The organism is Mycobacterium sp. KBS0706 (assembly GCF_005938675.2).
In the GTDB taxonomy this organism is placed as follows: Bacteria; Pseudomonadota; Alphaproteobacteria; order DSM-16000; family Inquilinaceae; genus Inquilinus.
Map to the genome: position 1 here is coordinate 1 of NZ_VCCH02000033.1, position 56530 is coordinate 56530.

General features: G+C 66.7%; 54 protein-coding genes and 4 tRNA genes (1 of these 58 cut by a window edge). 44 read left to right on the forward strand and 14 right to left on the reverse strand.

The window, feature by feature from the left end; all coding sequences use genetic code 11:
- On the reverse strand, positions 1-333 hold a 333-nt coding region (locus FFK22_RS43895; protein ID WP_221938697.1), incomplete at its 3' end, for a hypothetical protein.
- Between the two features lie 724 nt (positions 334-1057).
- Between FFK22_RS43895 and FFK22_RS18710 the strand changes: the two genes are divergently transcribed.
- The 4 genes from FFK22_RS18710 to FFK22_RS18725 all read left to right on the forward strand — a co-directional run bounded on the left by FFK22_RS18710 (position 1058) and on the right by FFK22_RS18725 (position 3895).
- Positions 1058-1444 (forward strand): single-stranded DNA-binding protein, encoded by a 387-nt coding sequence (locus FFK22_RS18710; RefSeq protein WP_138893069.1) that lies wholly within the window; start codon positions 1058-1060, stop codon positions 1442-1444.
- Positions 1445-1866: 422 nt separating this feature from the next.
- Positions 1867-2430, forward strand: a complete 564-nt coding sequence (locus FFK22_RS18715; RefSeq protein WP_138893068.1) for a hypothetical protein — start codon at positions 1867-1869, stop codon at positions 2428-2430.
- 299 nt (positions 2431-2729) lie between these two features.
- On the forward strand, positions 2730-3167 hold the full coding sequence (locus tag FFK22_RS18720) for an antitoxin Xre-like helix-turn-helix domain-containing protein (protein ID WP_138893067.1): 438 nt from the start codon (positions 2730-2732) through the stop codon (positions 3165-3167).
- 188 nt (positions 3168-3355) lie between these two features.
- Positions 3356-3895, forward strand: coding sequence for an RES family NAD+ phosphorylase (locus FFK22_RS18725; protein WP_221938698.1), 540 nt, complete (start codon positions 3356-3358; stop codon positions 3893-3895).
- 251 nt (positions 3896-4146) lie between these two features.
- Here the strand turns inward: FFK22_RS18725 and FFK22_RS18730 are convergent, their stop codons facing one another.
- A complete protein-coding gene (locus FFK22_RS18730; protein WP_138893065.1) occupies positions 4147-4884 on the reverse strand; it encodes a hypothetical protein in 738 nt (245 codons plus the stop codon).
- A 548-nt stretch (positions 4885-5432) separates the two neighbouring features.
- Positions 5433-6758 (reverse strand): hypothetical protein, encoded by a 1326-nt coding sequence (locus FFK22_RS18735; RefSeq protein ID WP_138893064.1) that lies wholly within the window; start codon positions 6756-6758, stop codon positions 5433-5435.
- A gap of 780 nt (positions 6759-7538) precedes the next feature.
- Between FFK22_RS18735 and FFK22_RS44465 the strand changes: the two genes are divergently transcribed.
- Both FFK22_RS44465 and FFK22_RS43905 read left to right on the forward strand, forming a co-directional pair.
- Positions 7539-7871 carry an ABC-2 family transporter protein gene (locus FFK22_RS44465; RefSeq protein ID WP_306770132.1) on the forward strand — a complete coding sequence of 111 codons (333 nt, stop codon included), beginning with the start codon at positions 7539-7541 and terminating at the stop codon, positions 7869-7871.
- Positions 7872-7912: 41 nt separating this feature from the next.
- A complete protein-coding gene (locus FFK22_RS43905) occupies positions 7913-8263 on the forward strand; it encodes an ABC-2 family transporter protein (RefSeq protein ID WP_221938700.1) in 351 nt (116 codons plus the stop codon).
- 126 nt (positions 8264-8389) lie between these two features.
- On the opposite strand, the gene FFK22_RS18745 is transcribed toward FFK22_RS43905, so the two are convergent.
- On the reverse strand, positions 8390-8674 hold the full coding sequence (locus FFK22_RS18745) for a hypothetical protein (protein WP_138893063.1): 285 nt from the start codon (positions 8672-8674) through the stop codon (positions 8390-8392).
- Positions 8675-9449: 775 nt separating this feature from the next.
- Positions 9450-10742, reverse strand: coding sequence for a hypothetical protein (locus FFK22_RS18750; protein ID WP_138893062.1), 1293 nt, complete (start codon positions 10740-10742; stop codon positions 9450-9452).
- Positions 10743-10852: 110 nt separating this feature from the next.
- Between FFK22_RS18750 and FFK22_RS18755 the strand changes: the two genes are divergently transcribed.
- The 12 genes from FFK22_RS18755 (at position 10853) to FFK22_RS18810 (ending at position 23297) form a co-directional block, all read left to right on the forward strand.
- Positions 10853-11086 carry a hypothetical protein gene (locus FFK22_RS18755; RefSeq protein ID WP_138893061.1) on the forward strand — a complete coding sequence of 78 codons (234 nt, stop codon included), beginning with the start codon at positions 10853-10855 and terminating at the stop codon, positions 11084-11086.
- On the forward strand, positions 11083-13599 hold the full coding sequence (locus FFK22_RS18760) for an AAA family ATPase (RefSeq protein WP_138893060.1): 2517 nt from the start codon (positions 11083-11085) through the stop codon (positions 13597-13599). Before FFK22_RS18755 ends, FFK22_RS18760 begins: the two co-directional genes overlap by 4 nt.
- A 412-nt stretch (positions 13600-14011) precedes the next feature.
- Complete coding sequence (locus FFK22_RS18765) at positions 14012-14257, forward strand: type II toxin-antitoxin system VapB family antitoxin (RefSeq protein ID WP_138893059.1); 246 nt, start codon at positions 14012-14014, stop codon at positions 14255-14257.
- Positions 14257-14658, forward strand: a complete 402-nt coding sequence (locus FFK22_RS18770) for a type II toxin-antitoxin system VapC family toxin (protein ID WP_138893058.1) — start codon at positions 14257-14259, stop codon at positions 14656-14658. Before FFK22_RS18765 ends, FFK22_RS18770 begins: the two co-directional genes overlap by 1 nt.
- 33 nt (positions 14659-14691) lie before the next feature.
- On the forward strand, positions 14692-14889 hold the full coding sequence (locus FFK22_RS18775; RefSeq protein ID WP_138893057.1) for a hypothetical protein: 198 nt from the start codon (positions 14692-14694) through the stop codon (positions 14887-14889).
- Positions 14890-14950: 61 nt separating this feature from the next.
- The gene (locus tag FFK22_RS18780) at positions 14951-15184 is read left to right on the forward strand and encodes a hypothetical protein (protein ID WP_138893056.1); all 234 of its coding nucleotides are present in this window, start codon (positions 14951-14953) and stop codon (positions 15182-15184) included.
- A 189-nt stretch (positions 15185-15373) separates the two neighbouring features.
- Positions 15374-17194: a DNA primase gene (gene dnaG, locus FFK22_RS18785; RefSeq protein ID WP_143956842.1), complete on the forward strand. Its 1821-nt coding sequence runs from the start codon at positions 15374-15376 to the stop codon at positions 17192-17194.
- Between the two features lie 148 nt (positions 17195-17342).
- Positions 17343-19286 (forward strand): RNA polymerase sigma factor RpoD, encoded by a 1944-nt coding sequence (rpoD, locus tag FFK22_RS18790; protein WP_138891577.1) that lies wholly within the window; start codon positions 17343-17345, stop codon positions 19284-19286.
- Between the two features lie 149 nt (positions 19287-19435).
- Positions 19436-19711 carry a DUF1778 domain-containing protein gene (locus FFK22_RS18795; RefSeq protein ID WP_138891578.1) on the forward strand — a complete coding sequence of 92 codons (276 nt, stop codon included), beginning with the start codon at positions 19436-19438 and terminating at the stop codon, positions 19709-19711.
- On the forward strand, positions 19708-20226 hold the full coding sequence (locus tag FFK22_RS18800; protein ID WP_138891579.1) for a GNAT family N-acetyltransferase: 519 nt from the start codon (positions 19708-19710) through the stop codon (positions 20224-20226). The genes FFK22_RS18795 and FFK22_RS18800 overlap by 4 nt, the downstream gene beginning before the upstream one ends.
- A gap of 202 nt (positions 20227-20428) precedes the next feature.
- A complete protein-coding gene (locus tag FFK22_RS18805) occupies positions 20429-21922 on the forward strand; it encodes a mannitol dehydrogenase family protein (RefSeq protein ID WP_138891580.1) in 1494 nt (497 codons plus the stop codon).
- A gap of 148 nt (positions 21923-22070) precedes the next feature.
- The gene (locus FFK22_RS18810) at positions 22071-23297 is read left to right on the forward strand and encodes an MFS transporter (RefSeq protein WP_138891581.1); all 1227 of its coding nucleotides are present in this window, start codon (positions 22071-22073) and stop codon (positions 23295-23297) included.
- 50 nt (positions 23298-23347) lie between these two features.
- Here FFK22_RS18810 and FFK22_RS18815 read toward each other — a convergent pair whose 3' ends face one another.
- Genes FFK22_RS18815 through FFK22_RS18830 form a run of 4 tightly spaced genes read right to left on the reverse strand, consistent with a single transcriptional unit; the run spans position 23348 to position 26918 of the window.
- Positions 23348-24223: a TauD/TfdA family dioxygenase gene (locus FFK22_RS18815; RefSeq protein WP_138891582.1), complete on the reverse strand. Its 876-nt coding sequence runs from the start codon at positions 24221-24223 to the stop codon at positions 23348-23350.
- Positions 24224-24246: 23 nt separating this feature from the next.
- The gene (locus tag FFK22_RS18820; RefSeq protein ID WP_138891583.1) at positions 24247-25095 is read right to left on the reverse strand and encodes an ABC transporter permease; all 849 of its coding nucleotides are present in this window, start codon (positions 25093-25095) and stop codon (positions 24247-24249) included.
- On the reverse strand, positions 25088-25909 hold the full coding sequence (locus FFK22_RS18825) for an ABC transporter ATP-binding protein (protein WP_138891584.1): 822 nt from the start codon (positions 25907-25909) through the stop codon (positions 25088-25090). Before FFK22_RS18825 ends, FFK22_RS18820 begins: the two co-directional genes overlap by 8 nt.
- A gap of 1 nt (position 25910) precedes the next feature.
- Positions 25911-26918: an ABC transporter substrate-binding protein gene (locus FFK22_RS18830; protein ID WP_138891585.1), complete on the reverse strand. Its 1008-nt coding sequence runs from the start codon at positions 26916-26918 to the stop codon at positions 25911-25913.
- Positions 26919-27312: 394 nt separating this feature from the next.
- Between FFK22_RS18830 and FFK22_RS18835 the strand changes: the two genes are divergently transcribed.
- The 3 genes from FFK22_RS18835 to FFK22_RS44790 all read left to right on the forward strand — a co-directional run bounded on the left by FFK22_RS18835 (position 27313) and on the right by FFK22_RS44790 (position 28140).
- Positions 27313-27621, forward strand: a complete 309-nt coding sequence (locus FFK22_RS18835) for a hypothetical protein (protein WP_138891586.1) — start codon at positions 27313-27315, stop codon at positions 27619-27621.
- 93 nt (positions 27622-27714) lie between these two features.
- Positions 27715-27790 (forward strand) — tRNA-Ile (locus tag FFK22_RS18840).
- Positions 27791-27897: 107 nt separating this feature from the next.
- A complete protein-coding gene (locus FFK22_RS44790) occupies positions 27898-28140 on the forward strand; it encodes a GIY-YIG nuclease family protein (RefSeq protein WP_138891587.1) in 243 nt (80 codons plus the stop codon).
- A gap of 52 nt (positions 28141-28192) precedes the next feature.
- Here the strand turns inward: FFK22_RS44790 and FFK22_RS18850 are convergent, their stop codons facing one another.
- Positions 28193-28762 (reverse strand): SMI1/KNR4 family protein, encoded by a 570-nt coding sequence (locus FFK22_RS18850; protein ID WP_138891588.1) that lies wholly within the window; start codon positions 28760-28762, stop codon positions 28193-28195.
- Between the two features lie 30 nt (positions 28763-28792).
- Positions 28793-29674 carry a 23S rRNA (guanosine(2251)-2'-O)-methyltransferase RlmB gene (rlmB, locus tag FFK22_RS18855; RefSeq protein WP_138891589.1) on the reverse strand — a complete coding sequence of 294 codons (882 nt, stop codon included), beginning with the start codon at positions 29672-29674 and terminating at the stop codon, positions 28793-28795.
- A gap of 128 nt (positions 29675-29802) precedes the next feature.
- Here rlmB and FFK22_RS18860 point away from each other — a divergent pair.
- The 17 genes from FFK22_RS18860 to FFK22_RS18940 all read left to right on the forward strand — a co-directional run bounded on the left by FFK22_RS18860 (position 29803) and on the right by FFK22_RS18940 (position 49129).
- Positions 29803-29887, forward strand: a tRNA-Tyr gene (locus tag FFK22_RS18860).
- Between the two features lie 54 nt (positions 29888-29941).
- Positions 29942-30015: transfer RNA gene (locus tag FFK22_RS18865), tRNA-Gly, on the forward strand.
- A gap of 49 nt (positions 30016-30064) precedes the next feature.
- A complete protein-coding gene (gene tuf / locus FFK22_RS18870) occupies positions 30065-31255 on the forward strand; it encodes an elongation factor Tu (protein WP_143956843.1) in 1191 nt (396 codons plus the stop codon).
- Between the two features lie 98 nt (positions 31256-31353).
- Positions 31354-32826, forward strand: a complete 1473-nt coding sequence (locus tag FFK22_RS18875; RefSeq protein WP_138892575.1) for a PLP-dependent aminotransferase family protein — start codon at positions 31354-31356, stop codon at positions 32824-32826.
- 155 nt (positions 32827-32981) lie between these two features.
- The gene (gene pdxS / locus FFK22_RS18880; protein ID WP_138892574.1) at positions 32982-33914 is read left to right on the forward strand and encodes a pyridoxal 5'-phosphate synthase lyase subunit PdxS; all 933 of its coding nucleotides are present in this window, start codon (positions 32982-32984) and stop codon (positions 33912-33914) included.
- Complete coding sequence (gene pdxT / locus FFK22_RS18885; protein WP_138892573.1) at positions 33908-34531, forward strand: pyridoxal 5'-phosphate synthase glutaminase subunit PdxT; 624 nt, start codon at positions 33908-33910, stop codon at positions 34529-34531. Before pdxS ends, pdxT begins: the two co-directional genes overlap by 7 nt.
- 127 nt (positions 34532-34658) lie before the next feature.
- Positions 34659-34734 (forward strand) — tRNA-Trp (locus tag FFK22_RS18890).
- 47 nt (positions 34735-34781) lie between these two features.
- Positions 34782-34979 (forward strand): preprotein translocase subunit SecE, encoded by a 198-nt coding sequence (gene secE / locus FFK22_RS18895; RefSeq protein WP_138892572.1) that lies wholly within the window; start codon positions 34782-34784, stop codon positions 34977-34979.
- A gap of 3 nt (positions 34980-34982) precedes the next feature.
- Entirely contained in the window at positions 34983-35516 is a 534-nt protein-coding gene (gene nusG / locus FFK22_RS18900; RefSeq protein WP_138892571.1) for a transcription termination/antitermination protein NusG, read from the forward strand.
- A 148-nt stretch (positions 35517-35664) separates the two neighbouring features.
- A complete protein-coding gene (gene rplK / locus FFK22_RS18905) occupies positions 35665-36096 on the forward strand; it encodes a 50S ribosomal protein L11 (RefSeq protein ID WP_138892570.1) in 432 nt (143 codons plus the stop codon).
- 14 nt (positions 36097-36110) lie between these two features.
- Positions 36111-36809 carry a 50S ribosomal protein L1 gene (rplA, locus tag FFK22_RS18910; RefSeq protein WP_373683752.1) on the forward strand — a complete coding sequence of 233 codons (699 nt, stop codon included), beginning with the start codon at positions 36111-36113 and terminating at the stop codon, positions 36807-36809.
- Between the two features lie 308 nt (positions 36810-37117).
- Positions 37118-37636 (forward strand): 50S ribosomal protein L10, encoded by a 519-nt coding sequence (gene rplJ, locus FFK22_RS18915; protein WP_138892568.1) that lies wholly within the window; start codon positions 37118-37120, stop codon positions 37634-37636.
- Positions 37637-37687: 51 nt separating this feature from the next.
- Entirely contained in the window at positions 37688-38065 is a 378-nt protein-coding gene (rplL, locus tag FFK22_RS18920) for a 50S ribosomal protein L7/L12 (RefSeq protein ID WP_138892567.1), read from the forward strand.
- Between the two features lie 126 nt (positions 38066-38191).
- Entirely contained in the window at positions 38192-42382 is a 4191-nt protein-coding gene (gene rpoB / locus FFK22_RS18925) for a DNA-directed RNA polymerase subunit beta (protein ID WP_138892566.1), read from the forward strand.
- 81 nt (positions 42383-42463) lie between these two features.
- Positions 42464-46789, forward strand: coding sequence for a DNA-directed RNA polymerase subunit beta' (rpoC, locus tag FFK22_RS18930; RefSeq protein WP_138892565.1), 4326 nt, complete (start codon positions 42464-42466; stop codon positions 46787-46789).
- 108 nt (positions 46790-46897) lie between these two features.
- Positions 46898-47965, forward strand: a complete 1068-nt coding sequence (locus FFK22_RS18935) for a DUF1963 domain-containing protein (RefSeq protein WP_138892564.1) — start codon at positions 46898-46900, stop codon at positions 47963-47965.
- 12 nt (positions 47966-47977) lie between these two features.
- The gene (locus FFK22_RS18940; RefSeq protein ID WP_138892563.1) at positions 47978-49129 is read left to right on the forward strand and encodes a glycosyltransferase; all 1152 of its coding nucleotides are present in this window, start codon (positions 47978-47980) and stop codon (positions 49127-49129) included.
- A 7-nt stretch (positions 49130-49136) separates the two neighbouring features.
- On the opposite strand, the gene FFK22_RS18945 is transcribed toward FFK22_RS18940, so the two are convergent.
- The 3 genes from FFK22_RS18945 to FFK22_RS18955 form a co-directional block, all read right to left on the reverse strand.
- Entirely contained in the window at positions 49137-49505 is a 369-nt protein-coding gene (locus FFK22_RS18945; protein WP_138892562.1) for a hypothetical protein, read from the reverse strand.
- A gap of 94 nt (positions 49506-49599) precedes the next feature.
- Positions 49600-49959: a hypothetical protein gene (locus FFK22_RS18950; protein WP_138892561.1), complete on the reverse strand. Its 360-nt coding sequence runs from the start codon at positions 49957-49959 to the stop codon at positions 49600-49602.
- Between the two features lie 79 nt (positions 49960-50038).
- The gene (locus FFK22_RS18955) at positions 50039-50665 is read right to left on the reverse strand and encodes a 2OG-Fe(II) oxygenase (protein WP_138892560.1); all 627 of its coding nucleotides are present in this window, start codon (positions 50663-50665) and stop codon (positions 50039-50041) included.
- Positions 50666-50829: 164 nt separating this feature from the next.
- On the opposite strand from FFK22_RS18955, the gene FFK22_RS18960 reads away from it, so the two are divergent.
- The 6 genes from FFK22_RS18960 to tuf (FFK22_RS18985) form a co-directional block, all read left to right on the forward strand.
- Positions 50830-51915, forward strand: a complete 1086-nt coding sequence (locus tag FFK22_RS18960; RefSeq protein ID WP_138892559.1) for a glycosyltransferase family 4 protein — start codon at positions 50830-50832, stop codon at positions 51913-51915.
- Positions 51916-51993: 78 nt separating this feature from the next.
- On the forward strand, positions 51994-52896 hold the full coding sequence (gene sigJ / locus FFK22_RS18965) for an RNA polymerase sigma factor SigJ (RefSeq protein WP_138892558.1): 903 nt from the start codon (positions 51994-51996) through the stop codon (positions 52894-52896).
- 315 nt (positions 52897-53211) lie between these two features.
- Positions 53212-53583, forward strand: coding sequence for a 30S ribosomal protein S12 (gene rpsL, locus FFK22_RS18970; protein WP_026873043.1), 372 nt, complete (start codon positions 53212-53214; stop codon positions 53581-53583).
- A gap of 11 nt (positions 53584-53594) precedes the next feature.
- Complete coding sequence (gene rpsG, locus FFK22_RS18975) at positions 53595-54065, forward strand: 30S ribosomal protein S7 (RefSeq protein ID WP_138892557.1); 471 nt, start codon at positions 53595-53597, stop codon at positions 54063-54065.
- Between the two features lie 27 nt (positions 54066-54092).
- A complete protein-coding gene (gene fusA / locus FFK22_RS18980; RefSeq protein ID WP_138892556.1) occupies positions 54093-56168 on the forward strand; it encodes an elongation factor G in 2076 nt (691 codons plus the stop codon).
- A gap of 29 nt (positions 56169-56197) precedes the next feature.
- A protein-coding gene (gene tuf / locus FFK22_RS18985; protein WP_143956843.1) for an elongation factor Tu crosses the window boundary here: on the forward strand, positions 56198-56530 show its 5' end (the start). 858 nt of this gene lie beyond the right edge of the window; 333 of the gene's 1191 nt are visible here — the first part of the coding sequence; its start codon is at positions 56198-56200; the stop codon falls past the right edge of the window.

A 56530-nucleotide genomic window follows, 5' to 3' on the forward strand; every position in this document is an offset into this window, starting at 1 on the left:
AACATTCGACGCCGATCCGGGGTCAATCTTGTGCGCCGATTGACACTCTGTTGCCGCCTCACCGAGGCAGACGCGCTCGCCTGCATCCAGTTGCACCGCCAGGCGCGTCGCCGTGGCGCGACCTGGGCGCCCGGTGGCCCGCGAGCGGTCGCCTATCTCGGGGGCCCGACCCAGGCGATCCGACACGTCATAGTCGCCCATGACGCCTCGATCCGTTTCCGCGCGCTCCGCCAGAGCCATCTTCGCCGAGACCGAGATCGCCCCGCGCCGCGGAACTTCGCCGGCGAGTCCTGACCTCGCCATTTCCTCAGTCACACCAAGGAGCGTTGCCATGGACCACACCCGGTCTGCATCGTCGCGACTTCGCCCGGACGACATCGTCAAAAACCCCGTGCTGGCGCTTCCCTCGCTCCAACGGCTCCTCGATCTCCCCGCGCACACCCGCGCCGAGATCGAGGCTCTGCTCCGAGATCTCGCCTACGATGCCCGCATTCGTGCCGAACAATCCTGGCGCACCCGCAAGGCGCCCACGGCTGCCTACTGGCACGTCATCGCCGTCTACTCCCGGCACATTGCCAGGGCCGTGAGTCCGGGTCGGCGTAAGTCGTCGCGGCGACGGCCCGCGGCAGCTCCAGAAGGATCGAAGTCGGGCGCAGCTCAACCCCCCTCAGTTCTCCTCCCATTCCCGAAGAGGCCGGTGCCATGACCTGTCACCCCTGCAGCGTCGCGGCGCCAGACCGCGGGGCCCATGGACGGGACAGGATCCAAGGGTCGTCGCTCCAACTCTCGACATCGCCGGCAGCCTGGACGCCGCGGACCCATTGTCGGAAGCACCCATCCAACCTGGCCTTCGGTCACCGATGGATCCAACTGCTGCGCCGGGCCGAGCGTCTCCCCGGGATGGAATTTCTCGCGACTGTCGCCTGGCAGAGCGGCCCGCTTCCTCGCGCAACCGGAATAACGGTTTCCGCCGTGCGGACCCTCCGCGATTCCGGTTGCGCGCGCGTTCCGCCCTGCCTCTTCGGCGCCATCGAAATACCAACCGAGGAGACCTCAAATGTACGGCGAAGCCACCTTCAGCATCATCGGCAACGTCGGCCAGATCCGCCAGGCCGGCTCCACCCTCAAGGTCAGCCTCTGCGCCAACTACAGCCGCAAGGACAATCGCGGCAATTGGGCCGACGACCCCCACTGGAACACCGTCACGGTCTTCCACGAGCCGACCCAGAAGTTCATCCGCGAATACGTCCGCAAGGGCGATATGGTCCGGGTCACCGGCGTCATGCGGGAAGGGCGGTACGACAAGGACGGCGAGACAGTCTTCACCCACGACCTCATCTCCCTCCGCTTCTCCCGCCTCGGTCCCAAGCGCGAAGACAGCGAGGCCGAGCCGCAGCCGCCAGCCCCCGCCGGCGACGATCTCGACGACAAGATCCCCTTCTGAACGCGACCTCGATCGGGCGCCTTTTCCGGGAGGCGCCCATTCACTTTGCCCGTTCCGATAAAGCTTCCCGAGACCTCGTCTCCAGGACGTCGCTGCCGCGGCGCCTCCGCAGCCGGCCGTCCGCGGCCGGCCCGTCCGGAAACCTAAGGTTTCCCTTGGCGCCAGGGGCAGGCGCCGGCCTGCGGCCGTCTTGTCGACCCGGGCCTGGTCCTCGCCATCCTCCCCATGCTCGGCCTGCGGCCTCCGCGTGGGTCCGGGTGGCTCCGGCCTCGGGGCTTCGCCCGTCCCGCGTCCGACCCCTGAGAGGGCGCCAATTCCTTTCCTCGCCCCTTCGGCAGGCGCTTTCGGTGGCATGCGCCACCGAAGCTCTCAACAGGAAGGGGAGGGAAGGGGGCGCACCCGGCTTCAATGGAGATACCGCCATGCGCATCCCCACCCTCGGCGAGCCCCTGGTGCCCGAAGGTGCCGTAAAGGTCACCGATAAGGCGAGCGGCGCGGTCGCCTACCTGTTCACCAACGCCAGGGGACAGGCCTGCGCAATCGCCTTCCAGCGGCCGGGCGCCAGGCCTACCTGGTGCCACGCCTTCCCGTCTGCCAAGGCGCGCGAGGCCCGGATCCGCAGCTTGTTCGAAGCCTGCGCCCAGGCGATCGCGGCGAAGGCGGATCGCAAGGCCACGCGGCTCAAGCCGCACCGCCTGCAGCAAGGACACATCCTCTGCTCGATGTGGGGCTACGAGCAGACCAACGTCAACTTCTACCAAGTCATCCGCCTGATCGGCCGAAACACGGTCGAGCTGCGGGAGCTCTGCCAGGTGATCCAGGGCGGCGAGCATTGGGCCACCGGCAAGGCCATGCCGAGCGACGAATTCAAAGGCGATTCCTTCACCCGACGCGTCCACGGCGGCAGCCAGTCCGTCCGCGTCAAATCGTACAGGTCAGCCACCCTTTGGGATGGCAAGGCGCTGGCCTGGACGGCCTATCACTGACCGGCCCGATCGGGCCGGCCCTACATCATGGTGCCCGGACCAAGAGGACGATTGTCCACAGGGATCGAGGCGCGTTGCGCCGAGAGGGCGGAGGGGCAGGTTCGGCCCCAAGCCAAGGGAATGCCTCTCCGCCCGTTTCCCTGTGGGCAATCCGGCCCAGGTTGGCGATATCCCGCTCACGGTTATTTCCGTAGCCTGACCCTGGGAATGTGCACAGACCCCGCCCGAGCAGACGTTCCGGACTCATCTTGTATTGTCCATCATTTGGTGCCACACTATGCCTCAAATGAGGTGAAGCCATGACCTTTCTCGCTGAGACGCCGTCCGGCCGGAGGCCTCGGCCGCAGATCCAGACGTTTTCCAACGACGAGGACCGGACTCGGTTGACGCCGACGGCACTGACTGCCATCCGGAATCTCGCTGCCGCCTGGAACGCCACCGTAGACCAGATCGCTGCGTTGCTCGGCGTCTCGACCAGCACGTGGGATCGGATCCGGGCTGGATCGTGGCACCAGTCGCTGTCGCAGGACCAACTGACCCGCGTGTCCGCTCTCGTGGGCATCCACAAGGGTCTGCACCTCCTGTTCGCCGACGACATGGCCGATCGGTGGCCGCAGCTGCCGAATTCGGGCCCCCTGTTCGAAAACCTGACTCCGGTGGAGACAATGCGGGAAGGCGGCATCCCCGTGATGTTGGAAGTCCGCAGATATGTCGACGCCCTGCGCGGTGGCCTTTAAGCGTCCGCGCCCGTCACCGCTGGAGCAGATAGTTGCCGGACCCAACTTATCCAGTCGAGCGGCTCGCCCTTCAGCGGACCGTTCGACTGGTCTCTACCGCACGCCTTCGCGATCCCGTCCTTCTCCGTCTGGTAGACGCTGACCAACTGGATGACCTGGCCGAGATCGAAGGAGCGACGAGTGCCCGAATGGCGGCAAAACGGCATGGTGCGGAAGGGATCGCTGCCGACGAGTTTGTCGGGGTCCACCCCAATGCCAGCTTCATTAATGCAGCATTTGCCTATTTCAGGCCCCGAGAGCTGAACCGCTTCAATGGCCCGGGCCGGGGTGCCTGGTACGCCGCGTTCGAGACGTGCACATGCCTCCGCGAGGTGGTCTGGCACATCACGCGGGAGCTCGATCGCGTTCGCGACTACCGGGCCGTTGTCGAGTATGCCGAACTGTTCGCCAGCTTCGCCGGCGAATTCATCGACATCCGCGGAGTGGACCCGCCTCCCGAGTGCCTCGATCCTGACCCGGCCGTCGGCTATCCTAATGGCAACGCCTTGGCCGATGCAGCCAGGGCCCGCGGCTACAACGGCATCATCTATCCGTCCGTCCGAGATCCCGAGGGCACATGCCTCGTAGCTTTGTGGCCCCACGCCGTGCAGTCCGTTGCACAAGGGGCCGTTTGGCGCGTGTCCTGGTCGGGCACCCCGGAACCGACGGTGGAAAGAGTGGCGGGCTAGGAGGCGAGGCGGAAGCGCGCGTGTTTAACCTAGTGAAACAGAAATGGAGCGAGGCCATTTACGCCGTGCGCGGACTGCTCGCGCAAGACTGACGACACGATGACTGATGACTACCTGGCCAAGCGCCCCACGACGACCGATCTTGGTTTCCAGATTCGCGTGCGGCACAATCCGAGTGCGCATCACCGATGTTGACAAGGCGCCCGTGAACGCAGGCAACCACTCGATCGGTCCGACAGTGATGGAATAATTTAGGGTTCGTCCACGCCTACAGAATCGGTTTGCTTCACACTGAGACGTGCGGTACCCCAAGCAGGATCGTAAAGGGTGAATATTTGTAAGCGCTTCTTTTTTTCTCCGCATTCCATGTGCTTGGCCCGATCGAACGGTCCGCCGACTTCATGATGAAACTTGCAACTTGGAATTTCGCACTGGTCAACCAGCTGATCCATCACTACTATGGATCCGTACTTCGAGGTATCGCTGCCTATTGGCTCGATTCCGAGGCCGGAGACTTCACCGTATACGCCACCTGTCCACGTGCATGTCCTTCTTCTTGAGCTATCAGTGGTTCGGCCGCATTGCGGGTTGAACATAATGTCACTGATCGAAGGCCCAAATGAATCAATTGGCCAAGCGTTTGTGTCGATAGGAGAGGATCCGTTTTCACCAAGGGCACCGGAAACCATCGACATAACCAATGGACAAAAATGTTCTTTGATATTTTCGTTTTCTGCCGAACTTAGCGCTGGTTTAAGCGGAACTACGTTTTCAGACCTAGAAATATTAGAGGAACCGGACACTTGATTCCACGTTGGGAAATTGAAGTCCTCCGAGTAATTTGGTGAGGATGATGTGACGTCTGCGATTTTCTGTATTTTAGATACAATATCTAGGATATATCTCGCATTATTAATCTGATCAGCCGCCAATGCATAGGATATATGGCATGACGTCAAAGTAAGAACAGTCAAAACGATGATCTTCACGCGACCAACTCCCGATGACTGCTCAAGGCGCAGGCGCAGTTAGGGCTGTCAGGACGACTACCAAGTCTCAATGCCACTTCGAAACTAAAGCATTGCACTGTACTGCCGCTACCTGACCGAGCGCGAGATTTCGATCTATTAGTATGCATCAGAATCGCAACCCCAAAAATACCATACATGCCGCTGCCGATCAATCTCGAGCTGCTCCGGTCTCCTTACCGGGAAAGGCCTGGGCGGCAGCCACATTTCGTTCCGTTGGCGAAGGTGATCTCGGTCCGGCCGTTGGGCACGATTGTGGGCGAGTTGGCGGTCAGTTAGGGACCCGAGATCGTGTGTACCGCGCACTGCTTCAGGGTAGCATCAGGCGAGGAAAGCAGGGCGATCTATCCCACTCAGTGCCTGGTGGCAGCGCCGCTGCTTTGCGGTGCTAGCCGCGAAGATGAGTGCCGCCTTGGCAAAACAACTGCGGGTAGCTCACACGAAATCAACTTTTCCTGGGTATATCCGCAATATTAACAGCAGAATACGAGATTGGGTTAAAAGCTTTCTCAGTTAACCGGCAGTAACTTGTCAATATTATGACCAATATCTCGGAGGTGACGATTAAGATTACTATCGGTCAACGGCGTTGCTCGATCAATTCTATTTCGAAGGTCAGTATATAGAGGAGCGGCTTCGAGAATCTCTGGGTCGGTATATGCCTCTTCGCGTGCCGGCAGGAGATAGCGGGGCGCGTCTCCCGAACCTATCGCCGGTACGAGCAGCATCCGGTATGTTTCCACCTCCATCATGAATCGGACAAATTTCTCCGCGTCCATGCGAGTTGACGATGAAGCATTAGCGTCAACAATTAACATATCTACCCACGCGATCGGGCTGGATCCACGATCGGACATAGGCCATTCCGCGACTTGCAAATCACTGTGTTTAAGGCAATACTCGTCCTTGCGGCAAGACTGCATTGACTCAGACAGCGCATAGTACAACTGCTCAGAATAGCCAACATATACTCTGCCGGAGCCCCTGGCAAACTGTCTGGCGTAAAATCCTGTCCGATTGTGATAGTCTTCATCACGTCCCATACCGGGGCCGACGAGCAACAACGCTCTTTCGATTGCCCTCAAGGCCTCCGGATCAATCATTTCTGGATCGACGTGGGAAAGTGCCGCTTTCCCGTCGTTATAACGATCCATCAGCGCGTCAAGGTACAACTCGCCCAGCGTGGACTTACCCTTGAGGTCGATCAACAGCGAGCCTTCTCTTCTAGGGGACCGGCCGATAGATCGCTCCAAATCGGATAAGTTTCGGATCTTCGAGATTTCAGTATCTCCGGCGCGATACCATAGGAAATTTCCACATAGCCAATGTGGGATCCCGTATAACTGGTCCTCTGAGGTTTGCGCTATTTTTACTGCCCAAGGCACGAGCGGCCCCATTTGCTCCGCCCATCCGGAGGGCAGCAGTGCTGCCTTGTTGAGGCGAAGAAAATCGGCAAATAATACAGAGTCGACTTCATACACATCTGCCTTCTCATAGAGTATCCCCCTCCCATTAACTTCCTCGGAGTAGTAATTGGCATTTAGTGAAATCCGAAGGTCGATTTCTGGATTCAGCGCCTCGAATGTCTGTTCTATCGAAAAATACGCGCCCGAGGCATCAGGAATATACGGATAGAGAGAAGCGTGAAGAATGCGACGAGATGCCGATTGTGAGTTTTCTAGATTCTGAGAAACTGCTGGGCTCACGCCGCCAATTGTAACAACGGCAGCTATCATGCACACCAAGAGATAGCCATTCGACCGCTGCATTTTTCCATTCCCCCGAAGTGAATGTGAAATCGTCGCGCTTATCCAAATAGCAAGTGGTGCTTGCATGACCGTCGCAGGCACATCGGATCGGACTACTTAAATCTGGAGTAAGCATCTGGCAAACCTCGCATCAATATCTCTGCGCGCACCACCTCTGCCGACTGTGAGCCATCAATACGGTGAATAATGGGCGATCTCGGATCTTTCCGCTGAGATATGCAATTCCTAGCTAAACCGGCTGAATTCTACCAGTCTTACGATTGATTGTAAATCGGCTTTCTTGGGGAACTAAATCCTCCTCCAAGTACGGCGATCCGGGGAGAGAGCGCATGGGCTCTGGATTTGTCGCGTTGATTGTCTTGCTATGCGCTAGCGGTCGCCCGTTGCGAGCCACCTGCTATTCCGGCTATCGTTCTCATCGGGCGTGTTCGAACGTGCCGTTTGGATGGGTCTCCGCTTCTCCCTGAGCTGCCGCGACGTCGAGAACTCGCTCGGCGGGGCTTGTCACGCGGCGGGTTGGCGGCCAGGAGTGAGCAGGGTAGGGGTGGGACCGCGCCCAACTACACCGGCTATCGCTTTCCGCCCGACGTGATCCAGCGGGCGGTCTGGATGTATCGGTGGTTCACGCTGAGCTATCTGGATGTTGGGGACCTGCTGGCCGAGCGCGGACGCGGGTTGCAGGTGTTCTGGACCGTCACCCTGATCCTGGCGGCCCTCTGTGGTTGGGCCGCGTCATGCGCCGCCTCGAAATCCAGGGAGGGTAGGGGGATGAACGGCCTCGCCCTGCTCGGCCGCTATTTCGCGGCGTCGATCCGCAGCCAGATGCAGTATCCGGCTTCGGCGCTGATGCTGACCGTCGGGCAGTTGGCCGCGACCGCGATCGAGATGGTCTCGATCTGGGCGCTGTTCGACCGGTTCGGGGCGGTAAAGGGCTGGCGCTTCGGCGAGGTGATGTTCTTCTACGCCCTGATAAACATCAGCTTCTCCATCGCCGACTTCGTCACCCGCGGCTTCGACGTGTTCGGCACCGACTTCGTGCGCACCGGCGACTTCGACCGCCTGCTGCTCAGGCCGCGCTCGGCCACCCTGCAGCGGGTCGGCCACGACTTCCGCATCAGCCGGTTCGGACGCTTCCTGCAGGCGGCCTTCATCCTGGCGGTCGCCACCTCGTCTCTGTAGTTCGCTTGGACCCCGCAGGCCGTCGCCCTGGCCTGTGGAGGGTGGCCCGCGGCACCGCCTTCTTCGTCGCCCTCTTCGTCCTCCAGGCGGCCACGGCCTTCTGGACCATCGAGAGCCTCGAAGCCGTCAACGCCCTCACCTATGGCGGCGCCTATGCGGGCCAGTTCCCGTTGGGGATCTACGCCTGCTGGTTCCGCGGCTTTCTGACCTTCGTCGTGCCGCTGGCCTGCATGGCGTACTACCCGGCGCTCGCCATCCTGGGTCGGGCCGATCCGCTCGGAGCGCCCGACTGGCTGCTGCCGGTCACGCCGGCCGCGGGCTTCGCCCTCCTGGCCCTCTCGTTCCTGGCCTGGCGGTACGGAGTGTCGAACTACATGTCGACCGGGAGCTGACCGGAATATCGCCGAGAGGAGAGTTCTGGTGCCACTCGTGCGAGATACGTGGGCCGGGGACGCGGAGAGCGACAAAGCCGGTTCGCCACGAATTCCGAGCGACGGGCGATAGCTAGCTGGCCGGCGTCACCGGCTAAGCCACTTCTGTCGTTGGCTCGACGCCGCGGCGCTTGAGATCTTCAGGCGGCGCGCGATCTCCGAATCCGGCAGACCCTCACGGAACATTTGCCGGATGGCACGCAGGCCGGCCTCATTGAGGCGGCCTCCAGGCGTCTTCCACCATGCACCCTCGTCGACGCCGGCGGCCGCGTGCTGATCGCGCAGCGCCATCAGAGCCTCGTTCAGGTGCTCGACCTGGCGCAAGGCGGCGTCGATCGCCGCGAGAGTCGTGCGCGTCGTTGCTTTGGTCATCCGCTAGTAAACCGTCTGGCTTCCAACCGCGGCCAGGCGATGCGCGGCCGTCGTCGACCCCGTGATCGGAAGTTCGTGGACATGTGGCGGCGCCAGGCCGAGCATTTGATGCAGGTCGGCTGCCTCGCACTCATCGCGGAAAAGCCGGATCTGCAGCCGACCAGAAGGCGCCGACCTCAGCGGGATTGTGGGCGATCAGGTGACCGAAGGGCCTCTGAAGCGCGCTCTGCGGCACCGGCATCCGTGATCGATGAAACAGGACGCGAGGCAAGGGCGCAGAGCTGTGACGCGACATCCAAACTCCCCATCGAAAGAGAAGAGCCTAGATGCCGCGCTCGCGCGGTCAAGCGCTAATGCTCTCCAATCAGGTCATTATGGCGCATTCCCTACGCCCGAATAGGGGCGAGGAGCTGGGCTGCAAGCCCGATGTAGCACGTGCACGCTTCGGATTGACCAATCCGATGGCGGCCAAGCACAAAAATAACAAGTGTAAAGTGTGATGTTATTGATTATGGAAAATGTGGGACCTCAATGCCGACCGCTACCGACCAGGAGCGGACGTTCTCAGGAGAGAAAATGCACGTCCGCAGCGTCCGCTTTGCCCACATCCGGGAGCAGTCCAGGCCGCTCCGAACCAGACACTGCCCCGTCGCTGCGGCGGCTCACGAAACTGGAGATCACGGCGATGTTCGGCTCTTTCCAAAGCGGACATTGCGAACGTCTGCTTTCAGGCAGGCAGTTTGCCGACCGCGTTGGGCGAGTGAACGTCAGCCCCCTAGGGTATGTGCACGGTCTCGGTCACTTCAGGGTCGGCGAACACGCCGCGCGCCCGCAGCGCATCAGCCTGCCGGCGATAGTCAGGCGTTAAATCCCTTGCGTCGAACACCCGGAGCAGCCGGATCGGGTCGTCCCAGGCGCGATTGTTGATCCCGAGCCCGACGATCGTGTCGCCGCCGAAGCGATCGGCCGCGACGATGATGTGGTCTCTCAGGTCCTGCAGGCACCAGCGGTCGTGGTCGGCGATCGCCACCCCGGGTCGTGGTGGCGGAAAGGTCATCAACACATAGCGGACGCCTGGGCTAGAGGAGCTCTCGAGGGTCAGCCCCCGGGACGTTGCCTGGTTGGGCTCGTCCAGCAGATCATGAAGGCCGCCGACGATCATCCGGCGCGAGAAGCGCGACTCCTGGGCCAGCAGGCGCATGCCAGCCTCATGGTTGGGCGCGTCGGGGTGGCCGTCGCCCGCCTGCAGGGCCAGATACTCGCGGTGGAAGTCGCCGACCATCGCGTCGATCAGTCGGCTCGGCCGGTTCTTCTCGGCCGTCGCCAGATCGCGCTCGGACCCAGCGAAGCTGTCCCAAAGGCCGTCGACTCGGCGCGACAGCGTGGGACCCGGGCCGTCAACCCTATACCCCAGCCCCTGCATCCAGTTGATTGTCGCATGGGCCAGGAGGTCGGGTTCGCGGAAGCAAAACCCGCCGCCACCGGCCAGAGCGGCGGCGCGCGAGGCTAGGTAGGCGATGAAGTCCGGGGCGGTATCCAGCCGTTCGAGCAGCAGATTGATGCCGTCGCCGTCGAAGAAGTGGACGAACTGGCCCCGCACCTCAAGCGCGCCTACTGTAAACGGCTTGCCGGGGGCTGCATCGTCATAGCTTAGCGGCGACCACCCCGGCGGCCGCACCGCGGGGTCCTTGGCCGGGCGAGCGACACCGACCAAGTGGTAGCGGCGCCGGGCGTGTGGGGCCAAGGGGAAGGCGAGCGGTTGGCGCGCGCCCGCGTCCACGAAGACGCGGGTCTCGGGCATCTCCAGCCGGCGCAGAGCGCCGCCCAGTTGCTTCAGGCTGGCGTCCACCGCCGCCGTCGACCAGCGCGACCAGGCGAGCTCTGGCCCGTCGGCGACTTCGAAATCGCAGGCCTTGTCCGAGATGACGATCACGTCATCGCCGAACGGGATGACGAGGTCTGAGATCTCCTTGCCCGCCTTGTAGGCCGGGCCGGGGATCGCCCAGGGCGTCAGGAAGGTCCGCTCGGCAAGCTGGAGCAGGAAGGATTCGGATCGGCTGGCGGGCATCGAGACGGGCACGGTGATTGGGGCAGGGCCACAATTCAAGCGTGAGCTGGGCCCCGCTCTAGATTGGGTGGCGGGGGCCGTTCTGCTAGGATGATCTTGAGAGGAAGGAAATGTCGGACGACACCCAGCAAAAGGCGGACCCCGCGCAAGAACAGGCGCACGACGCCGACGACGTCGTGCCCGTGGCCACGGTGGCGAGCGGCGTGCTTGGCGCGTTTTTCGACGAGCTCGAGAAGACCGAAGGCCTGACGGACAAGGCCGGCAAGCTGCGCGCCCTCGTCCTCGGCGACGGGGTCATGGCCGAGCCGGCCATCCGCGCCATCCTGTTCCCGGATGCGACATGATCCGCATCGACAAGATCACCATCCGCAAGTTCCGCGGGATCGTTGAGCTGGAGTTGGAGCCCAAGGGCGAGAACTTCGCCGCCTGCGGACCGAATGGCACGGGCAAGAGCGGCATCGTCGACGCGATCGAGTTCGCCCTGACCGGCAATCTCTCGCGCCTGTCCGGCCGCGGCACCAAGGAGCTGTCGGTCAAGCAGCATGGGCCGCACGTCGACTACGTCAAGAAGCCCGAGGAGGCCTGGGTCCGGCTCGACGTGACTTTGCCGTCCCTGGGCACGAAGGCATCCATCACCCGCACGGTCAAAGCGGCCACCGCGCCGACCATCGAGCCGGCGGACGCCGTTGTCCTGGCCGCCTTCGCCGACGTCAAACTCCACCCCGAGTTCGTTTTGTCGCGCCGCGAGCTGATCCGCTACATCATCGCCGAGCCTGGGGACCGGTCCGACGAGGTCCAGGCGCTGCTGCGCCTTAGCGACGTTGAAAAGCTGCGCGGCGTCCTCAACAAGATTAACAACGCCTGCGCCAAGGACGTGGCGCCGGCTGAACGCGCCGAGCGGACGGCGACCCAGCCCCTGCTGGACGCCCTCGGGATCGAGAAGCTCGGCAATGCGGCCGTGCTGGACGCGGTGAATCCTAAGCGCACTTTGCTCGGTCTGGCGCCGCTCCATGACCTGACGGCGACGACGGATCTGGCGGACGGCCTCCAGGCCGAAGGGGAGGGGGCCGTCCAGAAGGTCCCCAAGGCGCAAGCCGCCGCGGACCTGGCGACGTTGCGCACCGCGCTGACGACCCTGGGCGGCGAAGAGGTGAAGGCCCGGTGCGCTAAGATCTCCGAGTCGACCGCGGCGCTGTCCGGGGACGCCGACGCCGCCAACGAGGTCAAGCGCGAGACACTGCTGAAGACGGCGCTCGACCTCTACGACGACGAGCACTGCCCGGTGTGCGACACGCCGCAGACGCCCGACGACTTCACCGCCCACCTGAAGGGCAAGCTCGACCACCTGACCGAGGTCGCCCAGCAACGCAAAGCCCTCGAGACGGAGATCGCGCCTCTGCTCGACACGGTCACCGCCGCCGGATCGGCCATCCGGACCATCCTGCCCTACCGGGCGATGTTCGAGCCCAAGCTCGAGCTCAAGGTACTGGCCGACTACCGCGTCCTGCTGGACGGCCGCTACCAGCAGTTGAACAAGCTGCTGCCTCTCGAAGACACCCTGGCGATCGTCGAGGCCGGGTTCGAGATCGCGCCGCTCGGCGCGGAGCTCGATTTGGCCGAGGCCGCCATCAAGGCCGTGCCGGAGCCGAACGCCGAGGTCGGCGCCCGCACCTTCCTGCTAAACGCTCAGGCGCGGCTGAAAGCCTACCGGGAGGCGAAGGAGGCGCACCAAACCGCCAAAGCCAATGCCACGCTGGCGGCCCGGGTCTACGACATCTACGGAACGTCGACGACAGCGGCGCTAGAGGCGATCTACGCCAAGGTCGAGGGCACGTTCTCGGACCTCTATCGCGAGATCAACAAGCCCGACGAGGGCAAGTTCACGGCCCAGCTGCTGCCCTCGCTCGGCAAGCTCGGCTTCAACGTCGACTTCTATGGCCGCGGCCAGTTCCCGCCTGGTGCCTTCCACAGCGAAGGCCATCAGGACGGTATGGGCCTCTGCCTGTACCTGGCGCTGATGAGCCACCTGCTCGGCGACAACTTCACCTTCGCGGTCCTCGATGACGTGCTGATGTCGGTCGACCGGGGACACCGCCGAGAGGTGTGCGCCCTGCTCAAGAAGCGCTTCCCCAAGAGCCAGTTCATCCTGACCACACACGACGAGGTGTGGCTGCGGCACATGAAGGCCGAGGGCCTGATCAAGGGGAAGAGCTTCGCCCACTTCAAGAACTGGAGCGTCGATACCGGACCGGCCGAATGGACCAACGCCGGGGTGTGGGAGGAGATCGACGCTCACCTCTCCAAGGGCGACGTCCAGCCGGCGGCGGCGGCGCTGCGCCACTACCTCGAATACTTCGCTGGGGAGATGTGCCACCGGCTGCGCGGCACGGTCGAGTATCGCGGCGACGGCAACTTCGGCGTCGGTGACCTGTTCACCGGCGCCTCCAACGCCCTGGCCGATGCCTTCAAGAAGGCCAAGGCGTCGGCCAACTCCTGGAACAAGCAGGACCTGGTGACCGCCATCGGCGAGCGGGCCGCCGCCTTCACCGCCGCGCGGGAGGCCGCCAAAGTGGATCAGTGGCAGCTGAACGCCGGCGTCCACTACAACCCTTGGGCCGACCTGACGCGCGAGGACTTCCAACACGTGGTCGACGCCCACAAGGCGTTCGTGGCGCAGTTCGAATGCGCCAACTGCTCGGAGCTACTGTGGGTCACGCCGGAGTACAAGCCGAAGGAGCAGCTCTGCTGCTCGTGCGGCGACGCCAGCTTGAACCTGATTCCCAAACCGGCGGGAGCCAAGCCCGCCGCCTCACCCGACGCGCCAAAAGAGGAAGCGGTAGAGCCCGCCGCCAAGTGATCTTAGAGCCGAGCTCAGCGCTGCCCCCGCGCCTAAAATGCCGGAATGCTCACATTCCGGCCCGTCGGCCAACTTCGGGTTCGGAGAGCAATCCCAATTTCGGCTTCTCGTGCAGGCCGTATTGAGCATGTGCATGCTTCACATTTAACAGTCGGATAATGTTGGTTATGGAAAATGGCCGCGCGAGAAAGTACAAACTCCTCCATTGGAAGCGCCATTGCCGCACATCCGCCCATATTCATCCCGAGTACGCCCTCGAGGCGTTGATGGGCCACATGGGCCTCAGGCTCATGACCTATCCGTCAGGGCGGGGCGAACGCCTGCCTCGTCAGGCGCTCGCTCGCTCCGTCTCGTGACTTTAATTGTGGGATACACTACATTGGATAGACGGCTACACCAGTGAGGATACACCATGGCGTTTCACATCAAAAATAGGGAGACCGACGCCTTGGCTCGCAAGCTTGCGAAGGCAAAGGGTATCGGTCTGACTGATGCGGTCCATGAGGCTCTGCAGCATGAACTGGACCGCGAGCGCTCCAAGCCAAAACAGGCCGACCTCGCCGTGCAATTCTGCCGCGAGTTGCGCCAGCTCGGCAATCCCGCGAAGGGCCAGCCCGCCGATAAGGCGTTCTTCGACGATCTGAGCGGGAACGCGTGATGTTCGTCGATGCGTCCGCCCTGGTCGCCATGATGACCGATGAAACCGATGCGGCGACCCTCGCCAGCCGGCTGTCCGCCGGCGGCAGCAAGCCCATCACCTCGCCAATCGCCGTGTTCGAGACGGCCGCGGCCGTTTCACGGGTTCTCGCCCTCGAAGTTGATGTGGCGCAAAATGCCGTCGCTCGCTTCCTGGACCTGATGGGTATCAACGTGCTGTCGATACCGGCTTCCGCCGGTCCCATCGCACTCGATGCCTTTGCCCGGTACGGGAAGGGACGGGGCCATCCGGCGCAGCTCAACATGGGCGACTGCTTCGCCTATGCCTGCGCCCGTTACTACCGCTCGCCCCTGCTGTTCAAGGGCGACGACTTCTCCAGGACCGACATCGCCGTTGCCTGAGTGACGATGTCGTCAGCACCGAAGGAGGGTACGATGAACCCCAAGCCCGACGAACCGGATGCCGCGATGGCCGAAGAGGAGCGGCGGGATCTGACTTGGGACGAAACCAAGTCGATTCTCGCGCTGCTACGGGCAGGCCACCCGACGGGCAGGATCGTAGAACTCACCGGTATTCGGCCCTCCGCGGTCCGGGCGGTCGCCACCGCGCTGCTGCAGGATCTGGACGACTGACTCGAGGGTCGTTCTAACCCGGCGGCGGGTCCGGCTCGCCAGTCAACCAATGAGGGGAAACATGAAGGTTACCATCGAGATCACCGATAAAACAGCGGCCGACCTGGCCGAGCTGGTCAAGCTGTGCACCGAGATAGACGCCGAGCGCGAGGGCGCGACCACGCACGGTCCCCTCACGGTCGAGCGGCTGCTTGTGATGCTCGCCGAGGATGCCGGGATGGTCCTCAGCCGGCCCGGCTCGTGGGAGGGGTCGAACATGGCAAACGTCCTGTCGAGCCACGGCTACCAGCTGTAATTCGGGAACACCCTCACCGAGGAGGCGACTGTGCGGGTCCACGACCTGTCCGACGCTCAGATCAGGATCTTGCTCAAGTTGCGCGCCAGGGAGCGCGCCGCGGCCGAAGGCCGGAAGCGGCAATGACCGAAACGCGCGAGATCGCACTCCCCGCGCTGCAGTCCAACCCCGCCTGCTAGCCCGACCTGCATGCCCATTCCTCCCGGCTTCCTCGAAGAGCTGCGCTCCCGCCTCCAGGTCTCCGACGTGGTCGGCAAGCGGGTGCCGCTGCAGCGCAGCACCAAGGGCGAGTTCAAGGCCTGCTGCCCGTTCCACAAGGAGAAGACGCCGAGCTTCACGGTCAGCGACCAGAAGGGCTTCTTCCACTGCTTCGGCTGCGGCGCCACCGGTGACGCCATCGCCTTCGTGATGCAGCATGACCGCCTGCCCTTCATGGAGGCGGTGGAGGTGCTGGCCTCCCAGGCCGGGCTGGAGTTGCCGAAGGCCGCGCCGGAGGACCGGGCCCGGTTCGAACGGCAGAAGACGCTGTACGACGTCGTCGAATCCGCCTGCGCCTTGTTCGAGGCCGAACTGCGCGGTCCCGGCGGCCGGACGGCGCGCGACTATCTCAAGGGCCGCGGCCTGGACGGCGACACCATCTCGCGTTTCCGGCTGGGCTTCGCCCCGACCGACGGCGGCAAGCTGATCAAGCATCTGCGCGGCCAGGGCTTCCAGGATCCGATGATCGAGGAGGTCGGGCTGGCCCGCCGGCCCGATGACGGGCGCGACCTCTACTCCTTCTTCCGCAACCGGGTGATGTTCCCGGTGGCCGACCGGCGCGGCCGCACCGTCGCCTTCGGCGGCCGGATCATGGAGGGCGACGGGCCGAAATACATCAATAGCCCGGACAACCCGCTATTCCACAAGGGCGGCCTGCTTTACGGCATGTCCCGGGCCCGGCAGGCGGCGTCGCAGGGCCAGACCGTGATCGTCGCCGAAGGCTACATGGACGTGATCGCCCTGGTCCGGGCCGGCTTCGAGGCGGCGGTGGCGCCGCTCGGCACCGCCCTGACCGAGGAGCAGATCGTCGAACTGTGGAAGATGGCGCCGGTGCCGGTGCTGTGCTTCGACGGCGACGAGGCCGGGCGGCGCGCCGCCTGGCGGGCGATGGACCGGATCCTGCCGCAACTGAAGCCGGACCATTCCGCCCGCATCGCCTTCCTGCCGCAGGGCGAGGACCCGGACAGCCTGATCCGTGGCTCCGGCGGCGGCGCGGCCATGCAGGCGGTGCTGGAGAGTGCGCTGCCGCTGGTCCGGGTGCTGTTCGACCGCCAGACCACGATGCACCGGCTGGAGACGCCGGAAGGGCGGGCCGGGCTGCGCGCCGGCGTCGAGGCCCAGGCCCGGCGGATCGCCGACCCGGCGGTGCAGGGTCAGTATGTGGCCGAGCTGCGGGCCCGGTTCGAGGAGGCCTATCCCTGGCGGCCGAAGCGGCAGGAGTGGCGGCCGGGCGGCAAGCCGCCGGCGCCGGCCGGGCCCAAGCCGTCGCAGATCGGTTTAGGATCTGACGATCATCTCGCAATCACAGAGTTGCTTGTCCTGTTAGAGGGCCACCCTGATCTCATTGAAGAGGTGGCGGAATATCTGGCTGCAATTCCTATTCCTGACCCGGTTCTTGAGTCGCATCGCCACCGTATGCTTTCACGGCTCACCGAGTCGGCCGAATCGGCGGGGCTTGATTCGCAACCGATTCGCTCCTACCTCACTGTTCCCGAAGCCGAAGGTTTCCCGCCGGCCCTGGTTGACCGCATCCGCAGGAAATGGCCGTTCACTCGGCCAGAAGCGCCTCTCGAACAGGCGCGCGCAGGGTGGACGCTGATTTGGACGCGCATCCACCTACGCGCGCTTCGTCGTGAACGCGCTCAGATCGCTGAGATTTTGGTGCGGGACAAGGCTGAGGCGTTGCTGGAGCGGTGGCGCTTGCTGGGCCGTGAGATTGCGCAACTAGAGGCTTCACCGAATGGACCGTAGTCCGTCGGGCAGGGTTGAGTAGATCGCCGCGACGTGGCGGGGCATGGCCGAATCCGAGTCGTGCCCCTTCCTTGCGCGCAGAAGCTTAGGTATGAGAGCCAGCTTCGGGTCACTCCCGACGGCGGCGGGTGAAGGGGCACGGGTGCAGATGGCGACCAAGACAGCGGCAGCGGCGGATTCGGCCGAGACGCGCGAGGACAGCGCGGACGGCGCCTCGATGGACGTGACCGTCCAGGCGGTGAAGAAGCTGATCGCCAAGGGCAAGGAGCGCGGCTACGTCACCATCGACGAGCTGAACGCCGCCCTGCCGCCGGACCTGACCTCGTCCGAGCAGATCGAGGACGTGACCTCGAACCTGTCCGAGATGGGCATCAACGTGGTCGAGAACGAGGAGTCGGAAGACACCGCGGCGGCCGCCGGCGATGCCGATGGCGAGGGCCGCAACGCCGGCAACCTCGATGACGACGATGTCGGCCGCACCGACGACCCCGTGCGCATGTATCTGCGCGAGATGGGCTCGGTCGAGCTGCTGTCGCGCGAGGGCGAGATCGCCATCGCCAAGCGCATCGAGGCCGGCCGGGAGATGATGATCGGCGGCATCTGCGAGAGCCCGCTGACCATCCGCGCGATGATCGAGTGGCATTCGTCCCTGAAGGACGGGAAGATGCTGCTGCGCGACGTCATCGACCTCGACGCCACCTACGGCGCCAGCCCCGAGGGCGAGGCGCTGGCCATGAGCGAGGGCGAGAGCGAGGCCGAAGAAGAGGCCGAGACGGAGGGCGAAGGCGAGGCCGCGTCCGGCGGCTCGGGCGACGAGGACGACGGCGGCATCTCCCTCTCCGCCATGGAGGAGGCGCTGAAGCCGCAGGTGCTCGAGACCTTCGAGGCGATCGAGCAGACCTATCAGAAGATGCACAAGCTGCAGGAGCAGCGCCTGACCCAGATCCAGAAGGGCGAGGCTCTCTCCAAGCAGTCGGATTCGAAATACGACAAGCTGAAGGAGGACATGGTCCGCCTGATGGAGGGCGTGCACCTCAACAATGTCCGGATCGAGCAGCTGGTCGAGCAGCTCTACGGCCAGAACCGCAAGCTGATGGGCCTCGAAGGCCAGCTCATGCGCCTGGTGGTCGAGGGCGGGGTCAGCCGCGAATCCTTCCTGCAGCACTATTTCGGCCACGAGCTCGACCCGAACTGGGTCGAACGGGTGCGCGGCCTCGACAAGAAGTGGACCAAGTTCGCCGAGAAGAACGGCACCGCGGCCCAGCGGGTGCGCGGCCAGATCAGCCAGATCTCGGATGAGGTCGGCCTGCCGATCTCGGAGTACCGCCGCATCGTCTCGACCGTGCAGAAGGGCGAGAAGGAGGCCGGGCGCGCCAAGAAGGAGATGGTCGAGGCCAATCTCCGCCTGGTGATCTCGATCGCCAAGAAATACACCAACCGCGGGCTGCAGTTCCTGGACCTGATCCAGGAGGGCAACATCGGGCTGATGAAGGCGGTCGACAAGTTCGAGTACCGCCGCGGCTACAAGTTCTCGACCTACGCCACCTGGTGGATCCGGCAGGCGATCACCCGCTCGATCGCCGACCAGGCGCGGACCATCCGCATTCCGGTGCACATGATCGAGACGATCAACAAGCTGGTCCGCACCAGCCGGCAGATGCTGCACGAGATCGGCCGCGAGCCGACCCCGGAGGAGCTGGCCGAGCGCCTGCTGATGCCGCTGGAGAAGGTGCGCAAGGTCCTCAAGATCGCCAAGGAGCCGATCAGCCTCGAGACGCCGATCGGCGACGAGGAGGACAGCCATCTCGGCGACTTCATCGAGGACAAGAACGCGGTCCAGCCGCTGGACGCCGCGATCCAGGCCAATCTGCGCGAGACCACCACGCGCGTCCTGGCCTCGCTGACGCCGCGCGAGGAGCGGGTGCTGCGCATGCGCTTCGGCATCGGCATGAACACCGACCACACGCTCGAAGAGGTCGGCCAGCAGTTCTCGGTGACGCGCGAGCGTATCCGCCAGATCGAGGCGAAGGCGCTGCGCAAGCTGAAGCATCCGAGCCGCAGCCGCAAGCTGCGCAGCTTCCTGGACACCTGAGAAGCGCAAGGACTTTCGACGATCGGCGGGCAGCCTCCGGGCTGCCCGTTTTCGTTTTAGGTCCTGCTATCGTTGCCACATTCCAATTTGGTGGCGTTGTCCGTATATTGTCCGTATGATATAAGCGAGATGAGCAAGGAGCTTTTCCGATGTCCTCGCCGGAAGCCAAGTCAGAGCGGATCGAAGTGCGGGCGACCCCGGCCATGAAGGCGTTGCTGCAGAGGGCTGCGGCCTCGTCGCACAAGAATGTCACAGAATTTCTGCTGGAGGCCGGCCTTGCCGCCGCCGAAATGGCACTGGCCGACCGACGTGTCTTCCGGCTCGACGACGAGCGCTGGGCCGCCTTTCAGGAAGCGCTCGACCGCCCTGTGACAGCCAAGCCGTGTCTCAAGAAGCTGCTCGATGGAAAGGGCGTGCTCGGGTGACTGCGAGGCGGTACGGTCCCCTCGAGAAGCTCGACGCCACTCACGAGCTTGACGACTTTGATTGCGGACAGGAACCGCTCAACCGTTTTCTGATCCGCTTCGCCCTTGCCAACCAGAAGGCCGACAGCGCCCAGACCTATTGCGTCTGCCGGACTGGGGAGAGACGCGTCGTCGGCTTTTACAGCCTGACCGTGGGAGCGGTGGATCGCGCCGAGGCGCCCTCCCGCACGACCAAGGGACTGCCACGACATCCAGTGCCTGTGATGCTGCTGGCCAGACTCGCCGTCGACATATCGGAGCAGGGCCGCGGCCTCGGCAAGGCCCTGCTCAAGGACGCGTTGCTGCGAACGGCTCAGGCGGCGGAAATCGCAGGCATTCGGGCCTTCCTCGTCCACGCCAAGGACGAGGCAGCGCGCGCCTTCTATGAACGTTTCGATTTCGAGCCATCACCGGTCGATCCCTTTCTATTGTTCTTGTTGATGAAGGACGTGAGGGCGGTCCTGCAGGAGGAGTGACGGTCGAAGCTGGGCCGCGGCCCAGCGGACATATCTGACGAACATTGCTGCGCTCCGAACTGCCATACTAGGATCGCAGCGGGATTCGAGAGGTTGTCCCCGGCGTCAATCGGCGCTACCGCAGGGATGACGAGATCAGGGAGAGGGCGCCGTCGATGCTGCTTCGCGAAATTCCGCTGTCCGGCCGTCGGGGACGCCGCGCATGACCCCATCCTCACGGCGGCTCTCGACGGCCGCCCTGGCCGGGCTGCCGGCATCGGTGGCGCGGCCGGGCTATGACCGCGACGCGGTCGCCACCGGCATCGTCCATCTCGGCATCGGCGCCTTCCACCGCGCCCATCAGGCGGTCTGCACCGACGACGTGCTGGCGGCGGGAGACCGGCGCTGGGGCATCCTCGGCGCCAGCCTGCGCAGCCCGGATACGCGCGACGCGCTGGTGCCGCAGGACGGGCTCTACACCCTGTCGGTGCGCGACAGCGACGGCGAGGCGCTGCGGGTCATCGGCGCCGTCCGCGACGTGCTGGTGGCGCCGGAGAACCCGGCCGCCCTGCTCGACGCGCTGTGTCGGCCGTCGGTCGCCATCGTCAGCCTGACCGTGACCGAGAAGGGCTATTGCCACGACCCGGCCACCGGCCGGCTGGACGAGAGCCACCCCGACATCGTCCACGACCTGGCGCATCCCGCGGCGCCGCGCTCGGCCATCGGCATCCTGGCCCGGGCGATCGCCCGCCGCCGGGCGGAGGGGCTGGCGCCCTTCACCCCGCTGTGCTGCGACAACCTGCCGGCCAATGGCCGCACCCTGCACCGCATCCTGTCGCGCTTCGCCGCGCTGGTCTCGCCCGATCTCGGCGCCTATGTCGAGGGCGAGATCGCGTGCCCCGAGACCATGGTCGACCGCATCGTGCCGGCCACCACCGACGAGGACCGCGGCCGCATCGCCGCGGCGCTCGGGGTCGAGGATGCCTGGCCGATCGTCACCGAGCCCTTCCTGCAATGGGTGATCGAGGACCGCTTCCTGTCCGGCCGCCCGGCCTGGGAGGCGGCGGGGGCGACGCTGGTGTCGGAGGTCGCGCCCTATGAGACGATGAAGCTGCGGCTGCTCAACGGCAGCCACTCCTCGCTCGCCTATCTCGGCTATCTCTCCGGCTGCGAGACGGTGGCGGCGGCGATGGCGGAGCCGGGCATCGCCGCCTTCGTCGAGGCGCTGATGGACGATTCCACCCCGACCCTGACCTTGCCGCCCGGTGCCGATGTCGCGGGCTACAAGCGCTCGCTGATCGACCGCTTCCGCAACACGGCTTTGAAGCATCGCACCTGGCAGATCGCCATGGATGGGACGCAGAAGCTGCCGCAGCGGCTGCTGGGCACCGTCCGCGACCGGCTGGCGCGCGGCCTGCCGGTCGACCGCCACGCCCTCGGCGTCGCCGCCTGGATGCGCTACGTCGCCGGCACCGACGAGGCCGGCAAGCCGATCGACGTCCGCGACCCGTTGGCCGCCGACCTCGCCGCGATCGCGCGCCAGGCCGGGCCGGTGGCCGACCGCCTGGCGCCGGCACTGCTCGGCGTGCGCGCGGTGTTCGGCGACGACCTGCCGGGGCACCCGCAGTTCCGCGCCGCGGTGACCCGCGCCCTCGACGCCCTGTACCACCAGGGCGCCAAGGCGACGGCCGCGTCCTATGCCCGGCTGGAGGGCTGAGGGCGGAGAACGCTTTACCAGGAGGTAAAATTTTTTCGGCCGGGACGTCGATTTCCGGCCAGTCCGTTCGTCTTCAACATGAGAGCCGGCGCTCCGGGGCGGGATGGTCCCCTCCGCGATGCGCCGGCGCCATGCGGAAGAGGCCTCCATGTCACAGCCGCGGACGGACAATCCCTATCGCTGGGTCATCATCGGTGTCGGTGCGCTGATGACCTGCGTCGGCATCGGCGCGATGTTCTCGCTGGCGATCTTCCTGCAGCCGATGTCGGCCGACACCGGCTGGAGCCGCGCCGGGATCTCCAGCGCCATGACCCTCAATTTCCTGGTCATGGGCGCCGCCGGCTTCGCCTGGGGCGCGATCAGCGACCGCATCGGCCCCCGGATCGTGGTGCTCAGCGGTGCGGCGCTGCTGGGCCTGGCCCTGGTCCTGGCCAGCCGGAGCACCACGCTCGCCACCTTCCAACTGATCTACGGCACGCTCGTCGGGCTCGCGGCCGGGTCCTTCTTCGCGCCGATGGTGGCCGCCGCCACCGCCTGGTTCAGCACCAATCGCGCCCTGGCAGTCTCGCTGGTGTCGGCGGGCATCGGCGTGGCGCCGATGACGGTCTCGCCCTTCGCCGCCTGGCTGGTGGCGGATTATGGCTGGCGGACGGCGATGATGGTCATCGGCATCGCCGCCTGGGTGCTGCTGCTGCCGGCCGGGCTGCTGGTCCGCCGGTCGCCGGTTGCGGCCGGCGCCGCCGAGGCTCCGGCGCCATCCGGCGAGATCGGCGACATGTCGGCGGCGAGTGCCTTCCGCACGCCGCAATTCGCGATCCTGGCGGCGACCTTCTTCCTGTGCTGCGCCGCCCATTCCGGGCCGATCTTTCACATGGTCAGCTACGCCATCACCTGCGGCGTCGCCCCCCTGGCCGCCGTCACCATCTACAGCGTCGAGGGGCTGGCCGGGCTGGGCGGGCGTCTGCTGCTCGGAATCCTGGCCGACCGCCTCGGCGTCAAGCGCGTGCTGGTGGCCGGGCTGCTGGTGCAGGCGGTGGTGATCGGCGCCTATCTCTTCGTCGCCAATCTCGGCGAGTTCTACCTGCTGGCCATGATCTTCGGCACCGCCTATGGCGGCGTGATGCCTCTCTATGCCGTGCTGGCGCGCGAGTATTTCGGCCAGGCCGCGATGGGCACGGTGTTCGGCGCCGTGACCATGGCGTCGAGCATCGGCATGGCGCTGGGCCCCTGGGCCGGCGGCTGGGTATTCGACACCTTCGCCGCCTATCACTGGCTCTATCTCGGGTCGTTCGCGGTCGGGCTCGGTGCCGTCGCCATCGCGCTGGCCTTCCCGCCTTTGCCGTCGCGGCGGAGCCCGCAACTTCAGCCGGCGTGAGCGTCCCAGGCGCGCCGTCCCCGTCCTGCGATGGGGACGGCGCAGCCGTCTCAGGCCGCCGCCCGGTCCTGCGGCCCGATCGGCCGGTCGCCCTTCACTGTGGTGCGGTACAGGGTGCGGGCCAGGTGCGGCGGGCAGCCGGTGGCCAGGTGGATGGTGGCGCGGTTGTCCCAGAACACCAGGTCGTGCGCCTGCCAGCGGTGCCGGTATTGGAACTGCGGCTGGGTCATGTGCGCGAACAGCCGGCGCAGCAGCGCGTCGCTCTGCGGCCGCTCCAGCTCGTTGACATGGGTGGTGAAGCCCTCATTGACGAACAGGGCCTTGCGGCCGGTCGCCGGGTGGATCCGCACCACCGGATGGGTCACCGGCGGCACCGTCCTGGCCTGGTCCGCCGTGAGCCCCGGCCGCAGCGCGCTCTTGGCCTGCTGCGCCACGTTGCGGGCGCTGTAGTCGTGCACGGCCGTGAGGCCCTCGATCTGGGCCTTGGTCGCGTCGTCCAGCGCGTCATAGGCCGCGGCCATGCTGACGAACAGCGTGTCGCCCTCGACCGGCGGCAGGGTCTGGGCGTGCAGCAGCGACCCCAGGCTCGGCTCCGCCTTGTAGGACAGGTCGGAATGCCAGTAGCGCCCGGCATCGGCCAGGCCCAGCGGCTTGCCGTCCCGCATCTCGTTCGAGACGATCAGGATCTCCGGATGCCCGGCCAGATGGAAATGGTGCTGCACATGGATCTCCAGCTCACCGAAGCGGCGGCTGAAGTCGATATGCTGCTCCGGCGTGAACCGCTGGTCGCGGAACACCGCCACCGAATGGCTCTCGAACAACGATTTGACCCGGGCGAAGGTGGCGTCGTCCGGCGGGGTGGCGAGGTCGAGCCCGGAGATCTCGACGCCCAGCAGCTCGGACAGCGGACGGGTGGTGAAGGACATGGCGGCGTTTCCGTTCCGTGATCTCAGGGGTTCTGCGTGCCCCAGCGCTCGACGGTGAGCCGGGACAGGGTGCGGAACAAGAGGCTTTCGACCAGGAGGCCGATCAGGATGATGGCCAAGAGGCCGGCGAAGACGTTCGCCGTCTCCAGCTGGTTGCGGTTGACATAGATGAACCAGCCCAGCCCGCCGGAGCGGGAGGACACGCCGAACACCAGCTCGGCGGCGATCAGGGTGCGCCAGGCGAAGGCCCAGCCGATCTTCAGCCCGGCCAGGATCGCCGGGAAGGCGGCCGGCACCAGGATGCGGGCGACATAGGCGGCGCCGCTCAGGCCGAGATTCTGCCCGACCATCGCCAGCGGCCGCGGCACGGCCCGGAAGCCCGCATGGGCGGCCAGGGCAAGCGGCCACAGCACCGAATGAACGATCACGAACAGCAGGCTGGGCGTGCCCAGGCCGAACCACAGGAGCGCGATCGGCAGCAGGGCGATGGCCGGCAGCGGGTTGAACATCGCGGTCAGGGTCGACAGCAGCTCGGCGCCCAGCCGGCTGGCGGTGGCCAGCCCGGCCAGGATCGCCGCCGCGACCACGCCGATGGCGTAGCCCGCCACCAGCACCTGCAGCGAGGCCAGGGTGCGCAGCGGCAGCTCGCCGCTGGCCACGCCCTGTCCGAAGGCGGCGAGGGTGGTCAGGAAGCCGGGTAGCAGCAGCGGGCTGCCGACGATGCGCGCCGCGACCTCCCACACCGCCGCCAGCGCCGCCAGGATCAGCAGGCGGCGCCAGCCTCCCGTGCCGATCCAGCGCCGTACGGGCGTTTCGGCCTTGGCCGGGCGCAACGGCGACCCGGCCTGCAGCAAGCCCTGATAATCAACCATCGGCCGTCTCCGTCGACCCGATCTGGTCGGCGATCAGCCCGCCGATCCGGGCCTCCAGCGCAGCGAAGGCCGGGTCGCCCCGGTCCGGCCCGCGGCCGCCCGGCAGGTCGATCACGGCGCGGATCCGGCCGGGATGCGCGGTCATCACCACGATCCGGCTGCCGATCACGATCGCCTCGTCGATCGCATGGGTGACGAAGATGGTGGTGACGCCGGTGTCCTCGCACAGCGCCAGCAGCTCCTCCTGCATCCGGCGCCGGGTCATCGCGTCCAGCGCGGCGAAGGGCTCGTCCATCAGCAGCACCTCGGGCCGCAGCGCCAAGGCGCGGGCGATGGCGACGCGCTGCTTCATGCCGCCTGACAAGGTGTTCGGATACTGGTCGGCGACGCGGGCCAGGCCGACGCGCTGCAGCATGTCATCGGCGATGGACTCGGCCTCGGCCCGCCGGGTGCGCCTTGCCCAGGCCAGGGCTGCGACCAGGTTGCGCCGCACCGTCAGCCAGGGCAGCAACTGCTCGAAATCCTGCAGCACCATCATCCGGTCGGGGCCGGGGCGCGACACCGGCCGCCCGTCCAGCAGCACCCGGCCGGCGGCGGGCGGCAGGAAGCCGCCGATGCTCTTCAGCAGGCTCGACTTGCCGCAGCCGGACGGGCCCAGCAGCACCAGCCGCTCGCCGCGGCGGATGTCCAGGCTGACATCCTCGACCGCCGTCACCCTTCGGCCGTCGACGGCATAGGACAGGGTGACGCCCTCCACTTGCAGCGCCGGTACTGCAATCGTCTCAGGAGTCAGGGCGAGGGCAGGGGCCGCCATCTCAGCTGCCCTGCCGGTCGTGCAACGGCGGGAAGAACAGGTCGCGCCAATCCGCCGTGGTGGTCGCGATCTGGCCGATGCGGTGCTGGAACTCGACGAATTTCAGGATGTTCTCGGGCGCCACGGTGTAGCGCGTGTCGGCGGCAGTGATCAGCGCCTCGACGAAGGGTTCGGGCAGCTTCGAGGATTCCGCCGCGATGTACAGCTTGGCGGCCTCGGCCGGATGGGCCTGGATGAACTGGTCGGCGCGGTCCAGCGCGGTGACGATCGCCGCCACCGTCTTCGGGTTCTCGGCGTAGAAGGCGCCGGTGGCGTAGACCACGTTGAAGGTGTGCCGGCCGCCCAGCACGTCGTAGCTGCTCAGCACCCGGTGGATCTTCGGATCCTGCAGCTGCTGGTTCTGGAACGGCGGGGCGCCGAAATTGGCGGTGACCTCCGCGCTGCCGGACAAGAGGGCCGCGGTCGCGTCCGGATGCGCCATGCTGACGGTCAGGTCGTCCAGCCTGGTCGCCTGGTCCGCGCCGAAGGCCTGGGCCGCCGCCATCTGCAGCACCACCGCCTGGAAGCCGACCTTGACCGCCGGCAGCGCGATCCGGTCCTGGTCGGTGAAGTCGGCCAGCGACGTCACCTGCGGATTGGTGGTGGTCAGGTAGATCGGCATCGACCCCAGCGCGGCGATGCCCTTGACGTCGATCGACCCACGCGTCTTGGCCCACAGCGTGATCGCCGGCGGCGCCCCGGCCGCGGCGACGTCCAGGCTGCCGGACAGCAGCGCCTCGTTCATGGCCGCGCCGCCGCTGACCTGGATCCACTCGATCTCCGGCGCCGGCAGCCCGGCCTCGGTGGCCGCCGCCTCGATCAGCTTCTGCTGCTTGGCCACGATCATCGGCAGGTAGGAGATGCCGAATTGCTGCGCGATCCGCAGCGTTGTGGTCTCCGCCCGGGCCGGGGCGCCGAGGGCGAGCAGCGTCGCGGCGGCGACGAGGGATCCGAGGAAGCGGGTGCGCATGGCGACGGTCTCTGGTTGGGCGGCAATAGGACGAAGATTTGGGGGGAAGCTGGAAATATCAATCCAATTCGTTTGTGTTATTTGATATATATCAGAATCCAGGTGTATTTTATTCCTCATCCGACCCGGCTATGGACTTCCGTCCCGAGTCCGAACCGATCCCATCCGGATCCGTAACGAGGGTGTAAATCCGACAATAGAATCGCTGAAATTGCCCGCTGACGACACGGCGGGTTCTTCGTTGCAGCGAGACGGTCTCCGTCCGTTCCCAAATGGCTCTTGAGACGAGGCGGCTCGAGGCGCATTATTATTTGTGCGGTGCCGATGATTCGGCGAATCGGTTGCTTATGCGCCGCACCGTCCGACGGCGCTCCATGGATCGGAAGGAGATCCGATGGACATCGTGACCCTGATCATCCAGCTCGTGGCGGGTGCGGTCGGCGGCAATGTGGCCGGCGCCGCCCTCAAGCAATACAACCTCGGCACCCTCTGGAACTCGGTCGTCGGCATCGTCGGCGGCGGTATCGGCGGCCAGATCCTGTCGGCGATCATCCCCAGCTTGGGCGCGGCGGCCGCCAGCGGCAGCCTCGACATCGGCTCGATCATCGGCCAGGTCGTTGGCGGTGGCGTCGGCGGCGGCGTGCTGATGGTCATCGTCGGCATCGTCAAGCAGATGATGGCCGGCGGCCAGAAGGCGCAGTAGCCGCGGTCTGCGGCGCCCGGCCCATCCCCACCCGGCCGGGCGCCGCAACCGGCTTCCCCGCGCCGGCGCCGCTTGCTAGAAGGGGCGCCGGACGGGCCTGTAGTTCAGCGGTTAGAACCCGCCGCTCATAACGGTGTTGTCGCAGGTTCGAATCCTGCCGGGCCCACCACGCTTCGCCCTTACGGGCTTCGCGTGGCGCAGCCACGCCGAAACCGTTAGGGCGAAGCAGTGTCCGGCGTAGCTGGAGCGCAGCGGAAGCGAAGACGGACTGGCGCCGTGTGGTATGTCTACATCATCCGGAGCATCGCTTCTCCCGACCAGGAGTACGTTGGCGCCTCCGCTGATCTGAGACAGCGAATAGCCGATCACAACGCGGGCAAATCGACCCATACGGCCAAGTTTATGCCATGGGAGCTGGTCTGGTATTGCGCTTTTCCGGACAAGCTGAAAGCGTTGGCGTTCGAGAAGTACCTCAAATCGCATTCCGGCAGGGCTTTTACGAAGAAGAGGTTGACCTGATTCGCCCACGCTTCGCCCTTCGGCTACGCGTGGCGCTGCCACGCTTGGCATTTCAGGAGATCGGTTTCCGGGCGGCCAAAAGCCGGGTGATATGCCCCTCTTCGCCGTACATCAGCGTCCACAGATCGACGCCTGAAGCCCACGCTCCGATCCATTCTTCAAAACTGGGGGATTCCTCGAAGAAGGCGTCGGCCCAATCTTCGTCACGGTGTTCATTGGGATCGAAGATCCGCATGCGGAAGTTCGGATCCGCACAGTCGATACACGACAGAATGGCGCAACCCCAGTGGCAGATCGGCAGGAGTCCCTCCGGCCAAGTCCAGCGGGGATCTTCGGGATCACCGTCACGGAACATCCTGTAGATGGCCGGTCCGGTCTTGCCGGTGTCGTCCGGGATGCCGTTGGTCAGGCCGATCAGCCCGTAGCCCGGCCCGAAGCCTCCGTTCGCGAGCTCCGAATAGATGCGCTTCAGCAGCGGCGGGAGGGGGAAGCCGAGCTGTCTTTCGTCGTCGGCAACGTCGTGCGGATCGGCTGGTTGCAATCGCGCCGGCGCGGACCTGTCGAGATCCGGTATCTTCGCTGCGATCCGGCGCCGGATCGCAGCCAGGACGAGGTCATCCATCGGTCCGCCCACCCTTTTGTTCCGATCGACCTAACCCCTTGCCGCCTCGTACAGCGCGATCGCAGCAGCGTTGGAGACATTGAGGCTGCCGACCGGGCCCTGGGTCGGCAGCTTGGCCAGCACGTCGCAGGTTTCGCGGGTCAGATGGCGCAAGCCCTCGCCTTCCGCGCCCAGCACCAGCGCCACCCGGTCGCCCTGCATCGCCTCGGCCAGGGTCGTCTCGCCCTCCTCGGCCAGGCCGATCCGGCGGAAGCCCAGCTCGCCGAGCGATTCGAGAGCCCGGGCCAGGTTCTTCACCCGGGTCAGGGCCACGTGCTCGACCGCGCCCGACGCCGCCTTGGCCATCACCCCGGTGACCTCCGGCGTGTTGCGGTCGGTGACGATGACGGCGAGCGCGCCGAAGGCCGCGGCCGAGCGCAGGATGGCGCCGATGTTGTGCGGATCGGTCACCTGGTCCAGCACCACCACCACGCTGCGCCCCTGCGTCCCGTCGCGCAGCTCCGCCTCGCGGCCGAGATCGTCGATGTCCGGCGCCTCCAGGGGCTTGATCTCCAGCGCGATACCCTGGTGCACGGCGCCCTTGAGGAAGCGGTCCATCAGGGCGCGGTCGACGATCTCCGGCGCCGGCCGGTCGATCCCGGCCTCGGCCGCCTGCGCCAGGGCGTCGGACAGATTCGCGAGGCCGGCCTCGGTGCACTGCACCCGGGTGACCACCCGCTCCGGATTCAGGATCGCGGCGACGGCGGCGTGCACGCCGTAGAGGTAGCGGTCGGGCTCGCGCGCCGGCGGGCGGCCGTCCGGCGCGCGGCCGCCGGGGCCGCGCTGATCCGGGCGCTGGCCCTGATGGGAATTGGACCGCGGGCCATGAGAGGTCGCGGGGCGGGGCGGGCGGTTCTGAGGTGTGCGGGTCATCGCCGTCCTGTGCGCTGTGGGGCGGGCGGGGTCAAGATTGCGATTTTCGCATCACGCATGCTTGACTTCCGCGCAGGGATGTCGATATTCCGCCCCGCCATTCGCCGAGCCGTGCGGCGAAGCCCTTTGGAGGGGTGGCCGAGTGGTTAAAGGCAGCAGACTGTAAATCTGCCCGCATAGCGTACGCTGGTTCGAATCCAGCCCCCTCCACCAAAGCCCGCTTGGCTTCGAGTCACGGTCGAGGACATGGCGCGTCCCGGACTCCGGGCGGGTGTAGCTCAATGGTAGAGCAGCAGCCTTCCAAGCTGAATACGAGGGTTCGATTCCCTTCACCCGCTCCAGTCCTGGGACACACAGGTCCCAACCGCGAACGATTAGGGTTTCGAGAGAATGGCGAAGTCGAAGTTTGAGCGGACGAAGCCGCACTGCAACATCGGCACGATTGGTCACGTGGACCATGGCAAGACGTCGCTGACGGCGGCGATCACGAAGGTGCTGGCGGAGACGGGCGGGGCGACGTTCACGGCGTACGACCAGATCGACAAGGCGCCGGAAGAGAAGGCGCGCGGTATCACGATCTCGACGGCGCATGTGGAGTATGAGACGGCGAACCGTCACTACGCGCATGTGGACTGTCCGGGCCATGCCGACTACGTGAAGAACATGATCACGGGCGCGGCGCAGATGGACGGGGCGATCCTGGTGGTGTCGGCGGCCGACGGCCCGATGCCGCAGACCCGCGAGCACATCCTCTTGGCGCGTCAGGTCGGCGTTCCGGCGCTGGTGGTGTTCCTGAACAAGGTCGACATGGTCGACGATCCGGAGCTCTTGGAGCTGGTGGAGCTCGAGGTCCGCGAGCTGCTGAGCTCGTACGACTTCCCTGGGGACGACATTCCGATCATCCCGGGCTCGGCGCTGGTGGCGCTGGAGGACGGCGACAAGAAGCTGGGTCACGACGCGATCCTGGAGCTGATGTCGAAGGTCGACAGCTACATCCCGCAGCCGGAGCGTCCGATGGACCGCCCGTTCCTGATGCCGATCGAGGACGTGTTCTCGATCTCGGGTCGCGGCACGGTGGTGACGGGCCGTGTCGAGCGCGGCATCGTGAAGGTCGGCGAGGAAATCGAGATCGTCGGCATCCGTGCGACGCAGAAGACGACCTGCACCGGCGTCGAGATGTTCCGCAAGCTCTTGGACCAGGGCCAGGCGGGCGACAACATCGGGGCGCTGCTGCGCGGCACCAAGCGCGAGGACGTCGAGCGCGGCCAGGTTCTGGCCAAGCCGGGCTCGATCACGCCGCACACCGAGTTCACGGCCGAGGCGTACATCCTGACGAAGGAAGAGGGCGGCCGTCACACACCGTTCTTCACCAACTACCGTCCGCAGTTCTACTTCCGGACGACGGATGTGACCGGCGTGGTGTCGCTGCCGGAGGGCACCGAGATGGTGATGCCGGGCGACAACATCTCGATGACGGTCAAGCTGATCGCGCCGATCGCCATGGATGAGGGCCTGCGCTTCGCCATCCGCGAAGGCGGCCGCACCGTCGGCGCCGGCGTCGTCGCCAAGATCATCGCGTAATTCGGACGCCGCGCCTGCGGCATCCGGTTGCGACAATGCGGAAGGGCGGGGGATCTCCCCGCCCTTTCGTCGTCTCGGGCAAGGCCTAAGATGACGCCATGCTGATCCGCCTCGACCGCGACACGCCGCTGCAGACCCAGATCTACGACCAGCTCAAGGCGTCGATCCTGAGCGGCGATGCGGCGCCGGGCACCCGGCTGCCGTCCTCCCGTGCGCTGGCCGACCAGTTCGCGATCGCGCGCAACACCGTGCTGCAGGCCTATGAGCAGCTGCTGGCCGAGGGCTATCTCGAGAGCCGGCCGGGCGCCGGCACCTTCGTCGGCGCGGCCCTGCCTGCCGGGCCCGTGCCCCGCCCCGCCATGACCCCGGCCGAGGCGCCGCGCGCGCCGCGGCTGTCGCGCTACAGTGAAAGGCTGCGCGGACTCGACATCGACAGCCTCACCCGCCGCGGCGGCCTGCGCTACAGCTTCCACTACGGCACCGTCAGCGCCGCCGACTTCCCGGCCGACATCTGGCGCCGGCTGCTGCTGCGCGAGATCCGGCGCCGCGCCGGCAAGCCCTATCTCTACGAGAACCCGCAAGGGTTGCCGGAGCTGCGCGCCGCGCTGTCCGACTATCTGGCGCGGGCCCGGGCGGTGCGGGCGCGGCCGGAGCAGATCCTGATCGTCAACGGCTCGCAGCAGGCGGTCGACCTGGCCTTGCGCGTTCTGGTCGATCCCGGCGACACGGTGGTGGTCGAGGATCCGGGCTACAGCGGCGCCCGCCTGGCGGTGGAGGCGATCGGCGCCCGGCTGCTGCCGGTGCCGGTCGACGCCGACGGGCTCGACACCGCATGGCTGCCGCCGCTCGAGGCCGGAGCGCGGCTCGCCCATGTCACGCCCGGCCACCAGTTCCCGACCGGGGGGGTGATGCCGGCCGCCCGCCGCCTGGCCCTGCTGGACTGGGCCGAACGCGGCGGCACCTATGTGTTCGAGGACGATTACGACAGCGAGTACCGCTACGAGGGCCGGCCGGTCGAATCGCTGCAGGCGCTCGACCGCGCCGGACTGGTGATCTATTCCGGCACCGTCTCCAAGGTGCTCTCCCCCGGCCTGCGCCTCGGCTACATGGTGCTGCCGCCGGAGCTGGTGGAGCCGTTCCTGCGGGCCAAGCAGCTGACCGACCGGCACACCGCCTCGCTCGACCAGGCGGTGTTCGCCCATCTCATCCGCGACGGCCATTTCGAGCGCCATATCCGCCGCACTCGCCGGCGCAACCAGCACCGCCGCGACGTCCTGGTGGCGGCGTTGAAGGCCGCCTTCGGCCCGGCGGTGGCGATCGAGGGGGCGAAGGCCGGGCTGCATCTGGTGGTCCGCTTCCGCGATATCCCGGCCGCCCTGGCCGGCAGCGTCGCCGAGGCGGCGGCGCTGCGCTCGGTCGGCATCGTCCCGGCCGAGACCGGAATGGCGGGGACCGAGGGCGGTGCCGGCTTCCTGATGGGCTATGCCGCGGTGGAGGAGCCGGACATCCGCCAGGGCGTCGCCCTGTTGCGCGAGGTGGTGCAGTCCTTCCGCCGCGGCGGCGTAGCCTGACTGGACCCATCGTTTCCGAAGAAATCCGAATCCACTGCCTGAAAAGCCCGGTCCGGCCGCGGGTGAACTGGCTCCATGACATTGCCGGTTCGGTGGATCTTCTCCGACCACTGCCGGAGGCCTAGCGTTTCCGCCAGTTCTTACGGAGACAGCTCATGACCGCCAACGGCACCAACGGATCCCATTCCCCCCAGGCCCTGCGCCTGAAGACCGGCTTGGCCGAGATGCTGAAGGGCGGCGTCATCATGGACGTCACCGATGCGCGCCAGGCCGAGATCGCCGAGCGCGCCGGCGCCGTCGCGGTGATGGCGCTGGAACGGGTGCCGGCACAGATCCGGGCCGAGGGCGGCGTCGCCCGCATGGCCTCGCCCGTCAAGATCCGCGAGATCATGGGCACCGTGTCGATCCCGGTGATGGCCAAGTGTCGCATCGGCCATTTCGCCGAGGCCCAGGTGCTGCAGTCGCTCGGTGTCGACTTCATCGACGAATCCGAGGTGCTGACCCCGGCGGACGAGGCGCATCACGTCGACAAGCAGGCCTTCGTCACCCCCTTCGTCTGCGGCGCCCGCAACCTGGGCGAGGCGCTGCGCCGGATCGCCGAGGGCGCGGCCATGATCCGCACCAAGGGCGAGGCCGGTACCGGCGACGTGGTCCATGCCGTGCAGCATCTGCGCCAGATCGGCCGGGACATTCGTGGCCTGACCGTGCTGCGGCCGGAGGAGCTGTACGCCGCCGCCAAGGAGCTGGGCGCACCCTATGAGCTGGTGCGGCTGGTGGCCGAGACCGGCCGGCTGCCGGTGCCGAATTTTTCCGCCGGCGGCATCGCCACCCCGGCCGACGCCGCGCTGGTGCGGCAGCTGGGGGCCGAGGCGGTGTTCGTCGGCTCCGGCATCTTCATGCAGGACTCGCAGAGCTTCGCCGAGCCGGAGGAGGCGGAGCGCCGCGCCCGCGCCATCGTCCGCGCCACCACCCATTTCGAGGACGCGGAAATCCTGGCCGAGGCCAGCGCCGAGTGCCAGGGCGCGATGAAGGGCCTGGCGGTGGCGGCGCTCGACCCCGCCCAGATGCTGCAGACCCGCGGATGGTGAGCGGCCAGGGTGGGGTCGCCGACGCGCCGCGCATCGGCGTGCTGGCTCTGCAGGGCGACTTCGAGGCCCATGCAAGCGCGCTGGGCGAGGCCGGGGCGGAGGCCGTCCCGGTGCGCCTGCCGGCCCATCTGGCCGGCCTGGCCGGGCTGGTGATCCCGGGCGGCGAGTCGAGCGCGCTGCTCAAGCTGGCGGCCCACGACGGCCTTTTCGAGGCGCTGCAGAGCTTCGCCCGGGCGATGCCGGTGTTCGGCACCTGCGCCGGCTGCATCATGCTGGCCCGCCGGGTGCTGCGGCCGGAGCAGGAGAGCCTCGGCGTGCTCGACGCCACGGTCGAGCGCAACGCCTATGGAAGACAGGTCGATTCGGCGATCCTGGAGACCCCGACCGCGCTGCCCGGCGGGCCGCTCGAGACGGTGTACATCCGGGCGCCACGCATTGCCGAAATCGGCCCCGGCGTCGAGGTGCTGGCGGAGCGGGGCGGCCACCCGGTGCTGGTGCGCCAGGGCCGGCTGCTGGCCGCGACCTTCCACCCCGAGCTGTCGACGGACCGTCGGGTGCACCGGCTGTTCCTGGAGATCGCCGCCGGTGCCGGAAACGGGGCGGAGCGGGCGGCCTGAGAGAAATCCGACGGGGTCCCCGAACAGGTGTTGATTCTGCCGGACGCTTCCGCTAGAAGACCGTTCGCTCCGCGGTCAGGGCGGCGAGCGTGCCTCGTCGTGTTCCTGAAGGCAGGGCGGTCCCCGGAGGAGTGTAGCTCAATTGGTAGAGCGTCGGTCTCCAAAACCGAAGGCTGGGGGTTCGAGACCCTCCACTCCTGCCACGCCCGCCCGATCGGCGTTTCGACGTCCGACGATTTGATTGGTAGACATGGCCAAGACCAGCCCCGTCCAGTTCTTCAGGCAGGTCCGGCAGGAGACCGCGAAGGTCACCTGGCCGACACGGAAGGAGACCGCGATCACCACCGGCATGGTGTTCGTGTTCGTCACCCTCATGTCGATCTTCTTCCTGCTGGTCGACTGGGTCGCCGGCTGGGCGGTGACGTCCGTCATCGGCATGGGGGGCTGACCCATGGCGATGCGTTGGTACGTGCTGCACGTCTATTCGAATTTCGAGAAGAAGGTCGCGGAGTCGATCCGCGAGCAGGCCGACCAGAAGGGCCTGACCGATCATTTCGAGCAGATCGTCGTGCCGACCGAGGAGGTCGTCGAGATCCGCCGCGGGCAGAAGGTCAACACCGAGCGCAAGTTCTTCCCGGGCTATGTGCTGCTGAAGATGGAGCTGTCCGACCGGGCCTGGCATCTGGTCAAGAACACGCCGAAGGTCACCGGCTTCCTCGGGTCCGGCAACAAGCCGATCCCGATCAGCGAGACCGAGGCGATGCGGATCATGCAGCAGGTCCAGGAAGGCGTTGAGCGGCCGAAGCCGTCCATCACCTTCGAGATCGGCGAGACGGTGCGCGTGGCCGACGGTCCCTTCACCAGCTTCAACGGCGTGGTGGAAGAGGTGGACGAGGAGCGCTCGCGGCTCAAGGTCGCGGTTTCGATCTTCGGTCGTGCCACTCCGGTGGAGCTAGAGTACACGCAGGTCGAGAAAGTTTCGTGACGGTCCGCTGATCGTCGCCGGATACCTCGCGCTCCAGGGCGCGGGGAAGCGGCGCGGGAGACCCTCCCGGGAAGTCCTCCGGGGGTCGTGACCGCGCTTCCCAATCCCTCCGGTTCCACCGGAGGGATCAGTTGTTGAGGGATATGAGATGGCAAAGAAGGTCGTAGGACAGATCAAGCTGCAGGTGCCCGCGGGCGCCGCCAACCCGTCGCCGCCGATCGGTCCGGCGCTGGGTCAGCGCGGTCTGAACATCATGGAGTTCTGCAAGGCGTTCAACGCCCAGACGCAGAACCTGGAGAAGGGGATGCCGATCCCGGTCGTGATCACGGCCTATGGCGATCGGACCTTCACCTTCATCACCAAGACGCCGCCGAACACCTACTTCATCAAGAAGGCCGCAGGCCTCGCCAAGGGCAGCCAGACGCCCGGCAAGGGCGCCAATGTCGGCAAGATCACGATGAAGCAGATCCGCGAGATCGCCGAGATCAAGATGAAGGATCTCAATGCGAACGACGTCGACGCCGCTGCCCAGATGATCAAGGGCTCGGCCCGGTCCATGGGCATCGAGGTGGTGGAGTAATCGGCATGGCCAAGATTTCCAAGCGCACGCGCGCCGCGACCAAGGGGCTGAACCCCGAGGCGACCTATGAGCTGGCCCAGGCCGTCAAGATGCTGAAGGCGTCGGCCACGGCGAAGTTCGACGAGACCGTCGAGATCGCGATGAATCTCGGTGTCGACCCGCGCCACGCCGACCAGATGGTCCGCGGCGTCGTCCAGCTGCCGAACGGCACCGGCAAGACCGTCCGCGTCCTGGTGTTCGCCCGGGCCGAGAAGGCCGATCAGGCCCTGGCCGCCGGGGCCGACATTGTCGGCGCCGACGATCTCGCCAAGGAGATCCTCGAGGGTCGGATGGACTTCGACCGCTGCATCGCCACCCCGGACATGATGGGCGTGGTCGGTCGCCTCGGTAAGGTGCTCGGCCCCCGCGGCCTGATGCCGAACCCGAAGCTCGGCACCGTCACCCCCGACGTCGTCGCCGCGGTCAAGGCCGCCAAGGGCGGCGCCGTGGAGTTCCGGGCCGAGAAGGCGGGCATCGTCCATGCCGGCGTCGGCAAGGCCAGCTTCACGGACGAGGCGCTGGTCGGCAACATCCGCGCCTTCGTCGAGGCGATCCAGCGCGCCAAGCCGGCCGGGGCGAAGGGCACCTATCTGAAGAAGGTGACCGTCACCTCGACCATGGGCCCCGGCTACAAGCTGGACCTGGCGAAGCTGCACGAAGGCGCCGGCGCCTAAAGGAATACGCTGCCCGGCAACGGGCGGCGGACAGGGTGGGGCCGCGGCCCTGCCCGAACCTGTCCGAGACTGCAGGGGCGTCGCAAGGCGCTTAAAACCCACCTGCATAGACGGGAGTCGAACCCAATCAACGGCGGCGGCCGGACCTCGGTCCGGGCGTCGTGCGGGGCTTGGACTTCTGGGACAGGAGAGCGGATCGGCACCGGGCCCAACCTCAGGTCGAGGGTGGGCCCAAGGACCGGTTCAGTGTGGACTGGGGTCCCTTTCCGGCTTCGGCCGGGGCGGGATCCCGACAACGGAGGCGATCCGTGAACCGTACACAAAAGACCGAGAAGATCGCCGCGCTGCAGGAGTCGTTCCGGACGGCGTACACGGTCGTCGTCACCCGCCAAGGCGGGATGACGGTGGCCGAGTCGACCGATCTCCGGCGTCAAATGCTCGCGGCGGGGGCCTCGTTCCGCGTGACCAAGAACCGGCTCGCCCGCATCGCCCTTCAGGGCACCCAGTTCGAGCATCTGGCCGACCTGTTCACCGGCCCGACCGCCATCGCGTTCTCCCAGGACGCGGTCGCGGCGGCGAAGGTGGCGGTCGATTACGCCAAGAAGAACGAGAAGCTGCAGATCATCGGCGGCGGTCTCGGTTCTCAGCTGCTCGATCAGAAGGGTGTCGAGGCTCTCGCCTCGCTGCCGTCGCTCGACGAGCTGCGGGCGAAGCTGGTGGGCATGATCCAGACCCCGGCGACCCGTATCGCCGGTGTTCTGCAGGCGCCGGCCGGGCAGCTCGCCCGGGTCATCGGGGCCTATGCCAAGAAGGACGAGGCGGCGTAGCGCCGCACCTGTTGAAACCGTACCCAGAAGACCCAAGTTTAGGAGACCAAAATGGCTGATCTTGCAAAGCTCGTCGACGATCTGTCGAGCCTGACGGTCCTCGAGGCCGCTGAGCTCTCGAAGCTGCTCGAGGAGAAGTGGGGCGTTTCCGCCGCCGCTCCGGTCGCGGTTGCCGCGGCTCCGGGCGCGGCTGCTGCCGCTGCTCCGGTCGAGGAGCAGACTGAGTTCAACGTCATCCTCACCGAGGCCGGCGACAAGAAGATCAACGTGATCAAGGAGGTCCGTGCGATCACCGGACTCGGCCTCAAGGAGGCCAAGGACCTCGTCGAAGGCGCGCCGAAGCCTGTCAAGGAAGGCGTGTCGAAGGACGAGGCCGCCAAGATCAGGAAGCAGCTGGAAGAGGCCGGCGCCAAGGTCGACGTCAAGTAAGACCCGCGTGGCACTTCAGGCTGTTTTGTCGTTGTAGTCCGGGCGCGGCCGATCCCTCGGGGTCGGCCGCGAACGGGCGTTTGTGTTCCGTACCTGTTCGGCATTTGTTGGAAACGAGGGGCTCACATGGCTCAGACCTTCACCGGCCGTAAGCGCGTCCGCAAGAGTTTCGGGCGGATCCCCGAGGTCGCCCAAATGCCAAACCTGATCGAGGTGCAGCGCAGCTCCTACGATCAGTTCCTGCAGATGAATGTCAAGCCGGCGGCCCGGACCGTGGTCGGCCTGCAGGAGGTGTTCCGGTCGGTGTTCCCGATCAAGGACTTCTCTGAACGCGCCGAGCTCGATTTTGTTTCGTACGAGCTGGAAGAGCCGAAATACGACGTCGAGGAGTGCCAGCAGCGGGGCATGACCTTCGCCGCGCCGCTCAAGGTGACGCTGCGCCTGACCGTGTTCGACGTCGAGGAGGATACGGGCCTGCGCTCGATCCGCGACATCAAGGAGCAGGACGTCTACATGGGCGACATGCCGCTCATGACGGCGAATGGCACCTTCATCATCAACGGCACCGAGCGCGTCATCGTCAGCCAGATGCACCGCAGCCCGGGCGTGTTCTTCGATCACGACCGCGGCAAGACCCATTCCTCGGGCAAGTACCTGTTCGCGGCCCGCGTGATCCCCTATCGCGGCTCCTGGCTCGACTTCGAGTTCGACGCCAAGGACCACCTCTATGTCCGCATCGACCGCCGCCGCAAGCTGCCGACCACGACCCTGCTGATGGCGCTGGATTCGGCCGAGACCGCCACGCTGCGCCAGGCGCGGGCGAAGGAAGGCCGCGGCCTGCAGCCCTATGAGGCGCAGGGCATGAGCCGCGAGGAGATCCTCGGCTGGTTCTACGACAGCGTCGCCTACAAGCGCGCCAAGGACGGCTGGAAGACCGCCTTCGACGGCGAGCGCCTGAAGGGCGTCAAGCTGACGGCCGACCTGGTCGACGCCGCCTCGGGCGAGGTGGTGGCCCAGACCGACACCAAGATGACGCCGCGCGTCATCAAGAAGCTGGCCGAGCAGGGCGTCACCGAGATCCTGGTCCCGGCCGAGGACCTGGCCGGCCGCTACCTGGCCGGCGACGTGATCGACGAGCAGACCGGCGAGGTCTTCTTCGAGGCCGGCGACGAGGTCACCCAGGCCGTCCTCGACCTGTTCGAGGAGAAGGGTTTCGACACCCTGACCGTGCTCGCCATCGACCACGTCAATGTCGGCCCGTATCTGCGCTCGACCCTGGCGATCGACCGCAACGCGTCCCGCGAGGACGCGCTGATCGACATCTACCGGGTCATGCGCCCGGGCGAGCCGCCGACGCTGGAGAGCGCCGAGGCGCTGTTCAACGGCCTGTTCTTCGACCAGGAGCGCTATGACCTCTCGGCCGTCGGCCGGGTGAAGATGAATGCGCGCCTGGGCTTCGAGACCGACGACCAGCTGCGCGTGCTGCGCAAGGACGACATCCTGTCGATCCTGAAGATCCTGGTCGATCTGAAGGACGGCCGCGGCGAGATCGACGACATCGACAACCTCGGCAACCGCCGCGTCCGCTCGGTCGGCGAGCTGATGGAGAACCAGTACCGCGTCGGCCTGCTGCGCATGGAGCGCGCGATCCGCGAGCGCATGTCGTCGGTCGACATCGACACGATCATGCCGCACGACCTGATCAACGCGAAGCCGGCGGCGGCGGCGGTGCGGGAGTTCTTCGGCTCCTCGCAGCTCAGCCAGTTCATGGACCAGACCAACCCGCTGTCCGAGATCACGCACAAGCGGCGCCTCTCGGCCCTCGGGCCGGGCGGCCTGACCCGCGAGCGCGCCGGCTTCGAGGTGCGCGACGTGCACCCGACGCATTACGGCCGGATCTGCCCGATCGAGACGCCGGAAGGCCCGAATATCGGCCTGATCAACTCGCTCGCCACCTATGCCCGGGTGAACAAGTACGGCTTCATCGAGAGCCCGTATCGCCGCATGGTCGACGGCCGGGTCAGCAATGAGGTCATCTACCTCTCGGCGATGGAGGAGAGCCGCTACACCATCGCCCAGGCGAATGCCGAGCTGGACGAGGAAGGCCGCTTCATCGGCGACCTCGTGTCGTGCCGGCAGGGCGGCGACTACATCATGTCGAAGCCGGAATCGATCGACCTGGTGGACGTCTCGCCGAAGCAGATCGTCTCGGTGGCCGCGGCGCTGATCCCGTTCCTCGAAAACGACGACGCCAACCGCGCGCTGATGGGCTCGAACATGCAGCGCCAGGCGGTGCCGCTGGTGCGCGCCGACGCGCCGCTGGTCGGCACCGGCATGGAGGGCACGGTCGCCCGTGACTCGGGCGTCACCATCGTCGCCCGCCGCGCCGGCGTGATCGACACGGTCGACGCCACCCGCGTCGTGGTGCGGGTGACCGACACCGAGGGCGCGGTGTCGACCGTCGACATCTACAACCTGCTGAAGTTCCAGCGCTCGAACCAGAGCACCTGCATCACCCAGCGTCCGCTGGTGAAGGTCGGCGACCGCGTGGCCAGGGGCGACATCATCGCCGACGGCCCGTCGACCGAGCTCGGCGAGCTCGCGCTCGGCCGCAACGTGCTCGTCGCCTTCATGCCCTGGAACGGCTACAACTTCGAGGACTCGATCCTCATCTCCGAGCGCATCGTCAAGGACGACGTCTTCACCTCGATCCACATCGAGGAGTTCGAGGTGATGGCGCGCGACACCAAGCTCGGCCAGGAAGAGATCACCCGCGACATCCCGAATGTCGGTGAAGAGGCGCTGCGCCATCTCGACGAGGCGGGCATCGTCTATATCGGCGCCGAGGTGAAGCCGGGCGACATCCTGGTCGGCAAGGTCACGCCGAAGGGCGAAAGCCCGATGACGCCGGAAGAGAAGCTGCTCCGCGCCATCTTCGGCGAGAAGGCGTCCGACGTCCGCGACACCTCGCTGCGCCTGCCGCCGGGCGTCACCGGCACGATCGTCGAGGTGCGGGTGTTCTCGCGCCGCGGCGTCGACAAGGACGAGCGTGCGCTGGCGATCGAGCGGGCCGAGATCGAGCGGCTGGCCAAGGACCGCGACAGCGAGCGCGCGATCCTGGAGCGCAGCTTCTTCGCCCGCCTCAAGGAGCTGCTGCTGGGGCAGACCTCGGTCTCCGGGCCGAAGGGCTTCGCCACCGGCGGCGAGATCGGCGAGGCGCAGTTGAAGGACTTCAGCCGCGGCCAGTGGCGCCAGATCACCATCGCCGATGAGGCGCGCATGGCCGACATCGAAGCCATGGGTCGCCACTTCGACGACCAGGTGAAGGCTCTCGAGGCGCGGTTCGACAACAAGGTCGAGAAGCTGCAGCGCGGCGACGAGCTGCCGCCCGGCGTGATGAAGATGGTCAAGATCTTCGTCGCGGTGAAGCGCAAGCTGCAGCCCGGCGACAAGATGGCCGGCCGCCACGGCAACAAGGGCGTGGTGTCCAAGATCATGCCGATCGAGGACATGCCGTATCTCGAGGACGGCACCCATGTCGACCTGGTGCTGAACCCGCTCGGCGTGCCCAGCCGCATGAATGTCGGCCAGATCCTGGAGACCCATCTCGGCTGGGCTGCGGCCGGCATCGGCCGCCAGATCGGCGAGGTCGTCGACCAGTACCAGGCCCAGGCCCGGCGCGGCGAGGACAACGCCAAGACGGTCAAGGCGCTGCAGGGCAAGCTGCAGGACGTCTACGGCAGCGGCCAGTACGAGGAGGACATCCAGGACATGTCCACCGACGAGCTGGTCGAGATGGCCGGCAACCTGCGCAAGGGCGTGCCGATGGCGACGCCGGTGTTCGACGGCGCCCGTGAGGACGACATCGTCCACATGCTGGAGAAGGCCGGCCTGGCCTCCTCGGGCCAGGTCACGCTGCAGGACGGCCGCACCGGCGAGCAGTTCGCCCGCAAGGTGACCGTCGGCTACATCTACATGCTGAAGCTGCACCATCTGGTGGACGACAAGATCCACGCCCGGTCGATCGGCCCGTACAGCCTGGTCACCCAGCAGCCGCTGGGCGGCAAGGCCCAGTTCGGCGGCCAGCGCTTCGGCGAAATGGAGGTGTGGGCGCTCGAGGCCTACGGCGCGGCGTACACGCTGCAGGAGATGCTGACGGTGAAGTCGGACGACGTGTCCGGCCGCACCAAGGTTTATGAGGCGATCGTCCGTGGCGACGACAACTTCGAGGCCGGCATCCCCGAATCCTTCAACGTGCTGATGAAGGAGCTGCGGTCGCTGGGCCTCAATGTCGAGCTCGAGCAGCGCAGCTTCTGATCCGTTTCCGGCGGCCGGTCCGACAGGATCGGCCGCCGCTGAACCCTATACGTCCGTCCCTACCCCCGGGGGAGCAGGTACATGAACGAGTTGATGAATCTCGTCGGCCAGGTCTCGACGCCGCAGAGCTTCGACCAGATCAAGATCCAGATCGCCAGCCCGGAGCGCATCCGCTCCTGGTCCTATGGCGAGATCAAGAAGCCCGAGACGATCAACTACCGGACCTTCAAGCCGGAGCGCGACGGCCTGTTCTGCGCCCGGATCTTCGGTCCGATCAAGGACTACGAGTGCTTGTGCGGCAAGTACAAGCGCATGAAGTACCGCGGCATCATCTGCGAGAAGTGCGGCGTCGAGGTCACGCTGTCGAAGGTCCGGCGCGAGCGCATGGGCCATATCGAGCTGGCCTCGCCGGTGGCGCATATCTGGTTCCTGAAGTCGCTGCCGTCGCGCATCGGCCTGATGGTCGACATGACGCTGAAGGATCTCGAGAAGGTCCTGTACTTCGAGAGCTTCGTGGTGGTCGAGCCCGGCCTGACCGCGCTGAAGAAGAACCAGCTCCTCACCGAGGACGAGTATCTTCGCGCCCAGGACGAGTACGGCGAGGACGCCTTCACCGCCAAGATCGGCGCCGAGGCTCTGAAGGGCATGCTCTCGGGCATGGACCTGGAGGAGCAGCGGGTGCAGGTCCGTGAGGAGCTGCGCGAGACCGGTTCCGAGGCCAAGCGCAAGAAGCTGGTCAAGCGGCTGAAGCTGATCGACGCCTTCCTGGAGTCCGGCTCGCATCCGGAGTGGATGGTGCTCGACGTCGTTCCGGTGATCCCGCCGGAGCTGCGGCCCCTTGTGCCCCTGGACGGCGGTCGCTTCGCGACGAGCGATCTCAACGACCTGTACCGCCGCGTCATCAACCGCAACAACCGCCTGAAGCGGCTGATCGAGCTGCGCGCGCCCGACATCATCGTGCGCAACGAGAAGCGCATGCTGCAGGAGGCGGTCGACGCGCTGTTCGACAACGGCCGCCGCGGCCGCGTCATCACCGGCGCCAACAAGCGCCCGCTGAAGTCGATCAGCGACATGCTGAAGGGCAAGCAGGGCCGGTTCCGTCAGAACCTGCTCGGCAAGCGCGTCGACTATTCGGGCCGTTCGGTCATCGTCGTCGGGCCGGAGCTGAAGCTCCACCAGTGCGGCCTGCCGAAGAAGATGGCGCTCGAGCTGTTCAAGCCGTTCATCTACCACAAGCTTGAACTCTACGGCATGGCGTCCACCATCAAGGCCGCGAAGCGGATGGTGGAGAAGGAGCGGCCGGAGGTCTGGGACATCCTCGAGGAGGTGATCCGCGAGCATCCGGTCCTGCTGAACCGCGCCCCGACGCTGCACCGCCTGGGCATCCAGGCGTTCGAGCCGACCCTGATCGAGGGCAAGGCGATCCAGCTGCACCCGCTGGTCTGCACCGCCTTCAACGCCGATTTCGACGGCGATCAGATGGCCGTGCACGTGCCGCTGGCGCTCGAGGCCCAGCTCGAGGCCCGCGTGCTGATGATGTCGACCAACAACATCCTCAGCCCGGCCAACGGCAAGCCGATCATCGTGCCGTCGCAGGACATCGTCCTCGGCATCTACTACCTGTCGATGGAGCGCAACGACAAGCTCGGCCCGGCGCTGTCGATCGACGGGATCGAGGCGCTGACCGCGGCGATCGCCAATGACGACATCATCCTGCACAACCCGGCCAAGCCGTCGGATGTGGTCGACGCCTCCGACGTCAAGGCGGTGTTCGAGAAGCTGAAGTCCGGCAAGCTGACCGCCCACCAGGTGCCCCGTTTCGCCTCGATCGGCGAGATGGAGCAGGCGATGTCCGTGGGCGCGATCGGCATGCACAGCCGGATCAAGACCCGCTTCAAGACGGTCGACGAGAGCGGCCAGGAGATCATCCAGCGCGTCACCACCACGCCGGGCCGGATGCTCTTGTCCGAGATCCTGCCGCGGCATCCGGCGGTGCCGTTCAGCCAGGTCAACCGGCTGCTGACGAAGAAGGACGTCACCAACGTCATCGACATCGTCTATCGCCACTGCGGCCAGAAGGAGACGGTGATCTTCTGCGACCGGCTGATGGGCCTAGGCTTCGCCCATGCCTGCCGCGCCGGCATCTCCTTCGGCAAGGATGACATGGTCATCCCGCAGGCGAAGGTCGAGCTGATCTCCAAGGCGACGCAGCTGGTGAAGGAGTACGAGAACCAGTATCTCGACGGCCTGATCACCCGCGGCGAGAAGTACAACAAGGTGGTCGACGTGTGGTCGAACACCACCGACGAGGTGGCGCGCGAGATGATGGCCGAGATCCAGGCCACGCTCACCGACCCGAGCCGGCAGGTGAACTCGGTCTACATGATGGCCCATTCCGGCGCCCGCGGTTCGGCGGCGCAGATCCGGCAGCTCGCCGGCATGCGCGGCCTGATGGCGAAGCCGGACGGTTCGATCATCGAGACGCCGATCATCTCGAACTTCAAGGAAGGCCTGACCGTTCTCGAGTACTTCAACTCGACGCACGGCGCCCGCAAGGGCCTGGCGGACACCGCCTTGAAGACCGCGAACTCGGGCTACCTGACCCGCCGCCTGGTCGACGTCGCGCAGGATTGCGTGGTGATCGAGGAGGATTGCGGCACCAAGAACGGCATCACCACCGGCGCCGTGATCGACGGCGGCGAGGTGATCGTGCCGCTCGGCGAGCGCATCCTCGGCCGCTGTGCCGGCGAAGCGGTGCTGCATCCGCTGACCGGCGAGGTCGTGGTCCAGCAGGGCGAGCTGATCGACGAGGCTCTGGTCGAGGCGGTCGAGATCGCCGGCATCGACCGGGTGCTGATCCGGTCGGCCCTGACCTGCGAGACCAAGGGCGGCATCTGCGGCAAGTGCTATGGCCGCGACCTGGCCCGCGGCACCACGGTGAACATCGGCGAGGCCGTCGGCGTCATCGCGGCGCAGTCGATCGGCGAGCCGGGCACGCAGCTGACGATGCGGACGTTCCACATCGGCGGCGCGGCCCAGCGCGGTGCCGAGCAGTCGGCGATCGAGGCGTCGTTCGACGCCAAGGTTCAGATCAAGAACCGCAACGTGGTGAAGAACGGCCAGGGCGTCCTGGTGGTGATGAGCCGGAACTGCGAGCTGCAGCTGGTCGACGGGCAGGGCCGCGAAAAGGCGCGCCACCGCCTGCCCTACGGCGCCAAGCTGCTGGTCGATGACGGCGAGAAGATCGAGCGCGGCCGCAAGATGGCCGAGTGGGATCCGTACACCATGCCGATCATCACCGAGAAGGCGGGCACGGCGACCTATATGGACCTGGTCGAAGGCGTCTCGATGCGCGAGGTCGTCGACGAGCAGACCGGCATCTCGGCCAAGGTGGTGGTCGACTGGCGGCAGCAGCCGCGCGGCGACCAGCTGAAGCCCCGCATCGTCCTGCGCGACGAGAAGGGCGAGGTCATCCGCCTGCCGAACGGCCTGGAGGCGCGCTACTTCCTCTCGGTCGACGCCATCCTGCAGGTCGAGAACGGCGCGCAGGTGCAGGCCGGCGACGTGCTGGCCCGTATCCCGCGCGAAGGCTCGAAGACGCGTGACATCACCGGTGGTCTGCCGCGTGTCGCCGAGCTGTTCGAGGCCCGCAAGCCGAAGGACTACGCCATCATCTCGGACCTCGATGGCCGGGTCGAGTTCGGCAAGGACTACAAGACCAAGCGGCGCATCGTCGTGCGGAACGAGGAGTCGGGCGACGAGCGCGAATACCTCATTCCGAAGGGCAAGCACATCTCGGTGCAGGAAGGCGACTACGTCCTCAAGGGCGACCAGCTGCTGGACGGCAACCCGGTGCCGCACGACATCCTGTCGGTCCTCGGCGTCGAGGCGCTGGCGGACTACCTGGTCAATGAGATCCAGGACGTCTACCGGCTGCAGGGCGTGAAGATCAACGACAAGCACATCGAGGTGATCGTCCGCCAGATGCTGCAGAAGATCGAGGTGACGGAGGTGGGCGACACCACCCTCCTGATCGGCGATCAGGTCGACCGCGAGGACTTCGAGGAAGAGAACGAGAAGACGATCCGCGAGAACCTGCGGCCGGCCAAGGGCGTCTCGGTGCTTCAGGGCATCACCAAGGCCTCGCTGCAGACCAAGTCGTTCATCTCGGCGGCCTCGTTCCAGGAGACCACCCGCGTCCTCACCGAGGCGGCGGTCTCCGGCAAGGTCGACGATCTGGCCGGCCTCAAGGAGAACGTCATCGTTGGCCGCCTGATCCCGGCGGGCACCGGCTCGGTGGTCAACCGCCTGCGGCAGATCGCCGGCGAGCGCGACCGGGTCGCCCGGCTGCAGCACGAGGAGCAGAGCGAAGAGCCGGCGCTGCCCTCGGGCGAGGCTGCCGCCTGATCCAGGGCTAGCTCCAAAGAAAAACCCCCTCCGGTCCGCCGGAGGGGGTTTTTTGTTGGCTCGGATCCCGCCGGCCTTATCGTCTCTGAACGGAAGGGGAGACTGTTCATGTTCGATACGCCGGCCGACGCTCAACTGAGCCTTCAGGACCACTTCTCCCGACCGCAGGTCGAGATCATCGTCGAGGCGCTGGTCCCGGCGATCGCCTTCGTGCCGATCCTGGACGGAGATGGGAGGATCGGCGGAACCAGGATCGGCGGGACCCCAGATCTTCCCCTCGGTTTGGAATGGCCGAAGCAGATCGCCCCGGCCAACGCCGACGAGATCGCCGCCCGCGGCAGCCCGGATGCAGCAAAGGAGGTCCGGGCACACTTCGCCCTCCAACTGCCCTACACCTTCGTCGCCCAGATCGACCTCGCGGAAGCGGCCATGCTCGGTCCGGCTGCGGAAAGCCTGCCGTCTGACGGCCGGCTCCTGTTCTTCTACGACCTGATCTCCGGGCCTTACGATTCGGGCACTCAGGCGGCCAGGGTGATCTGGGATCACAGCCCGCGTGACGGTCTTCACAGGCAGGCCATGCCTTTGGCCCTGGACGCGGCGGCCGGTCGATACCGAGAGGAGGCCGCGGCGGTGAATGCCAGATACGGCCTGGAACCGACCGACCCCGGGAAGATCGCGACGCCCTATGCCGCACCTGGCCGCGCCATGAAGCTCGAGCTGACCTATAGGCTGCCCGCCCCAGCCACCCTGGACAGGGGCAGTCGCCTTGCAACACTTTACCAGCCGTTCGAGCCGAACCCGTCGCCCAGCGTCGAGAGGTTTCGAAGCCTCTATAACGACGCGCTGTCGATCTTTGTCACCCACGCCCCGAATGCCCAGGACACCGCCTATCGGCAGCAGCTTCTGGGCAGCCCGGATCCCGAACAGGACGACCCGCGCTACGATGCCGTCAAAGTGACCGATTTCGGCGTGCAGTTCTTCAGCCGAGAGGTTTGGGCGGCAAAGCGCGACGAGATTTTCGAGAAGGCCACGCAGTGGCAGCTTCTGCTGCAGATCGATCTGCGGGATTTCATGCAGGAGCGGTTGAGCGAAGGGTCGATCTACTTTCTCATCCGCCGCGACGACCTCCTGCAGTGCCGATTCGATCGGGTGGTCGCCGTGTATCAGCAGACCTGATCAGCCGCCGCCATGCGCGCCCTGTTCAGCTTCGCCGGCGGCAGCGGGCATTTCCTGCCGCTGGTGCCGCTCGCCGGGGCGGTGCAGGCGGCCGGCCACGACGTCGTCTTCGCCGGCCAGCCAGCGATGATCGAAGTGATCGAGGCCGCCGGCTTTGCCGCCTTCGCCACCGGCGGGGAGACGCTGCGTTCGGCCGCGGTCCGGACGCCGCTGCTCGCCTTCGATGCCGCGCGGGAGGACCGGGCAGTGCGCGACGGCTTCGCCGGCCGGGTGGCGCGCGACCGGGCGGCGGCGCTGCTCGATCTCTGCGGCCGCTGGCGGCCGGACCTGCTGGTCTGCGACGAGATGGATTTCGGCGCCATGGTCGCGGCCGAGCGCCTCGGCCTGCCGCATGCCTCGGTGCTGGTGATCGCCGCCGGCGCCCTGGTCCGCCCCGATCTGGTGGCCGGGCCGCTCGACGCGCTGCGGGCGGAGCACGGGCTTGGTCCCGACCCGGAGCTGGCGATGCTGCACCGCCACCTGGTGCTGTCGCCGGTGCCGCCATCGTTCCGCGATCCGGCATGCCCGCTACCGGCGACGGCGAGGCTGGTCCGCCCGCCGGTGGGCGAGGCCGCGGCGGAGGCACCGGCCTGGCTCGCCGCCCTGCCGCTGGACCGGCCGATCGTCTATGCCACGCTCGGCACCGTGTTCCATCTCGAATCCGGGGACCTGCTGGAGCGGGTGGTCGCGGGGCTGCGCGACCTGCCGGTCAACCTGGTCGTCACCACCGGAAGCGAGATCGATCCGGCATCCCTCGGCCCGCAGCCGGCGCATATCCGGATCGAGCGCTACGTGCCGCAGTCATGGCTGCTGCCGCGCTGCAGCCTGATGGTCTCGCAGGCCGGCTCGGGCGGCGTGATCGGCGCGCTGGCGCATGGCGTGCCGATGGTGCTGCTGCCGATCGGTGCGGACCAGCCGGCCAATGCCGGACGCTGCGCCGCGCTCGGCGTCGCCCGGGTGCTCGACCCGGTCGGCTGCTCGCCGGAGGCGGCGCGCGAGGCGGCACGGGCGGTGCTGGCCGATCCGGCCTGTCGGTCGGCGGCGGCGCGGCTGGCTCAGGAGATCGCCGCCATGCCGGATCCGGCGGAGGCGGTGCCGTTGCTGGAGAGTCTCGCTGCCCGGTGAGGTCGGCTCAGCCCGGCAGCACCGCGCCATCTCGGGCGTAGAGCAGGGCGATGCGGCACGAGGTGGGTTCGAACTGCACCACGACATTGCCGCCGCCGGCCATCTTGAGCCAGGCCTGGCGCTGCAGGTTCCGCCGCGTCCCGCCGCTGCGCCGGCCGGACGTGGCCGCGGGCGCCAGGTCGTAGTCGGTGATCCGGTCGGCCGTAATCCCCGCCGCGGTCAGTGCTCCGGCGATCCTGTCGCTGCAAGGATTGTTGTCGGACAGTTGCCGCAGCTTCGCCGCCACCGCCGGGTCGGGCGCGGCCTCGGGCGGCGCCGCGGCGATGCAGCCGGTCAGGACAAAGCCGGCCACGGCAAAGGTGCGGATCGGATGCATGGCCCTCTCCCATCGATCGGTGGGCGGCCCATCAGCCGGCGCCCTGATGCGATATGGGGCGCCGGCCGCTCCGCTCAACGGCCCGGCGGCGGGATCAGCCGATGGCGGGCAGCACCGCCCCGTCGCGGGTACCAATGTCGGTGATCTCGCACTGCGTCGCGTCATAGCCCAGCACCAGGCTGCCGCCGCCGGCCAACCTGAACCAGGCCTGGCGCAGCAGCGGCAGGCCGGGGTGGTCGTATGACACCGTCGGCAGCGTGAAGTCTGCGAGGCTGCCGGGCGGGATGCGGTAGGCGGTCAGCACCCCGGCGAAGGCGTCACTGCAGGGGTTGTCGTCCGACAGTGACCTCACCTTGGCTGCCACCGCCGGGTCGGGCGGGACGGAGGGGGGCAGGCCGCCCGCGCAGCCGGACAGCAGCAGAACGCAGATGGGGATGGCACGGATCGCGGTCATGGCCGCCTCTCCCGAGGATCGCGCGGCCGTCAGCGGATCGGCACGGCGCCCCTGCGATATGGGGCGCCGGCCGCCTTGCTCAATGCTTCTTGCCGAAGGAGAACAGCTTCTTCAGGAAGCTGGACTGGCCGTGGCGCTTGCGCTTGCGGGCGATCGCCTCCTCGTTGACGCACCAGGCGATCTGCAGCACCCGGCGCTCGCCCTTGAACGGCAGGTGGCCATGCCACGAGTGGTCGGAGCGCTGGAAGGCCAGGAAGTTGCCGAAGGTCGGCGCCACTTCCCGGGCGCCCGGGCTGTTGATGTCCTGGCTCGGCAGGATGCGCAGGCACCCCTCGTTCGAGGCCCATTCCTGGTTCAGATAGACCAGCGCGGTGACGATCTTGTCCGCCCCGTCGGTGTGCGGCCGGCCGGCCGCCGGCTCCGACCATTTCCGCACCGTCACCAGGGTCGGCTTCGACGCCAGGTCGAGGCCGAACTTGGCGCCCAGCAGGGTGGCGAATTCCTGGCTGGTGACGTCCGACACCAGCTCCTTGAACGCGCTGCCGGCCGGGTACTCGTCCGGCGGCACGAAGCCGGTGATCGGGATGTCGGGGAAGTCGCGCTCCAGCTCGGCGCGGCGAGCCTCGGGCAGCACATCCCCGGAAATCACATGCGGGAACGGCGCCCGGTCCACCGCCGCCTGTTCGAGCACATCGTAGCGAAGCATCACACCGTTCTCCTGAAACGCGGCCCGGGCCCGAGGCCGGCCGCGCGATCATGCGGCGGAGAATAGGCCCGGGGCCGGCTGCGATCAACTCGCAGCGCGGTCGCAGCCCGGAGAGCCCTGGCATCGGGCGCTGCGGATCGCCATAAAGGCGGCCGGAGGTATCCATGGGTCCCATCGTCATCGTCCTGCCGCGCAAGATGAAGTTCGGCGCCGTCGGCGCCAGCCCGGTCGATCTCTATGCGCGCGACACCGTCACCTTCAGCCGCTATGCGCAGGACATCGTGGTGGTCGGGCAGGATGCGGGCGAGCCGTTCCCGGGCATCCGCTTCCAACCGATCCCGCTGGAGGAGGGGGAGCCGCATCGCCGCTGGATGAAGCGGGCGCTGCCGCAGATCGCGGCCCTGAACCCGTCGCTGATCGAGGTGCACGCCCATCGGGTGACCGCCTCGGCCCTGGCCCGGGCGCTGCCGCGGGTGCCGCTCCTGTACTTCCGGCACAACTTCATCCGCTTCCACAAGGGGCTGTTGTGGCGGCTGCACTACCGCGCCGCGGTGTCCCGCTTCGCCGGCTTCGTCTTCGTGTCGGAAGCGCTGCGCCGCCACTTCCAGGCCCATGCGCCCTGGTTCAAGGGCACGCTCGACGTCGTCTACAACGGCCTCGACATGGACGCGCCGGCGCCGCCGCCCGAGGCCAAGGAGAACATCATCATCCAGGTCGGCCGGGTGATCCCGGACAAGGGGCCGCTGGAATTCGCCCGGGCGATGAAGCCGGTGCTGGCGGCGCATCCGGACTGGCGGGCGGTGATGATCGGCCGCGGCCGCGACCCTGCCTTCGTCGAGCAGGTCAAGGCGACTCTGGCCGAAGCCGGCGACCGGGCGCAGTTCCTGCCCTTCATGCCGCATGACGAGGTCATGGGCTGGATCCGTCGCGCCGCCATCGCCTCGGTGCCCTCGGTCTATGAGGAGCCGTTCGGTCGCACCGCGCTGGAGGCGCTGACCTGGGGCGCGGCGCTGATCTGCTCCGGCACCGGCGGCTTGCGCGAGATCACCGCCGACACCGCGGTGACCCTGCCGAAGGTGACGGCGGAGGCGATCCAGGCGGCGGCAGAGACCCTGATCGGCGACCCGGCGCTGCGCCGCCGGCTGCAGGTCGAGGGCCCGGCCCGGGCCCGGGCCCGGTTCGACGCCCGTGCCATCGTCGCCGGACTCGACGAGATCCGCGCCCGCCACCTCGCCGCCGCGCGGCGCTGACGCCATATCTTCACCTGACGTCACATTTTTGAAGGCTGTTCCGTCTTGTCCGTGTCGCCCTCCGCCCCCGAGACGCAGATGGACCAAGCCCATGCCCGCTCCGACGCCGCGGACTTCGAAGCCAGCCGCAGGGTCCTGTGGGGCCTGGCCTACCGCATGCTCGGCTCGCGCGCCGATGCCGAGGACGCGGTGCAGGAGACGTGGCTGCGCTGGCAGGCGGCCGACCGTGGCGCCGTCGACAACGCTCGGGCCTGGCTGGTCACCGCCTGCACCCGGCTGTGCATCGACCAGCTCCGCTCGGCCCGGCACCGGCGCGAGACCTATGTCGGCCCCTGGCTGCCGGAGCCGCTGGTGACCGAGACCGCCCCCTCCGCCGCCGAGGAGCTGGAGCGCAGCGAGACGCTGACCACTGCCTTCCTGCTGCTGCTGGAAAAGCTGACCCCGGTCGAGCGCGCGGCCTATCTGCTGCAGCACGTCTTCGGCCTCGAGCACGCGGCCGTGGCGACAGCGCTCGATCGCAGCGACACCGCCACCCGGCAGTTGGTCAGCCGCGCCCGGCGCAAGCTGGAGGGCAGCGGCCTGATCGCGGAGCCGGTGCCGCAGCCGCAGCATGAGGCGATGCTGACCGCCTTCCACGACGCGCTGCGCTCCGGCGATCTGGCGCAGCTGACCGCGCTCTTGACCCGCGACGCCCAGCTCTACAGCGACGGCGGCGGCAAGGTGCGGGCGGCGATGAACGTGATCGAGGGCGGCGAGCGGGTGGCTCAGTTCCTACACGGCGTCTGGCGCAAATTCGGCCGCGAATTCACCTATCTGCCGCGTTGGATCAACGGCCAGCAGGGCTATGTGGTGATGGACGGCGATCAGTTGATGGGCACGATCGGCCTCGCCGTCGGACCGGAGGGGATCACTGGCGTGTTCTGGACCCGCAACCCCGACAAGCTGGGCTCGGTTTCGCTGCCGGAACCGGGCGGCGCCTGATCGTTTCGGAAGCGATCGATGCGGCTTGACGGGGCAGGGGGGCATCCGTATAGTCCGCGCGCTTTTCCGGGAGCCGGCTGTAACCCGTTCTGCGACGGGTTAGACGCGCTTTCCGCAGAGACAGACGACCGCGGATGCATCTGGGATGCGGCCGCGACAAGCGAAGGACTCCGGTTGGCCCCGCAGGTGTGGGCGCCTCGGGGTCCTGTATCGTTTGCGTCATCCTTCTCTCGGAATGGGTGTCGAGGCAGTGGAACCCGGACGGGTGGGCCGCTTTGCCGGGCCGTTTTTGTCGAAGAACCAAGAAGGGCAGATATGCCGACGATCAATCAGTTGATCCGTAAGCCGCGCCAGCCGCAGCGGGCGCGCAACAAGGTGCCGGCTCTCCAGGCCTGCCCGCAGAAGCGTGGCGTTTGCACCCGTGTCTACACCACGACCCCGAAGAAGCCGAACTCGGCGCTTCGTAAGGTGGCGCGCGTGCGCCTCACCAACGGGTTCGAGGTCACCAGCTACATTCCGGGTGAAGGCCACAACCTGCAGGAGCACTCGGTCGTCATGATCCGCGGCGGCCGTGTCAAGGACTTGCCGGGCGTGCGCTACCACATCATTCGCGGCACGCTCGATACGCAGGGTGTCAAGGATCGTCGCCAGCGCCGGTCGAAGTACGGCGCCAAGCGTCCGAAGTAAGGAGGTCACAGATGTCCCGTCGCCATCGCGCCGAGAAGCGTGAAATCCTGCCGGACCCGAAATTCGGCGATGTCATCCTGTCGAAGTTCATGAACAACCTCATGTACGACGGCAAGAAGTCCGCCACCGAGAGCATCGTCTACGGTGCGCTCGACAAGCTGCAGGCCCGCACCAAGGGCGACCCGATCGTCGCCTTCCACGAGGCGCTGGCCAATGTCCGGCCGCATGTCGAGGTCCGGTCGCGCCGCGTCGGTGGCGCCACCTACCAGGTGCCGGTCGAAGTCCGCGCCGAGCGTGGCCAGGCCCTGGCCATCCGCTGGCTGATCACGGCCGCGCGCAAGCGTTCCGAGACCACCATGGTCGACCGCCTCTCGAACGAGCTGATGGATGCTGCCAACCAGCGCGGCGCCGCGGTGAAGAAGCGCGAGGACACCCACAAGATGGCGGACGCCAACAAGGCGTTCTCGCACTACCGCTGGTAACCCAGCCTCCGGCCCGAGAGACTGATCATGCCGCGTAGCCACGCGATCGAGAAATACCGCAACATCGGCATCATGGCGCACATCGATGCCGGTAAGACGACCACGACCGAGCGAATCCTCTACTACACCGGAAAGTCCTACAAGATCGGCGAAGTGCATGAAGGCACGGCGACGATGGACTGGATGGAGCAGGAGCAGGAGCGCGGCATCACCATCACCTCGGCTGCGACCACCGCCTTCTGGCGCGACCATCGCGTCAACATCATCGACACGCCGGGCCACGTCGACTTCACCATCGAGGTCGAGCGGTCCCTGCGCGTGCTCGATGGTGCGGTGACGGTGTTCGACTCGGTGGCGGGCGTCGAACCGCAGTCCGAGACCGTCTGGCGCCAGGCCGACAAGTACAAGGTTCCGCGGATCTGCTTCGTCAACAAGATGGATCGGATCGGCGCGAACTTCTATCGCTGCGTCGACATGATCAAGGACCGGCTGGGCGCCAAGCCGCTGGTGCTGAACATGCCGATCGGCGTCGAGAGCGACTATGCCGGCATCGTCGACCTGGTCGAGAACCGGGCGGTGATCTGGGAGGACGACAGCCTCGGCGCCAGCTTCCATTTCGAGGACATCCCGGACGACCTGAAGGACCAGGCGGCCGAGCTGCGCCAGACGCTGCTCGACACCGCGGTCGAGATGGACGACACGGTGATGGAGGCCTATCTCGAAGGCACCGAGCCGACGCCGGACCAGCTGCGCGCCTGCATCCGCAAGGGCACGCTCGCGTTCAAGTTCGTGCCGGTGCTCTGCGGCTCCGCCTTCAAGAACAAGGGCGTGCAGACCCTGCTCGACGCCGTGGTCGACTTCCTGCCGTCGCCGATCGACGTCGCCGAGGTCCAGGGCCACAAGATCGATTCGGATGAGGTCGACACCCGGCCGACCAATGACGAGGCGCCGTTCTCGGCGCTGGCCTTCAAGATCATGACCGACCCGTTCGTCGGCTCGCTGACCTTCGCCCGGATCTATTCGGGCACCCTGCTGGCCGGTTCCTACGTCCAGAATTCGGTCAAGAACCAGAAGGAGCGGGTGGGCCGCATGCTGCTGATGCATGCGAACAACCGCGAGGAGATCAAGGAGGCCAACGCCGGCGACATCGTCGCGCTGGTCGGCCTGAAGAACACCACGACGGGCGACACGCTGTGCGATCCGGCCAAGCCGATCGTGCTCGAGCGCATGGAGTTCCCGGAGCCGGTGATCGAGGTCGCGGTCGAGCCGAAGTCGAAGGCCGACCAGGAGAAGATGTCGACGGCGCTGCAGCGCCTGGCGCAGGAGGATCCGTCCTTCCGCGTCGCCGTCGATGCGGAGAGCGGCCAGACCGTGATCAAGGGGATGGGCGAGCTCCATCTCGAGATCCTGGTCGATCGCATGAAGCGCGAGTTCAAGGTCGACGCCAATGTCGGCGCGCCGCAGGTCGCCTATCGCGAGACGATCACGCAGCGGGCTGAGATCGACTACACCCATAAGAAGCAGACCGGCGGTTCGGGCCAGTACGCCCGCATCAAGCTGGTGTTCGAGCCGCTGCCGGCCGGGTCGGGCTATCAGTTCGAAAGCTCGGTCATCGGCGGCACGGTGCCGCGCGAATACATCCCGGGCGTGGAAAAGGGCCTGAATGCGTCCAAGGAGACCGGCGTGATCGCCGGCTTCCCGGTGATCGACTTCAAGGCCACCCTGATCGACGGCGCCTATCACGACGTCGACTCGTCGGTCCTGGCCTTCGAAATCGCGGCCCGCGCCGCGTTCCGCGAGGGCCTGCCGAAGGCGCGGCCGGCGCTGCTCGAGCCGATCATGAAGGTCGAGGTGGTGACGCCCGAGGATTACATGGGCGACGTCATCGGCGACCTGAACAGCCGGCGCGGCCAGATCCAGGGCATGGACAGCCGCGGCAACGCCCAGGTCATCGCCGCGATGGTGCCGCTGGCCAACATGTTCGGCTACGTGAACACCCTGCGGTCGATGTCCCAGGGCCGTGCCCAGTACTCGATGCACTTCGATCACTACGATCCGGTGCCCCAGGCGATCGCCGACGAAGTCCGCGCCAAGCTTGCTTGAAGCGCGCATTAGAAGAACGGAGATAGGTTATGGCGAAGTCGAAGTTTGAGCGGACGAAGCCGCACTGCAACATCGGCACGATTGGTCACGTGGACCATGGCAAGACGTCGCTGACGGCGGCGATCACGAAGGTGCTGGCGGAGACGGGCGGGGCGACGTTCACGGCGTACGACCAGATCGACAAGGCGCCGGAAGAGAAGGCGCGCGGTATCACGATCTCGACGGCGCATGTGGAGTATGAGACGGCGAACCGTCACTACGCGCATGTGGACTGTCCGGGCCATGCCGACTACGTGAAGAACATGATCACGGGCGCGGCGCAGATGGACGGGGCGATCCTGGTGGTGTCGGCGGCCGACGGC

Coding starts and splice junctions, on each gene's coding strand:
- FFK22_RS18770 (WP_138893058.1), top strand. CDS start 14,257: ATGTTCGTCGATGCGTCCGCCCTGGTCGCCATGATGACCGATGAAACC.
- FFK22_RS18765 (WP_138893059.1), top strand. CDS start 14,012: ATGGCGTTTCACATCAAAAATAGGGAGACCGACGCCTTGGCTCGCAAG.
- FFK22_RS18795 (WP_138891578.1), top strand. CDS start 19,436: ATGTCCTCGCCGGAAGCCAAGTCAGAGCGGATCGAAGTGCGGGCGACC.
- FFK22_RS18720 (WP_138893067.1), top strand. CDS start 2,730: ATGACCTTTCTCGCTGAGACGCCGTCCGGCCGGAGGCCTCGGCCGCAG.
- FFK22_RS18955 (WP_138892560.1), bottom strand. CDS start 50,665: ATGCTTCGCTACGATGTGCTCGAACAGGCGGCGGTGGACCGGGCGCCG.
- FFK22_RS18755 (WP_138893061.1), top strand. CDS start 10,853: ATGTCGGACGACACCCAGCAAAAGGCGGACCCCGCGCAAGAACAGGCG.
- nusG (WP_138892571.1), top strand. CDS start 34,983: ATGGCGATGCGTTGGTACGTGCTGCACGTCTATTCGAATTTCGAGAAG.
- rpsG (WP_138892557.1), top strand. CDS start 53,595: ATGTCCCGTCGCCATCGCGCCGAGAAGCGTGAAATCCTGCCGGACCCG.
- FFK22_RS18805 (WP_138891580.1), top strand. CDS start 20,429: ATGACCCCATCCTCACGGCGGCTCTCGACGGCCGCCCTGGCCGGGCTG.
- pdxT (WP_138892573.1), top strand. CDS start 33,908: ATGGTGAGCGGCCAGGGTGGGGTCGCCGACGCGCCGCGCATCGGCGTG.
- FFK22_RS18825 (WP_138891584.1), bottom strand. CDS start 25,909: ATGGCGGCCCCTGCCCTCGCCCTGACTCCTGAGACGATTGCAGTACCG.
- FFK22_RS18945 (WP_138892562.1), bottom strand. CDS start 49,505: ATGCATCCGATCCGCACCTTTGCCGTGGCCGGCTTTGTCCTGACCGGC.
- FFK22_RS18935 (WP_138892564.1), top strand. CDS start 46,898: ATGTTCGATACGCCGGCCGACGCTCAACTGAGCCTTCAGGACCACTTC.
- FFK22_RS18835 (WP_138891586.1), top strand. CDS start 27,313: ATGGACATCGTGACCCTGATCATCCAGCTCGTGGCGGGTGCGGTCGGC.
- FFK22_RS18960 (WP_138892559.1), top strand. CDS start 50,830: ATGGGTCCCATCGTCATCGTCCTGCCGCGCAAGATGAAGTTCGGCGCC.
- FFK22_RS18760 (WP_138893060.1), top strand. CDS start 11,083: ATGATCCGCATCGACAAGATCACCATCCGCAAGTTCCGCGGGATCGTT.
- FFK22_RS18725 (WP_221938698.1), top strand. CDS start 3,356: ATGGCGGCAAAACGGCATGGTGCGGAAGGGATCGCTGCCGACGAGTTT.
- tuf (WP_143956843.1), top strand. CDS start 30,065: ATGGCGAAGTCGAAGTTTGAGCGGACGAAGCCGCACTGCAACATCGGC.
- rlmB (WP_138891589.1), bottom strand. CDS start 29,674: ATGACCCGCACACCTCAGAACCGCCCGCCCCGCCCCGCGACCTCTCAT.
- rplL (WP_138892567.1), top strand. CDS start 37,688: ATGGCTGATCTTGCAAAGCTCGTCGACGATCTGTCGAGCCTGACGGTC.
- FFK22_RS18810 (WP_138891581.1), top strand. CDS start 22,071: ATGTCACAGCCGCGGACGGACAATCCCTATCGCTGGGTCATCATCGGT.
- secE (WP_138892572.1), top strand. CDS start 34,782: ATGGCCAAGACCAGCCCCGTCCAGTTCTTCAGGCAGGTCCGGCAGGAG.
- FFK22_RS18950 (WP_138892561.1), bottom strand. CDS start 49,959: ATGACCGCGATCCGTGCCATCCCCATCTGCGTTCTGCTGCTGTCCGGC.
- FFK22_RS18780 (WP_138893056.1), top strand. CDS start 14,951: ATGAAGGTTACCATCGAGATCACCGATAAAACAGCGGCCGACCTGGCC.
- FFK22_RS18820 (WP_138891583.1), bottom strand. CDS start 25,095: ATGGTTGATTATCAGGGCTTGCTGCAGGCCGGGTCGCCGTTGCGCCCG.
- fusA (WP_138892556.1), top strand. CDS start 54,093: ATGCCGCGTAGCCACGCGATCGAGAAATACCGCAACATCGGCATCATG.
- FFK22_RS18850 (WP_138891588.1), bottom strand. CDS start 28,762: ATGGATGACCTCGTCCTGGCTGCGATCCGGCGCCGGATCGCAGCGAAG.
- FFK22_RS18735 (WP_138893064.1), bottom strand. CDS start 6,758: ATGCAAGCACCACTTGCTATTTGGATAAGCGCGACGATTTCACATTCA.
- sigJ (WP_138892558.1), top strand. CDS start 51,994: ATGGACCAAGCCCATGCCCGCTCCGACGCCGCGGACTTCGAAGCCAGC.
- FFK22_RS44465 (WP_306770132.1), top strand. CDS start 7,539: ATGCTGACCGTCGGGCAGTTGGCCGCGACCGCGATCGAGATGGTCTCG.
- dnaG (WP_143956842.1), top strand. CDS start 15,374: ATGCCCATTCCTCCCGGCTTCCTCGAAGAGCTGCGCTCCCGCCTCCAG.
- rpoD (WP_138891577.1), top strand. CDS start 17,343: ATGGCGACCAAGACAGCGGCAGCGGCGGATTCGGCCGAGACGCGCGAG.
- FFK22_RS18815 (WP_138891582.1), bottom strand. CDS start 24,223: ATGTCCTTCACCACCCGTCCGCTGTCCGAGCTGCTGGGCGTCGAGATC.
- FFK22_RS18745 (WP_138893063.1), bottom strand. CDS start 8,674: ATGACCAAAGCAACGACGCGCACGACTCTCGCGGCGATCGACGCCGCC.
- FFK22_RS18940 (WP_138892563.1), top strand. CDS start 47,978: ATGCGCGCCCTGTTCAGCTTCGCCGGCGGCAGCGGGCATTTCCTGCCG.
- FFK22_RS18750 (WP_138893062.1), bottom strand. CDS start 10,742: ATGCCCGCCAGCCGATCCGAATCCTTCCTGCTCCAGCTTGCCGAGCGG.
- rpoC (WP_138892565.1), top strand. CDS start 42,464: ATGAACGAGTTGATGAATCTCGTCGGCCAGGTCTCGACGCCGCAGAGC.
- pdxS (WP_138892574.1), top strand. CDS start 32,982: ATGACCGCCAACGGCACCAACGGATCCCATTCCCCCCAGGCCCTGCGC.
- FFK22_RS18775 (WP_138893057.1), top strand. CDS start 14,692: ATGAACCCCAAGCCCGACGAACCGGATGCCGCGATGGCCGAAGAGGAG.
- rpsL (WP_026873043.1), top strand. CDS start 53,212: ATGCCGACGATCAATCAGTTGATCCGTAAGCCGCGCCAGCCGCAGCGG.
- FFK22_RS18710 (WP_138893069.1), top strand. CDS start 1,058: ATGTACGGCGAAGCCACCTTCAGCATCATCGGCAACGTCGGCCAGATC.
- FFK22_RS18830 (WP_138891585.1), bottom strand. CDS start 26,918: ATGCGCACCCGCTTCCTCGGATCCCTCGTCGCCGCCGCGACGCTGCTC.
- FFK22_RS18715 (WP_138893068.1), top strand. CDS start 1,867: ATGCGCATCCCCACCCTCGGCGAGCCCCTGGTGCCCGAAGGTGCCGTA.
- rpoB (WP_138892566.1), top strand. CDS start 38,192: ATGGCTCAGACCTTCACCGGCCGTAAGCGCGTCCGCAAGAGTTTCGGG.
- rplK (WP_138892570.1), top strand. CDS start 35,665: ATGGCAAAGAAGGTCGTAGGACAGATCAAGCTGCAGGTGCCCGCGGGC.
- FFK22_RS18875 (WP_138892575.1), top strand. CDS start 31,354: ATGCTGATCCGCCTCGACCGCGACACGCCGCTGCAGACCCAGATCTAC.